Below are 48,282 nucleotides of genomic sequence, written 5' to 3'. Positions count from 1 at the left end.
GTTCCCGGTCAGTGGAGGCGCATTATAGGGAGTTCCTGACAGCCTGCAACCCCTAATTTCAAAAAACTTTTCAACCGCTGATTCTTTAGTCAAAACGCCGTTAAATTGGCAGTTTTTCCAGCGATGGAAAGCCATAACCCTGCAAAACGGGCAATAAAGCGTCAGTATCCGCATTCAGTGTCATGCAATACGCGATATTTTCTTCATCGGAAGAAATCACATTTTCTTGAGAAGAGATAAGCCAGGCAGTACGGCGAGCAATTGCAGCGCCGGAATCGACCATTCGGGTGCCTTCTGGCAACACTTGCGCTAACTCTTCAGTTAATAGAGGGAAATGGGTGCAACCTAAAACGATGGTATCTGGCGGTTCACGCATGGCGAGCCACGGATGAAGGATTTTCTTTAATGCTTCCTTCGGAACAACACCACCATGTAACTTGGTTTCCGCCAGCTCCACCAGCTCAGATGATCCCAGTAACTCAATTTTGCAGTCTGTCGCAAAGCGCTCGATCAAATCCTGGGTATAAGAAGCATGAACTGTGCCACGAGTGGCCAGCAGGCCGACAACACCATTACGTGTGAGCCGTACCGCAGGTTTGATGGCCGGAACCACCCCCACAACCGGGAAGGTAAAACGTTCACGTAAAGCAGGAAGGGAGACAGTACTGGCCGTGTTGCAGGCGATAACCACGATAGCTAGCGGGTGGCGCTGTTGAACTGCGGTGACAATTTCCAGTACGCGCTCAACAATAAATTCGCCTGACTTCTCCCCATAAGGGAACGCGACGTTGTCGAAAGCATATATATAGTGGAGATCCGGCAGTAATTGTCGAATCTCCTGATAGACAGACAGCCCGCCAACACCTGAGTCAAAAATCAGCGCTGTCGGGCGAGGAGCAGTATCAGCCTTAGAAGTTATAGCTTCCGGTGAGGTAATACTCTCGTCCAGCGGTTTTATAGCCATAAGCCGTTTCGTATTCTTTATCAAACAGGTTGGCAATTCTACCACGAACTGTTAGATGAGAAGTAACCGGATAGCCCGCTGAAACGTCTACTGTGCTGTAACTCGACAATTCACGTTGAGTCGAGCTATATGCTGAGGTGCTATTGTCATAACGTTTACCGTAATACTGATAAGAGACATCCATATCAAGGTTAAACATCGTCCAATCTAACTGATACTTCGCCTGTTGCTTAGAACGGCGAGCTAATACCTCATTATTCATATCATTACGCGGGTCGATGTATTGCAGTGTGACTCCGTGTGTAAATATGCCGGTAGTGAGATTACCCGTCCATTCCACACCTTTTATGGTCGCGGAATTGACATTGTAGTAATGCCCTTTGAATGTTGAATTATCAAAAGAGTAATCAATCAGGTTTTCAATTTTGTTGTGATAAGCGGACAAACGCCAGTCAAGTGGCCCGGTCACTCCTTCCAAACCCGCTTCCCATTGGCGAGACTCTTCCGGCTTAAGGTCACTGTTGGATATGATGTCAAAGCGCTGCGAACCATATTGCTGACCCAGAGATGGAGCCAGGAAGCCGGTGCCATAAGAGACGGTCACACGATAGTCAGGAACGAACTCCCAGCCTGCCGCGGTTTGCCATGTTTCATGCCAGCCAAATTGCTCATCCTTATCGCCACGGCCAGCAGCTTCTAATGTCACATTGCCGATTTTCTGCTGTCCGCTAAGGTATAAACCGGTGTTATCCCGCTTATAAGTATCAGAGATGGTCTGACTAGATGAGGTTAAACGCTGTTGCTGCCAGTCAAGGCCTGCGCTCAATGTTCCACTTTCAAAGCTATAAGTGTTGCCCCATTGCACGTTCCGCTGATCCATATTATCCAGCGTGGTAGCCACACCATAGCGGCCATATTGGCTACTAAAGTTGTAGTCTTTATATTTTTGATAGCTGCCGATTAATTGTGAAGAGTAGGCGCCCGATGCATAACGCAGCCCCGCATCATAAGTATGGTTATAGAGCCGCTCTTTATCGCCACTGTATTCAGGGAGGTAAGGTATGCTGCCGACATCGTAATCCGTACTATTGGTATAACCATAACCTCTGACAAAACCAGATATCTCTTGGCTGAATTGATGCTCCAATCCTGCCCAGAAGTTTTTATTGCGGAAACCATCGCGGTCGTTATCGATTGGGTTCGGTGAGTCAGGTTTGACGTTATATCCATTGCTGGTTTGATACCCGCCCGCTAACGTGGCCAAGGTATCGCCAAAGCGCTGGCGAACACTGCCATCATATTGCTGATAGCCTTTAGAGCCGATCCCGGCATTAATCTGCGCGCCTTCCTGGTCTGTCTGCGTAATCACGTTAATGACGCCACCAATTGCACCAGAACCATAAACAGCAGAACGCGGCCCGCGGATATATTCAACTCGCTGCACTAAGGAAATAGGGATTTGATCGAGGTTAACGCTGTTAACAATACCGGTACGTGCCAGGGGAATGCCATCAACCAATATCAGGACATGGCGGGCTTCGGTGCCACGGATATACATAGAAGAGCCCTGACCTACCCCGCCGAATTGTGCAATATCTACCCCCGGCAAGCGGCGCATCACTTCATTAAGACTTTTCGCCTGCCAGCGGTCAATATCATCGCGCGTGACCACATCGGCAGGAGCCAATACGGTCGAAACGGGTTGTTTGAAACGGCTGGCGGTAACCACCATTTCATCTTTATTACCGGTTGCGGTGTTGCCTTGCGCCCATCCAGAGAATGCTGTCACAGAGAGAGCCGTGAGCAGCGTATATTGTTTTATTGTGATTGTATTTTTAGTGGTCATTAAAAAGCATCCAAACTCAAATAGCGGATGCCGCAGAGCCATGGCCGGTAGTACGCGACGACCACGAATATTGCGACGTATACCGGCAGGTTTTCGGGCTTGGGATCTCTGTTATCTGACTATGAATAAAACAGAGCGAGCGATGACTTCCCATCCTTACGGACAGTGTCTGGTTGAAACCTATCGCCGTGACTTCCCCTTACCGCTGCGCGTCAGCTCCGGATTTACACCGGATTCCCTTTTAACTCTTAGGTGTTTAAGTAACAGCTTGAGGCCGGACCGCAATGCTACGATCAAGTAAAATAGATGTCTAGACTTCCATTATTGTTACAGGGAATAAATACAACAAAACTGGACATCAGAGCCACTTTCCCTACAATCCGCAGCAATACTCCTCTTTTATTATGTCCAGACGAGAAGAAACATGACTCCTGACATCCTGCCGACTGACGGCTACGAGCACCAATTGGCGGAAAAATCTGCCCGTCTTCAGGCGATGATGTCGCCGTTTCAGGCACCCGCTGCGGAAATATTCCGTTCTCCAGCAGAACATTACCGCATGAGGGCCGAGTTCCGCGTTTGGCATGATGAAGATGACCTGTACCACATCATGTTTGACCAACAGACCAAGCAGCGAATTCGGGTTGAGCAATTCCCAGTGGCCAGTCTGTTAATTAATCGTTTGATGAGCGCACTGATGACGGCCATCAGAGCCGAGCCGATTTTGCGGCGCAAGCTGTTCCAGATTGATTATTTATCTACCCTAAGTGGCAAGCTGATCGCCTCTTTGCTGTATCACCGCCCATTAGATGAAGAGTGGCAGCAAAAAGCGCAGGAACTGCGAGATCAATTGCGTGAGCAAGGTTTTGACCTGCAACTGATTGGCCGAGCGTCAAAAACCAAAATCATGCTGGATCACGACTATATCGACGAAGTGTTGCCCGTCGCCGGGCGCGACATGATCTATCGTCAGGTTGAGAATAGTTTCACCCAACCTAATGCGGCGGTGAATATTCATATGTTGGAATGGGCGATTGATGTCACCCAACATGCCAGCGGCGATTTATTAGAGCTGTACTGCGGCAACGGTAATTTCTCACTGGCGTTGGCGCGTAATTTTGATCGGGTATTGGCAACTGAAATTGCCAAACCGTCAGTCGCAGCGGCGCAATACAACATCGCGGCCAATCATATCGATAATGTGCAAATTATCCGGATGTCAGCGGAGGAGTTTACCCAGGCCATGCAAGGTGTGCGTGAGTTTAACCGCCTGAAGGGTATTGATTTGAGTAGTTACAACTGCGAGACCATTTTTGTCGACCCACCGCGCAGTGGGCTGGATGATGAAACCGTCAAGTTGGTACAGGCCTACCCACGCATCCTTTATATCTCCTGTAATCCAGAAACCCTGTGTGCCAACCTTGAACAGTTGCGACACACACATAAAATCAGCCGATTAGCGCTATTTGATCAGTTCCCTTACACCCATCATATGGAATGTGGGGTTTTACTGGAAAAACGAGACTGACGAACAGCAGGAATCGAGACAAAAAAAGGGCAACGCGATATTGCCCTTTGAGCTTAATGACAAAGCTGTTGATAACTTAGTGAGTGAAGGGGTTACCGCACCTCGGGGCACTCCGGTCGCTTACGCGACTACGACCCCAACGGCACGATTCCCCTTCATTTGACTTTGTCAGCTGTCTGAAAGGGCAACGCGCTGTTGCCCTTTCTATTGGGTGCAATGAATGAACAGAAAAGCTATTGCGGCTGCTGGTTATCACTATCCGCGTCGGTATCAGCATTGATGTCTGTCTGCGCCGATTTGCGTGCTTTCAGTTTGAATAAGATCCAGAACACCAACACCACACTCAAAATCGAAGGAACAAAGTTAGAACCAATCGCCGGATGCTCAACCCGCACAATCGCGCTATACAATAAAATGCCAAGTAAGAAACACGCACCAGCCAGTACTGGCAGGCCATGCGGCATGGCAAAATTGAGATAGCGCTGATGCAAACAATAAACCGCCAGGATTAATGTCAGCAGAGGAAAAACTGAAAAAGGAACAAACCCGCTGAATAACGCGTTAAATGAACCGTTTATTGCCAAACCCGTAATCAAAGCCAACAGCAGGGTGCCGGTTTCACGGTGAGGTTGTTTTTCAGAATAAGCTTGTTGTTGAGAGCAAGATTGTTTTTCCGAGGAAGATTGTTTTTTAGAGCAAGATTGTTCCATTGTTTTCCTTACCTTATTAAGCGCGGGACACAGCGAGCTTTTCCTGCTCGCGCCGATACCAATAATAAGCACCCTTGGAGATCATCCGCAGTTGTAAAACCAGTCGTTCTTCTAACTGTCGCCGCTGTTCAGCATCTACGTCCAGTACTTCTGCACCCGCACTGAAGACAATTGTGACCATGGCCTCAGCTTGTGCTTCCGTGAAGCTGCGCGGCATATGATTTTCCAGCTCAAGATAATCGGCCAGCTCGGCAATAAAATGCTGAATTTCACGCGCAACCGCCGCACGGAAGGCCGCGGACGTCCCAGACCGCTCCCGCAACAATAAGCGGAATGCATTAGGGTTATTACCGATAAATTCCATGAATGTAGATACTGAGGTGCGGATAACACTGCCGCCCTTGGCAATCCGTTGACGAGCTTGCCGCATAAGTTGGCGCAACATCAGGCCGCTTTCGTCGACCATTGTCAGCCCAAGTTCATCTACATCACGGAAATGCCGATAAAAAGAAGTCGGTGCAATGCCTGCCTCACGGGAGACCTCCCGCAAACTCAGGCTGGCAAAACTCCGCTCAGCACTCAGTTGGCTGAACGCCGCTTCGATAAGGGAACGACGAGTCCGCTCTTTTTGTTGTGCTCTGACGCCCATAATCGTACCCAAGGGATATCCAATTTCTCAATCTAAGACATATAGTCAGCAATATACCAAACTTTATAGTAACAACCGTTATACAAACGTATCATCACCATACGGAATTGCCGCTTTACAGCACACATCACGGTGATTTACCCATTGTTTATTGGGTTATACTTAGGATGATGTTAATGTAGCGTTGTAATTTTGTATAATAATAGGTCTCTCCTACATGCAACAGCACTTCCATTTTGATGCCATTGTTATTGGCTCGGGTCCTGGCGGTGAAGGTGCCGCTATGGGGTTGGTCAAGCAAGGTGCCCGCGTTGCCGTGATTGAACGGTATAATAATGTGGGCGGGGGTTGCACCCATTGGGGCACCATCCCTTCCAAAGCTTTGCGCCACGCCGTTAGCCGTATTATCGAGTTCAACCAAAACCCACTTTACAGCGACAATGCCCGAACCATCAGTTCCTCTTTCTCTGATATTTTAAACCATGCGGATCGTGTTATTAACCAGCAGACCCGTATGCGCCAAGGCTTTTATGATCGCAATCACTGCCAAATGTTCTCCGGTGATGCCAGTTTTATTGATGCCAATACCATAAACGTGCGTTATGCCGATGGTACCAACGATACACTGCGAGCCGATAACATCGTGATTGCGACCGGTTCACGCCCCTATCGCCCAGCAAATGTTGATTTTACCCACGAACGCATTTACGACAGCGATACCATTTTACAACTCAGCCATGAGCCCCAACACGTCATTATCTATGGCGCTGGAGTTATTGGCTGTGAATACGCTTCAATTTTCCGTGGTCTAAGTGTCAAAGTTGATTTAATTAATACCCGCGACCGTCTGCTGGCGTTCCTCGATCAGGAAATGTCAGATGCCCTCTCTTATCACTTCTGGAATAACGGCGTGGTTATCCGCCATAACGAAGAATTTGAGCAGATTGAGGGAACCGTTGACGGAGTTATTGTCCATCTGAAATCAGGCAAAAAGGTCAAAGCGGATTGTTTGCTGTATGCCAATGGACGCACCGGTAATACCAGTGGCTTAGACTTGGAAAAGATTGGACTGGAAGCGGATAGCCGTGGCTTGTTGAAGGTCAACAGCATGTATCAGACAGCGCTTTCCCATGTATATGCGGTTGGGGATGTGATTGGCTACCCAAGTCTGGCCTCTGCGGCTTATGACCAAGGGCGAATTGCAGCACAAGCGATGATCAAAGGCGAAGCGAATACTCACCTGATCGAAGATATTCCAACCGGAATTTATACTATTCCGGAAATCAGTTCGGTGGGTAAAACAGAACAAGATCTGACGGCGATGAAAGTCCCTTACGAGGTGGGGCGCGCGCAATTTAAACATCTCGCACGGGCGCAAATCGTTGGCATGGATACCGGCAGTTTAAAAATCCTGTTCCATCGGGAAACCAAGCAGATCCTCGGTATTCATTGCTTTGGTGAACGTGCGGCTGAAATTATCCACATCGGGCAGGCCATCATGGAGCAAAAAGGAGAAGGCAATACTATCGAATACTTCGTTAATACTACCTTCAACTATCCAACTATGGCAGAAGCCTACCGAGTGGCAGCACTCAATGGATTAAACCGCCTGTTCTAGTTTTTGGGTGATAACATCTGAATTCATGCGCGGTTGCATGTGTTCACGTATTGCCTCGGCAAGTTGCTCATAGCGGCCACGCAATGGGGAGCCGGGGCGATACACTAACGCAATGGTGCGCTTTGGTACTGGCTTGTAGCATTCCAGATAACAAACACCATCACGCTTTCTTTCATTCGGTACCGCTAGTGATGGCAATAGTGTAATTCCACTACCTGCTGCAACCATATTGCGCAGAGTTTCCAAGCTGGTAGCACGGAAATGTGTGTCTTCATCAGCGCCCGCCTGGAAGCAAAAACCCATCGCCTGATCACGCAAACAGTGACCATCTTCCAGCATCAGTAATTTCTCACCCGCCAGCTCATGCATCTGCACTTTGTCACGATCGGCCCACGGGTGATCAGCATAAATCGCCAATTGCATCGGCTCATCAAAGAGCGGAACTTCAATAAAAGCTTCGGTCTCTTTAACCAGAGCCAGAATGGCACAATCGAGTTTACCGCTATCCAACTGCGCCAGAAGGTTTTGGGTTTGCGCTTCGTGCAGATACATTTCCAGTTTTGGGAATGTTTGATGCAACATAGGAATGATTTGCGGCAATAGATACGGCCCAACAGTAGGAATAAGCCCAATATGCAGTGGGCCAGACATACTCTCACCCTGCAAACTGGCCATCTCTTTGAGCACTTTCACTTCTCGCAATACTGTTCTGGCTTGTTCCACCAGCAATAACCCTGCCTGTGTAAACAGCACTTTACGACTGGTGCGCTCTAACAACATCACGCCCAGTTCATCTTCCAGTTTACGAATCTGGCCACTTAATGTGGGTTGACTGACATGACAAGAGTCGGCTGCGCGCCGGAAATGCCTGAACTCAGCCAGCGCCACTAGGTATTCTAAATCACGAATATTCATCGGTGCTCCGCTTTATGATAGCCATTAACGATAGATAAGATAGCAACCAGTGATTAGAACTATCAAGTGATAAAATGAATAATGTGTCCCAACGAAGAGATAACCAGAAAAATTTAAATATTTTATTTTCTAATTAAGGAGTTACAGATGTTTACTAGCCAAGAAGGTAAAAAAGTCCCACAAGTCACTTTCCATACCCGTCAGGGCGACCAGTGGGTTGATGTCACTACCGATGAGTTATTTAACAATAAAACCGTAATCGTATTTTCACTACCGGGTGCCTTTACCCCGACTTGTTCTTCCAGCCATCTGCCACGTTATAACGAACTGGCCGGTGTGTTTAAACAGCACGGTGTTGATAGCATTCTGTGTGTGTCGGTCAATGATACTTTCGTGATGAATGCCTGGAAAGCCGATCAAAATGCAGAAAATATCACTTTCATTCCTGATGGCAACGGCGAATTCACCAAAGGTATGAATATGCTGGTTGAGAAAGCGGATCTGGGCTTCGGGCCGCGTTCATGGCGTTATTCCATGCTGGTACGTAACGGCGTGGTTGAGAAAATGTTTGTCGAGCCAAACAAGCCGGGCGACCCGTTTGAAGTGTCTGACGCTGACACCATGCTGAAATATCTGGCCCCTGATTTTAAAGTGCAAGAATCGGTTTCTGTCTTTACCAAACCGGGCTGCCCATTCTGCGCCAAAGCCAAACAGATGCTGCAAGAGCGCGGTATTCAGTATGAAGAAATCGTACTGGGTAAAGATGCCACCACCGTCAGTCTGCGCGCTGTTACTGGCCGTGGGACAGTGCCACAAGTGTTTATCGGTGGCCGCCACATTGGTGGTAGTGATGATTTAGAGAATTACTTATCTGCTTAATAATATTAATAGAATGAAGATAATATGAAGTAGCTTGGTAGGCTTCGGCCTACCCTTTTTTCCTGTGATGGAGCAGACATGAAAACCTTAAACGTTGATGTCGCCGTGATTGGCGGTGGCACTGCCGGGCTTGGCGCTTATCGCGCTGCCAAACTGGCGACCCCCAATGTAGTCATGATTGAAGGTGGCGAATACGGTACCACCTGTGCCCGCGTCGGTTGCATGCCATCCAAACTGCTGATTGCGGCGGCTGAAGCTGTGCATCAGATTGAAAAAGCGCCCGGTTTTGGTATTCACCCACAAGGTGACATTCTGATTAATGGCCGTGAAGTCATGGACCGCGTAAAACGCGAGCGCGACCGCTTTGTGGGTTTTGTGTTGGAAGGTGTCGATAACATTCCGGCTAATGACAAAATTCAGGGCTATGCCCGTTTTATTGATGACAACACACTACAAGTTGATGATAACACTCGTATTATTTCGCAGCGCATTGTCATTGCCACTGGCTCTCGCCCGAGCTGGCCTGCCGCCTGGAATGAGCTGGGTGATCGACTTATCGTCAACGACGACGTATTCAACTGGGACGATTTACCCGAATCAGTCGCTGTTTTCGGCCCCGGCGTTATCGGGCTGGAACTTGGCCAGGCACTGCATCGACTTGGTGTTCAAGTCAAAATGTTCGGCGTGGGTGGCGGTGTCGGCCCGCTGACAGACAGTATTGTGCGCAATTACGCAGCAAAAACCTTGGGTGAAGAGTTCTATCTCAACCCAGATGTGAAAGTTGAAGTGATGCAGCGCGAAGGGGATAAAGTCTTTATCCGCTATCTGGATGAAGCCGGTTCACCACAAGAAATCATGGTGGATTATGTTTTAGCTGCCACAGGTCGCCGGCCGAATGTCGATAAACTCAGTTTGGAAAATACCTCACTGGTGCTTGACGATCGTGGTGTTCCGCCAGCTGACCGGCTGACAATGCAGACTAACGTGCCGCATATCTTTATTGCCGGTGATGCCAGCAACCAATTACCCTTACTGCATGAAGCCAGCGATCAGGCGCGTATCGCGGGAGTCAACGCCGGTGGGTTCCCAGAAGTGGTTCCGGGTTTGCGCCGCAGCCCAATCTCCGTGGTGTTCTCTGACCCACAAATCGCGATGGTAGGTTCTACGTTCCGCGAATTATCGCAAAAATTCAGTGCATGCGGTTGCTTTGAAATCGGCGAAGTCTCTTTTGAGAATCAAGGCCGCTCACGGGTCATGCTGAAAAACAAAGGTATCTTGCGAGTTTATGGCGAACAGGGAACAGGTCGTTTCCTGGGTGCTGAGATGATGGGGCCAAGTGCCGAGCATATTGCCCATCTATTGGCTTGGGCACATCAACAACAAATGACCATCAACCAGATGCTGGATATGCCGTTCTATCACCCCGTGATTGAAGAAGGTTTGCGTACAGCATTGCGTGATTTGCAGTCTAAATTGAAACTGGGTACTGATGAGGCCGAACGTTGTCTGCGCTGCCCAGGTGAATAACCTTTTCCAGCCGTTTAAACCGGGCGTTATGCCCGGTTTTTTATCCTTTATTTCGCGCAGCAACGTCAAATAATACCCCACTATTCACCGTCTTATATTTTTTAGATCAAAACCAACTGGCATAGTCAATGAAACCTGCCCATTTGATAATAACCCGACGGGTGGCTGGGGCAATGGTTGAGCGCGTTTAACTACTGCCAATGCCTCTTGATCTAAAGCAATAACTCCACTGCTTTTAACAAGTTTAGTAGATAACACATACCCCTCTTTATTAACCACAAAACGGATAATCACAGTTCCTTGCTGGCGCTGTTTTCGAGCTCGGGGTGGATAACGTTTAAACCCTGCCAGATGCCCTTGTAATCGGCTTTTCCAATTCATTTTACTTTGTTGATTATGCAACGAATGACTGTTCGCCGCAGCCGCGACCCGATGACTCTCCCCCGATAAAGGCGTACTGGTTACCACCGCTGGAGCTGAGGGGCTGCTTTGGTTTTCCGATATTTGTTCATTAATGGGCTGACGTGGTGCCATCACTTTCTGTTGTGGTCGTTTTGCTTTGTTTAGCTCTTTTAGCGGCTCATTTACTTCTCTTTCAACAATCAACGCAGCATTTGAATGCTCGGGTGCGGCCAAAATATGACTCACTTCTTCTGGCTGATGTTCCGACAGCTCCGTCACCGGTTCATTGATATTTTGAGTGATACCAACTACCGAATCTTGCTCCATATGTTGGGTAAACTCCGGCTCCGTCGATACCGCGATCATAATTGCCACAGGAGAGACCTCTGTGTATGCGGGGGGGGTAGTGGTATTACTCAATAGCCATATCAGATAAATATGAACACCGCTGGTTAATAAGGCACTTACCCAAAAGAAAATCACACTACCTTTACTCTGCCGTATACTCATAAATTAAGTCACTATATTCCTTTATTTTTAATGGATTAACTCCAATTAATCATTCTTCAGCAAAGGCAACATGCAGGCGATCGGTTAGCGGTTTAAACAGATAATTAAGTAGCGACCTTTCCCCTGTTCGGATAAAAATGTCGACTGACATACCCGGCCGAATTTCCAGCTCGGTTTGTGTGATATCAATGGTGACAGTTAAAGGATAGTAAGGCTCTAAAGTATGTGGGTTTTGTATACGATCGGCACCAACGTGTAATACCGAACCTTGTAACCGCGGGGTGCTACTTTGATTAAAAGCAGAGAAGTTCAGGTCTACTGGTAGCCCAACCATTACCTTATCAATTAATGACACCGGAAGCTGGGCCTCAGCTAAGAGTGGCTGCCCATTAGGAACCAGTTCCATTAATGTTTGCCCGGTACTGACCACACCGCCAACCGTGTGTTGAGCAAGGGCGATAACCGTGCCACTGACTGGCGCGTAAATTCGCGTATTATCTAATTCATATTCTGCAATCCCCAAGCGCTGCTCCAACTCTTGAGTACTTTGTTGCGCTTTAGCCAATTGCTCACGATTCTCACTTTTATACTGCTCGCGCCGTTGTAAGATATGTTGCTCTGTTTCGCCAATTTGCTTATGAAGCTCCAAAATCTCACTGGTATTCTTTTCTATATTTGCGCGCAATGAAATCGCCTGACGCTCCATCTCCAACAACTGACTTTGCGCAACGTGACCATTTTTTGCCAATAACTGTACTCCCTGTAGTTGCCGCTGGAATAAGTCAAATTGACGCTGGTTATGGCCGCGGGCCACTTGTAATCCATCTAGCCGGCTCTCGTGACGGGTAATTTGTGCTGATAGCCGGGCAATTTCGCTCAGTTGGGCCTGACGACGATGGAGAAATAGCTGCTGCTGCAACACAGTATTACGCTCAACTAAAGCTTGTGCTGGATACTGAAGCAATGCAGGAGGGAAGGTAATTGTCGGTAATTCATGTTGCTCTGCTGTGAGACGAGACTCTTGAGCGAGTGCACTCAAATACTGATTTTGTAAATTATCGCGATGGCTGAGTAGCGCAGTATCATCCAGAGTGATAAGTAATTGCCCTTGCGTGACGTCATCGCCCTCAGCAACATGCAATTGCTGGATACGTCCTCCTTGCAGCGGCTGCACTAACTTACGGTTTTCTGCCACAACGATATGCCCCATCACCGCAATACCTTTATCCAAAGGAGCCAGCCCCGCCCACAACAAAGAACCAATAAAACCACCGCAAACCAATAATGCCCCCAGGCCAAGATATCTCCCGCTGTTGGTTTGTAGTGGTGGATGCTGACTTAAATTCTTAGCCGAGGAATGGTCAGATTCAGGTAACATTAGTGATGACTCCATCCGTGGATATATAATTAATATGTGGATATCTAGTTAACATTATGATTTCTGTGACACAGCGTGGGCAGGGACGACAGCATATGACATACCGCCTCCCCACGACTTTTGGCTACCCGGTGTCTTAACTTTGGCGTTGATCACTGGCGTATCAGCCCCTTTCATCTGCTGTAAAACCGTTGCAGTACGATCAAACAACTCCATCCGTCCTTTATTGAGTAACAACAAGAAATCGCTACCTGATAACAGCTCTGGCTTATGGGTGATCATCACAATGGTGCAACCCTGCTGTTTGAGTTGGATGATGCTTGCCAATAAGGCTTTTTCGCCCTCATTATCCAAACTGGCATTGGGTTCATCCAATATAATAAGTCGCGGCACACCGTACATTGCCCGCGCCAGAGCAATACGCTGACGCTGGCCACCAGAGAGTTCCTGCCCTCCGTCACCAAGCTGAGTGTCATAGCCACATGACAGATGCAGGATTAAATCGTGTACCCCTGCCATTTGAGCTGCCACTATCACTTTTGCAGTATCAACCGTGCCAAAGCGTGCAATATTTTCTGCAATCGAACCGCGAAACAGTTGAATATCTTGCGGTAAGTAACCAATAAATTGTCCCAGGTGAGTTTTATCCCATTGAGAAATATTTGCGCTATCCAGCCGCACCGAGCCGCTAAAGGCCGGTTTACACGCCACCAACAGCTTTGCCAAAGTCGATTTACCGCTGCCTGATGCCCCTAAAACGCCCAAAACATCGCCTGCCTGCAATTCAAAGTCGAGGGAATATAAAATAGGAATATGTGTGCCCGGCTTACACACCGTCAGTTGTGTCACATTGAGCTTTCCAGTGGGTGCCGAGAGCGCCATACCAGTAGGTACAGGTGGGTGCTCAGCCAATAAATGGACGAGGCGCAAATAAGATAATCGTGCATGGCTCCATTGTTTCCAAACGGCAATCAATTGATCAATTGGCCCCAACACTCGTCCGATTAAAATAGAACCAGCAATCATGACACCAGCCGTAATTGCACCATCAATGACCAATAATGCACCCAGCCCTAACATCATTGATTGCAAAGCCTGACGACTGGATTTGGAAGCCGCAGTGACTTGGCTGCTTTTATCACTGGCCACATTTTGCTGATAAAGGAAACGTGAATGCTGCACTAACCAGCGTTTGCGTAATGCATCCAGCATCCCCATTGCTTCAATCGCATCCGCATTACGTAAGTTCGCATTCGCCTGTTGCGTTGCTTGTGAGGTGACAGTGGATGCTTCTTTCAATGGTTTTTTACACACCCACTGGTTAAGCCAAGCAAGAAAAATCAACACACAAGCCCCAGATGCGGCTAATACACCCAACCAGGGATGGAGTATAAAAATAACCAGTAAATAAAGCGGGAACCAGGGAGCATCAAAAAAAGCAAACAGGGCATTACCGGTCGCAAACTGGCGCAAAGAGGTGAGATCATTCAATGCTTGTGCCGCGGGCGTGGTATGCCCCATAAGTTGGGACGCAAAAGCAGCATTAAAAACTCGTTGATTAAGTTGCATATCAATACGGGTACCGAGCCGAATGACTATCGCACTACGAATCCACTCAAGTAAGCCAATAAATACAAATATTCCCAGAACCAAAATAGTGAGCATCAACAATGTCATGGTATTAGCTGATGCCAGAACCCGATCATAAACTTGCAACATATAAATCGCGGGGGCTAACATCAAAAGATTAATTACTGCTGTAAAAAGTCCTATCCCCCACAGGCTCTTCTTGTGACTGGCCAGAACGGAAAGAATTGTCAGCGAATCCGAAGAAAGGTCGATCGTTTTTTGTGACTTCATGGCATCCATTTCCATACTGAAAACATTTAATCGTAAAATTACTGGTGGCCAATTTTAATTTTTGCAAAAAAATTGCTTATCCGAATATATAAATTCATAGGAAAGTTAATTTCCATAATTATAACCACCACTGTAGTAAGTATAGGGTTGTATCGTGGTGGCATTATTTATCCAGCCAGATAATCACTCGCTAACACCTTTAATTAAGCAGCCAATAATATTTCATTGCTGTCATTTGTACCCAAGGTATCAATGACTGGTATATTAAACTGGTTGGCACTCGCCATATCTTTAAGTGGCGTATTGACATCAACACCTTGATTTTTTAATATTTCCAAGAGTATATCTGCATTGTCTTTTTTTAAATTAAATCCTATCTGATGAATGTCATTTTTTCGGTTTTCGGCGGTTATTTTAAAATCATCATACTCACCGATGATACTTAAATTATTAAGTATCAGTTGAGGCTCCACCAAATGTTTCTCAATTATAGCATTATCCCCCTCATTTTGGATAAGCCCTTCTTTACCTAGTTCCAAACTTTCCACTTTGCCGTAAATAGCCCTATGACATAAATTAAAGCTTATTTCCCCACTTAGAATTATTGTGGCTTTATCTCCTGAAGTATTCGTCACCGAGAATTGTTCGAACTGTCTGGTGATAGAGTCTTTAAGACCATGAAAACCTCCGAAATTAGAACCCTCTTCGGTGGGTATATTAAAATCAGCTATCCATTTGTGGGTATATGAATAGATAGTTTCATCTTTTATATTTTCGCTATATCTTATAGTTACTGTCATAATAATATCCTTTTAATTTATGACTGTGTATTTCATTATTTGATAGCGAGCCATTTACGCGGCTAACAATATTTCGCTACTATCAGCGGCTCCCACTGTATCAATAATGGGTATATCAACAACCACTTCAAATTGGCTGGCAATAGCTATATCTTTAAGTGGAGAATCTACATCAATACCCTGAGATTTTAGAATTTCCAACATTGGGGTAGCATTACCTCTCAACAAATTATACGTGCCGTGATCTATCCCCCCCTGGTAAGGATTAGCTGGCCCTGCATCAAATGCTTGCGATATTGAACACAGTGAAGGATAAAAATCATTTTCAATATTTAAACCGTCCAATTTCAGTTGTAGATGTTGAAGTTGTTTACCCGTATTCTCCGAATTAGGTATAAGTGACTCACCAAACTCTAATACTCGTATCTGTTTTTCCATAATAAGAGCATCGCCACCTTGATAAAGCCGATCACCACCAATAATCATTGCTGCATGACTCTCATAAAAGCTTTTAAATTCAACCTGAATAGTTTCATTATTATTATCGTCAATATGACTGGATAATGTACCATAAGGTTTAAACGAATCTGGTGTCTGTATCAAGTCACCATAAGCCGTAGTCCATTGGTAAATGGAATGAGAAATTGAGTATTCTGCTAATTGACTCTGATATTTAATAGTTATTGTCATAACAATATCCTTTTAATTTATGACTAATATATAGCCCAGCATTAGGCCAGAGAATAATTTAAGCAGCTAATAATATATCGCCCCCATCGGTTGTGCCCACTATTTCAATAATTGGTGTGTCAGTCGTAATCTCAAACTGGCTGGCAATGGCTAAATCTTTAAATGGTGTGTTGACATCTACACCTTGGGATTTGAGGATTTCCAATATGGGAGCATTGTTTCCCCTTAGCAGGCCGTATACACCAAGAACATTATTACTTGGATATACATCATTGATAAGCATCGAAAAAATCACTTCAAATATCGAAATATCAATGTCATCCGAAATAGCTAACCCACGGAACTCCAGTTGCACTTGTTGGAGTTGCAGTTGATTACATTGATAATCGTCTAAATCAGCATTTGGAATAGGGATTAAATAATTACCAAACTGTAAACCTTCACTCTCACCGGGAATTAAAGTAGGTTCCGTTGATATCTTGACTCCATTAGTTTCAAATACCATCGCCGCGTGCATTCCCTTAGATTCCATCACTATGGCAGTTTTACTTTGAGGGGAAGTGCTTTGAATTGCATATTTCACACCAACGGTGGGAGGATTTGGCCCAGCCGAGTAAAGATGATATTCATTTTCACTCGACTCCAACGCAATATCACCAAAGTCATAGGCCCACCAGTGAGTATAAGATGAAATAGTTTCGTTTTTAAATTCTTCCTGATATTTAATAGTGATTGTCATATAAATATCCTTTTATAAAATATGAACCACCGCCGCACCCAATATAGCAAAGTACGGCGATGGCGCACTTACACTTATTACATATATTACAAGTACACTAACATTTATCGCACAACAGCTAGATTCGACCAGAAAATCCTTTTCCGGAAGTCTTACTTAAGCAGCTAATAACATATCACTGCTTTCAACTACACCAACGGTATCAATCATTGGCATATCTGATGCCATAACTTCGAATTGGCTGGCGATTGCCATATCTTTCAGTTGGGTATCCACATCAATGCCTATGGTCTTCAATAGTGCTAACATTGGGTCTGGATTACCTTCCTGTAAGCCACGTACAGATTTATGCACTTCGCCTTCTCTAGCCTCACCCAAAGTGCTGGTAACATCCAGCCCACTCACTTTCAGTTGCGGTAGTTCGAAATGCCGACCAAGCCCACCTTCATTAGGGACAAACACCTCGCCCAGCTCTAAACTTTCCATTGTGCCGTAGAAAACATGTTGCTGGAAATTGTACACCAAAGCGCCTTCCAGAATCATCCCAGTATCTGCCTGATGAGAACTGCCCATAGAATACTGGTTACCAGCACCCATAGTTGCGTCAGCGAATTGACCATACACCTTGTCGGTGGCAGTAGTAATATTGCCGTTTTTTTCAGTCCAGTCTTTCATATAAGAAGAGATGGTAGATTCGGCCAGTTGGCTATTATATTTAATTGTTACAGTCATAATATATCCTTACTTTATTTAGTGTTAACAACCATTATTTAGAATTTAGGGTTAACAGTGATTTTGTAACTCGTCATGAGTTACAGAGAACAACAGGTAAAATGATTATTCACCTGAAGACTTTATTAAATATGTTATGTTCAATATTTATATTTAGTACTTATATTAAATAAATAAAACTAAAACCTATATTCAAATCCGCCCTGAATAGTTCGTCCTCGACTTGGTGAGGTAGCAAGAGAATCGCCATAACTAACTACATAAGCACGATCAGTAATATTATCTATTGAACTACGCAAGGTTAAATTATTCGTTAGCTCATAACTGGCATAAAGATCAAATACGGTATATTTCGGCCAGTCGGCAATGTGAGCCACGATACCATGACCATGTGAGTTTGTACTCTTTAATGGATCCAACGCCGCATAATCTTGGTGTCCTTTGTTATAACGAATAATGGTGCCGATATATAGCTTTTTATCAAAAATTCTTCCACCTAACGTTAAACTACCACGGTCACCGGGCAAATAAGCCGATGAACCAAATATATTACTCGCAGGCATACAGTTTATAATATTACTTCTTCTTTCATCCTCTATGAAATACACTCTCCTTTGACTATCCCTCTGAAATTTATGCACCCCCCCCAACCAGGCATGGCGTGAACAAAGACTATTTAAGCCAATCATTCGGGTATAATTAGCATTAATATAAAAAACACCAACATCATAACTTAATTGATATTCCAACCCGCGAAAGCGAGTTGATAATAAGTTATTAATATAGGCTGCCTTAGAAAAATCCGGCCACCCCATTTTTGGCGGCTGCTTAGCGAGTTCAAGATTGATATAATTGGCGACGCGAGTATCAAAGTATGCCACTTTAGCAACAAGGCGATCTTCATCAATAAACAGATTTTGTTGCTGAATATTAAAGCCCGCTTCCCACGCTTTCGAGCGCTCAGATGCTAAGAAAGGATTGGGTAAATTCCAAGCATGGCCGTTGGAGGTACCGCTGGCCAGTACCTCGGTGATCGCCGGCGGCCGCCAGGATTTACCGTAAGTGCCAAAAAATTCCAACCACTGTACACCCGGTTTGATACCCAAAGCCGCAGTCGGAGAAAATCGCTGTTCGCGACGATCGACATCCCACACCATTATTGAATGTCTGTTACTTGAACACCGATCCTTTTCTTCGTAAACCTGCTCAAGTATATTTGGTCTGTTTCGATCACAAGGATTTAGAGCGGTATATTCTGCAATATAAGACCTTGTTAGTAGCCAGGTACTGCCCTGTAAATGGAACTGATCGTAACGCAACCCCCCTTCCAACCGGAGCCAATCACTGTAATTGTAGTTAAGCTGGGCAAAAGTGCTGGTCATCGCACGCTTACCGGGCGGCGTTAGCCCATGTGCACTTTGACCTGCTGGGAGTAACCCCCCTAGATAGTTATTGGTAGTATTGCCTCGGGAGCGGTCACTAAACCACTCTAGGCCATAGTGGAGTGCTAATTGATGTTGATCGGCGGGGGTAAATAAACTGGTGTTTTGCAGTTGTAAACCATGAGTGGCTAGTTGAGTTTGGGTCCAGAATTTCCTGCGATTAACGCTGTCAGAATTGTGGGTATCGGTTTGATCATCGGTATCGACATAATAAATTTTTGCCGCCAGATTCAACCAGGGGATATGCTCCGGTTTGAGGCTATAATCCAGCCCGATATTACGGTTCTTTACATCACTGACACTACTGCTTACCCAACCATATTCTTCTACCGTTCCTACGCCTTTCGTGTTTCTAAGGGTTGTGAACATTCCTGCATTGGGGCTGTGTATTTGGGCTTGGAGATAGCTGAGCATCAGGCGCTGATCGGCAGATATATTCCAGCCCAATTTGGCTATTTGTGAATGAATCTTATAGTCAGTAAAAGAGACTTTTTTTTTCTTTATTAACTCATGCACCTCTATATTTTCCGTACCAAATCCTGCACCAAGACGAATAATACCAAGATTCCCCCGACGGCCAGGCCAATATTCTTTTAAATTACGTTCACTGACAGCCAATAATAGATCACCACGTTCATTTCCTAATGCTAGTACACTACTACCAATAAACTGAGTACCGTTAGTTCCGCTCATGGCGCGAACACGCCCGCCAATTCCCTTACCCGATGCCAAAAATTCTCTGGCATTAAGAGTATTAAAAGTCACAATACCGCCAATTGTTCCTACACTACCAATACCGTTAGTCGCTCCTCGTTCAATCACCACATTATCCAGTATTTCCGGATCGATATACATCACACCGTTGCGTTGCCCATGGCCGCTTTTCATAAAATTTTGCCGCATGCCATCAATATTCATATTGATGCGGCCATAATCCTGAATGCCACGAATATTCACTGAAAGTGCAGGGTCTTGTTGGCTAACGCTGGAATAGACACCGGAGGTTTGTTCCAATATATCCGCCGCATGGCGAGCTGGTCGACTATCGAGCTGTTCGCGAGAGATTTCACTAACAGAGTGGAGTTCATCGTAAACCCAGTCACCCTCATGGGCGTTACTGGTTCCCTCCACTTTTAACTCATCTAATACCAGATCATGTTCATGGGAGGTTTCGACGGCGGTTTCAGCATTCACTCTCTGCGAATAACCTTGTGTTGTTAATGCCAAAAATAGACCAAATGTGATTTTATTTATTGTTGTTCTGCGACCTCTAACTATATTATCCATTTATGAGATTTCATCCTTATTAGTATATAAATAATAAATCCATTAATTATTAGTCATTCACCTAATGGTTTTCACAATAAAACGTTGCCATAGGATTACCGCCAAATAATATAAAGTATCCGGTAATAGAAATGATGTTATTTGCCATGAAGTAAATAAGTTACGTCATCAAATAAATGGGGCATTAAATTTAAAAATAAAGTAGTTACTTTATTAGAGGATTCAATAATATTTTTCAGTAAGATCTACTGTTATTTCACCTAAGTAATATTCATTTAATTTTTTAATGCTAGTAGAGGTTTTACTATATCGCCATTATTTGATAATGATTATCATAATCATTTGTGGTTATAAACTCAACTGTCTATTAAGAATAAAATAGCAGGTTACTGATGGCATTGATTTAATAGAAGAAATAAATAATGAATAAATAGCGATAGCTGTTACGCGGATTAAAGTTTTTTAAATAAAACCAGTAACGAATAAAATATATTTAAGTATTTATAACGCAAAACGGGCCACATTAATTGTGGCCCGCTGCAACATTAACCAATACTCTGCGAATTAAAATAAACGCGCTTTAGCCTCGGCAATGGCCGATGCGACTTGTTGAGGTGAAACACCGCCTTTAGCAACACGCTTATCTAAACAAGATTGCAATGCCAGAATCGGATAAACATCATCGCCAATGACTGCACTGAATTTTTGCAAGTCACTTAGTGATAAAGCCTCTAATGCTTTCCCCTGACGAATAGCCTCAACCACCGCTTCACCAACAATATGGTGTGCCTCACGGAATGGCACACCTTTGGCGACCAGATAATCAGCTAACTCAGTCGCATTGGCATAACCTTGCTCAGCCGCTTCTTTGCAACGGGGGCGTTTCACCTGAATGCCATCCAGTACCAGCGCCGCCATATGCAAGCAGTCAAGCCAGGTATCGAGCGCATCAAACAGGCCTTCTTTGTCTTCTTGCATGTCTTTGTTATATGCCAGAGGCAGGCCTTTGAGCGTCATCATCATCCCAGTCAATGCACCCTGTACCCGGCCACATTTCCCACGGATTAATTCCAGCGCATCTGGATTTTTCTTTTGCGGCATCAAGGAAGAGCCAGACGTAACACGATCCGATAAATCAACGAAAGCAGCTTCACCGCTGTTGAAGAAAATCAAATCTTCAGCAAAACGGGACAAATGCACCATACCAATACTGGCATCAGACAGTAATTCCAACACATGGTCACGGTCAGAAACACTGTCCAGGCTATTACGAGTAGCCGAAGCAAAACCTAACCAACCCGCCAGTTGTTCGCGATCAATAGCGTAGGCCGTTCCAGCTAAAGCGCCACTGCCTAACGGGCTGACATCCAGGCGTTTCAAGGTATCTTGCAGGCGGCTTTCATCACGAGCCAGCATTTCAGCATAGGCCAGACACCAGTGTGCAAAGGTCACAGGTTGAGCACGCTGCAAATGGGTATAACCCGGCATCACGGCATCCTGATTGGCTTCGGCAGTGATAACCAGCGCTTGTTGCAATTGCTGCACGGCGGTTTTCAATTCGGTTATCTGCAATTTGCACCACAACTTCAGGTCAGTTGCCACCTGATCGTTACGGCTGCGCCCGGTATGCAGTTTTTTGCCTAAATCACCAACTTTATCGATCAGTTTGGTTTCTACCCAACTGTGAATATCTTCCGCATCACTGTTCAAAATAGCCTGTGGATCGGCCTGAACTTCCTCTAATAAAACGGAGAGCGCCTGCTCAAGTTGTTGCTGTTCTGCCGCCGTTAAAACGCCGACCGTGACCAGTGCTTTCGACCAGGCAACAGAACCGATAATATCCTGCTCTGCCAGTCGGTAATCAAACCGCAGGGAATCGTTAAATTGCTTAAAACGCTGATCTGCCGCCTGACTGAACCGTCCGCCCCACAATGCCATAATCTTTCTTCCTTAAGTTCTCCCCTTCGTCCTTGAAGCTACAGGGTTGTTAGCTGCGCTCGCTCACCCGAATCACTGACTCATGTCAGCTCATCGGGATGAGTTCACTTGCTGCCTACCTGTAATGCCAATGACTTTGGGTTATAAAAATTTATAATAAAATAAACAGTATTAAGCCAGAATACGTGTACCGATCGGCTCACCATTAAACAATGCGGGTAACTGATCCGCATGACGCCAACTGGCGATATCCACCGGACGGCCCAATGAGCGAGCCGCATCCAGCGCCGCATTCACTTTCACCACCATGCCGTCCGTGATGATGCCCTGCGCAATTAATTGCTCCGCTTTTTGTGCGGTCATTTCAGCAATGCGCTGGCCTTTGCCATCTAAAATCCCACTGACATCCGACAGCAAAATTAAATCGGCTCCCAATGTCGCGGCCAATGCAGTCGCTGCCTGATCGGCATTTACGTTCATCAGACTACCCTCTTTAGTAATACCAATAGAGCTGATGATAGGCATGTAATTTGCGGCCAGTAAGGTTTGTACTAAAGCCGGTGAGCCAGCTTCGGCTTTGCCCACATGGCCAAGTGTCGTATCCAGCGGGGTGACCGACACGGTATGACCATCACCCAAGCATAAGCCAACAGCATTGATGTCATGTTTAACCGCCCAGGCCAGCAATGTTTTGTTGGCGGTACCCGCTAATGCACCGGTAATAATGTCAATTTGATCTGCTGGCGTCACACGCAGGCCGTTTTTCTTCACCACCGGCAACGCAAGTTTTTTCATCAAATCATCAACCAAACAACCACCACCGTGCATAATCACCAGCGGGCGCTCATGCTTCTCACGATAGGTCACCAATGCAGTAAACAGGCGTTCCAGCGCTTCTTCGCTGTCGAGCAACACGCCACCTAATTTAATGACCAACGGGTTTATCATGTTTCGCCTCAATATAATTAGAAAAAATGTCAGTTCCGACTCGGTTACAACCTCTGCTGCTTAGCGTTTTATTGCTCACAACAGAGATTGGGTTTCCGCAAAGCCAAAACGTATATTCATGCATTGCACCGCCTGGGCCGCCGCGCCTTTCAGCAGGTTATCTTCTGTCGCGACAATAATTAAATGTTCACCCTGTACAGAGAAACCGATATCACAGAAAGGTAGACCCACCACCGCTTTTAGCGCCGGTACGCCTTGCTTATAGAGCCGAACCAGTGGCTTATCCTGATAGGCATTATGGTATGCCTCAGCGATATCTTGTGCTGTCACGCCCGCATTCAGACGGCAGGTAATGGTCGCCAAAATACCGCGAGCGAAATTCCCCAAGTGCGGGGTAAAAATCACTGGAGTACCAAGGTGGGCGACAATTTCCGGCTGATGACGATGATTAAACAAACCATAGGGTTGCAAACTCACTTCACAGAAACTGTTGCCAATGCTGGCTTTGCGCCCCGCGCCACTAACACCGCTGACGGCGTTAATCACGGGCCACTGCGCATCATTGAGCAAACCACCCTCTACCAGCGGTTTAAGTGCTAGCTGGGATGCGGTGGGATAACAACCTGGGACCGCGATCAATTGGGCCTGCTTAATTTGCTCAGCCTGCCATTCAGCTAATCCATAGACCACTTTATCCAACCAATCGGCATGTTGATGCTCAAAACCGTAATATTGACTATAAAACCCCGCATCCTGAACCCGGAATGCACCGGAGAGGTCGAATACCACACAACCTGCTGCCAGGAATTGTGGCGCTAAATCATGGCTGACCTCATGAGCGGTGGCGAGGAAGACAACATCCACACCTTTTGCCGCTTGAGCCACATCCAGCAAGGGTTGTAACGGAAGATCGATAATGCCTTTTAGCTGCGGATGCAGATCAGAAAGTAATTTCCCTGCATCTGTACTTTGCGCTGAAACCGTTAAACCGGTTATGTTCATATGTGGGTGACGATTCAGGTAAGCCGTAAGCTCAGCTCCGGCATAACCACTGGCACCAACAATTAGCGTATTCAACATGGGTTCAGTTCACCTTGCCCTTCGTGCTTTGGGGATAAAAATGTTATTCGGTATAAAGACATAAGTAGTCAAAACCGGCATTTGGGTTCTCAGCAAGGTTTTACTGTTCCCCCACGTGATTGAGCATTGACATTTTCGTAAATTTAAGGGTGTTTTTAGGTTCCCTTACGCTCAAGCTTAATGTATTTTTATTCATAATTAATGCATGAATATTGATACTACCCTAACCAAAGGCTGTCAACAGTGAAGATGAAATTACCTCCATTTATTGAGCTGTATCGGGCGCTAATCGCAACGCCATCGATCAGCGCAACCGATAGCGCCCTCGATCAAAGTAATGAGGCGTTAATCAACTTGTTGGCCGGATGGTTTGCTGATCTGGGTTTTCGCATCGAAATCCAGCCGGTACCGGATACACGCCACAAATTCAATCTGCTTGCCTCTATTGGTGAAAACTCTGTTGGCAAAAAAAGCAGCGGAGAGGGCAGCGGCGGGCTGCTCCTGGCAGGTCATACTGATACCGTACCTTACGATGAAGGCCGCTGGACTCGCGACCCTTTCACTCTGACCGAGCATGACAATAAATTGTATGGTCTGGGTACTGCCGACATGAAAGGCTTCTTTGCCTTTATTCTTGATGCGGTGCGTGATATCGATGCCAGTACATTGAGTAAGCCGCTCTATATTCTCGCCACCGCCGATGAAGAGACAACCATGGCGGGCGCACGCTATTTTGCCGCTTCCACCCAATTACGCCCTGACTTTGCCATTATCGGTGAGCCAACATCACTGCAACCGGTGCGCGCGCACAAAGGCCATATTTCCAATGCGATTCGTATTACCGGTCAGTCCGGCCATTCCAGTGATCCGGCGCGTGGCGTTAATGCTATTGATTTGATGCATGAATCTATTACCGAGCTAATGAAGCTGCGTACTACTTTGCAAGAGCGTTATAACAACCCGGCATTTGCTATCCCTTATCCGACAATGAATTTCGGCCATATTAATGGCGGTGATGCTGCGAACCGTATCTGTGCTTGCTGTGAATTACATATGGATATCCGCCCGTTGCCGGGGCTGACATTAAGTGATCTGGATGAATTGATGGCTGAAGCACTGGCCCCCGTCAGTGCCCGCTGGCCGGGTCGCTTGAGTATTGACCAGCTGCATCCACCGATTCCGGGCTATGAATGTCCGACAGATCATCATATGGTCGGGATTATCGAGGAATTACTGGGTGAGCGCACGGCAGTGGTGAACTACTGCACCGAAGCCCCGTTTATTCAGCAAATTTGCCCGACATTGGTGCTAGGGCCCGGCTCCATCAATCAAGCCCATCAGCCGGACGAATTTATCGACATGGCCTTTATCGAACCCACTCGTGAGCTGATTGGTCAATTAGTCGATCATTTCTGCCAGCAATAGTTACCTCTTATGGGGTAGGTGATCAATTTTGCCCATTAGAAAGACTGATAACCTGCCTCTGGTAATTAAATTTCAGAAATATCCCCAAAAATGATGTTTTTTTGCTGAAAATAGTGTCAATTGGGGTATGGAATTGAACGTGGCGAGTGGATTTGTCCATCTCAGCTTCTTGGGTGAAATTAATTTACATACTCATCAAGTTACGAAGGGTACTAAAAGAAATCATATGAACGAACAATATTCCGCAATGCGAAGTAACGTCAGTATGCTCGGTACGCTACTCGGGGACACCATCAAGGAAGCGCTTGGTGAACACATCCTTGAAAAAGTAGAAACCATCCGTAAATTATCTAAATCTTCGCGTGCCGGTAATGAAGCGAGCCGTCAGGAGCTACTGACGACACTGCAAAATTTATCCAACGACGAACTGCTTCCGGTCGCCCGTGCTTTTAGCCAATTCCTCAATCTGACGAATACGGCAGAGCAATATCACAGCATTTCGCCGCATGGTGAAGCCGCAAGTAACCCGGAAGCCCTGGCCCAACTGTTCACCCGCTTAAAAGACAAAAAGCTGAGTGAGCAAGACATGCGCAGCGCGGTTGATGAGCTATCCATTGAGCTGGTGCTAACGGCTCACCCAACTGAAATTACCCGCCGTACCTTGATTCATAAACTGGTTGAAGTGAATACCTGCCTGAGCCAGTTGGATCACAATGATTTAGCCGATTACGAACGCAACAAGATCATGCGTCGTTTGCGGCAGTTAGTCGCACAATCATGGCATACCGACGAAATTCGTAAAATCCGCCCTTCCCCGGTTGATGAAGCCAAATGGGGCTTTGCGGTGGTTGAAAACAGCTTATGGGAAGGTGTGCCAGCTTTCCTGCGTGAATTTAACGAGCAGTTGCAAAACTCCCTCGATTACCGCTTGCCGGTAGAAGCGGTGCCGATCCGCTTCACTTCATGGATGGGTGGCGACCGTGACGGTAACCCAAATGTTACCGCTGAAATTACCCGCCATGTGCTATTACTGAGCCGCTGGAAAGCGACCGATTTATTCCTGCGCGATATTCAGGTATTGGTGTCAGAGCTTTCCATGTCGGAATGTACGCCGGAACTGCGTGAATTGGCGGGCGGCGAAGAGGTGCTCGAACCTTATCGTGAACTGATGAAACGCGTGCGTACTCAGTTGACCAATACTCAGGCTTATCTGGAAGCACGTCTGAAGGGCGAGCGCGTATTGCCACCAACAGATTTGCTGGTCAGCAATGACCAACTATGGGATCCGCTATACGCTTGTTATCAATCCCTGAAAGCTTGTGGCATGGAAATCATCGCCAACGGCCAGTTACTCGATACCTTGCGCCGTGTGCGCTGCTTTGGTGTGCCATTGGTGCGTATCGATGTGCGTCAGGAAAGCACCCGTCATACCGATGCTATTGCTGAACTGACCCGCTATCTGGGCCTCGGTGATTATGAAAGCTGGTCTGAAGCGGACAAACAAGCCTTCCTGATCCGCGAACTGAATTCCAAACGTCCACTGGTTCCGCTGAAATGGGAACCCAGTGCCGATACCCAAGAAGTGTTGGAAACCTGCCGGGTGATTGCCGAAGCGCCGCAAGGTTCTATCGCCGCTTATGTGATTTCCATGGCGAAAGTGCCATCGGATGTGCTGGCGGTGCATTTGCTGCTGAAAGAAGCCGGCTGCCCATTCACTCTGCCAGTCGCGCCATTGTTCGAAACACTCGATGACCTGAACAATGCGGACGACGTGATGACCCAGTTACTGAATATCGACTGGTATCGCGGCCTGATCCAAGGCAAGCAGATGGTGATGATTGGCTATTCTGACTCAGCGAAAGACGCCGGTGTGATGGCCGCGTCCTGGGCGCAATATCGGGCGCAAGATGCATTAATCAAAACCTGCGAGAAAGCCGGTATCTCCCTGACACTGTTCCATGGTCGCGGCGGTTCTATCGGCCGCGGTGGTGCACCCGCCCATGCCGCGCTGCTTTCTCAGCCTCCGGGCAGCCTGAAAGGCGGCTTACGTGTCACTGAACAAGGCGAGATGATTCGCTTTAAGTTTGGTCTGCCGGAAGTCACCATCAGCAGTCTGGCCCTGTATGCCAGTGCGGTGCTGGAAGCCAATTTGTTACCGCCGCCGGAACCGAAGAAAGAGTGGAATGAGGTGATGGATATTCTGTCTGATGCCTCTTGTGAGATGTATCGCGGCTATGTGCGTGAAAATCCACAGTTCGTGCCTTACTTCCGCGCCGCCACCCCTGAACTGGAATTGGGCAAGCTGCCATTGGGTTCGCGCCCAGCCAAACGCCGCCCGAATGGCGGGGTGGAAAGCCTGCGTGCTATTCCGTGGATCTTCGCCTGGACACAAAACCGCCTGATGTTACCGGCCTGGCTGGGTGCCGGTGCCGGTTTACAGAAAGCCATCGATGCCGGTAAGAAAGAAGTATTAGCCACCATGTGTCGTGACTGGCCGTTCTTCTCAACCCGCATTGGTATGCTGGAAATGGTGTTTGCCAAAGCCGATTTGTGGCTGGCCGAATATTATGACCAACGTCTGGTGGATAAGTCATTGTGGCCATTAGGACAGCAATTACGCGACCAACTGGCATCTGATATTAAAGTGGTGCTGGCCATTGCCAACGATGATCACTTGATGGCTGATTTGCCGTGGATTGCCGAGTCGATTGCGCTGCGTAACGTCTATACCGACCCATTAAACGTGTTGCAAGCCGAACTGTTGCACCGTTCACGCCAACAAGAACACCCTGATGCCCGCGTTGAGCAAGCATTGATGGTGACCATCGCTGGGGTGGCAGCAGGGATGCGTAATACCGGTTAGTCATTGATTTTATGGGGAAGAGATTCCCCTTTTTATCTTTTGGCTGTTGGTAATGAGATGTTCGGTTGATATTGACGGGTACTCCAGTTCGGTTGTTATGAACTAACTCAGACCGAATCAGGTTTCGGTTGATATTCGTTCAGTGACCACTTAATCCCCGTCGCCTCAACCGAGCAGGAGATGAATCACGGCGGTCCGTCAGCGGAATGATGAAGAAGGGAACCCACGAAGTAGGCAGGCGATACGTGCGAAGCGCGGGATTGCACAAGGGGCCATGCTTATGGCTCCTTTGACGGTTGGTTCATCAGAGGCTAAGAAAACTCGGAGCTTTAACAACCGAATCGGATCACCAATCACCAATCACCAATCACCAAAATAAATCACAATAAAAAGGGGCCACCGCCCCTTTAAAAAATTACGGCCTCACCCCCAGCGTATGGCAAATGGCATAACTCAATTCTGCCCGATTTAAGGTGTAGAAATGGAAATCCTTCACCCCTTCGCGGCTAAGAATCTTCACCATATCCATCGCTACTGATGCACCGACCATTTTGCGCGTCTCAGGGTCGTTATCCAGCCCTTCAAATATAGTGGTCATCCAATTAGGTACCCGCACATTGGTCATGGTGGCGAAGCGCTGGAGCTGTTTAAAGTTAGATACTGGCAAGATACCCGGCACAATCTCAACATCAATACCCGTCGCTACACAGCGGTCACGAAAACGCAGGTAACTTTCAACATCAAAGAAAAACTGAGTGATAGCGCGGTTGGCACCGGCATCAATCTTGCGTTTCAGGTTAATCAGGTCAGCTTGCGCGCTTTTGGCTTCAGGGTGCACTTCTGGATAAGCGGCAACTGAGATATCAAAATCACCGACATCTTTCAATAAACCGACCAAATCAGAAGCATACATTTCTGGCTTGCCACTGTCGGGCGGTAAATCGCCGCGCAGCGCCACGATATGGCGAATACCGCTATTCCAGTAATCAGTGGCTATTTCACGTAACTGAGTAGGAGAAGCATCAACACAGGTCAGATGTGGAGCCGCTTCAAGGCCGGTGCGCTCTTTAATTCCTTTGATGATGCTATGAGTACGATCGCGTTCACCGGAGTTAGCACCATAAGTCACTGAGACAAATTTTGGTTTCAGAGTGCTCAGTCGGTCAATCGAGCTCCACAGGGTATCTTCCATCTCGCTGGTACGCGGCGGGAAAAACTCAAAAGAAACATTAATCTGGCCTTGCAGCTCTGCCAAACTTTGATTCAGCGCTTCCCGCTGGTTTGCGTGGAAAAAACTCATACCCTGTTACCCCATTGCCTATTGTCATCATTTTGACGACTTATGTTATCTGTCATTTTATAAGCGTCTATACGTTTAGACGTCTAAATAGAAAATGACCGAAGTTGGCTAAAGAGTCAACTTTTAAATAAGTTTAGAACGATGATTAATATTCACACTCAATGCGCGGAAAATTCATGCAGCAAGAAATATGGTGATTTCGCCTCCCCTGCGATAGGCAGAGAAGGCGAATAAGTGCAGATTACAACAGCTGGGACAGGCGGTTTAAATCAGACTGAATAGCACCGGCAGTAACATCGCGCCCTGCCCCTGGGCCACGAATAACCAACGGGTTATCGCGATACCAACGGCTCTCGATGGCAAAAACGTTATCGCATGGCAGCAACGAAGCTAACGGATGATCAGCACGTACTGCTTCAACGCCCACTCGCGCCTTACCATTGGCATCAAAGCGCGCGACGTACCGGAGCACCAGACCCATTTCATTGGCTGCTTCTAAGCGCTGAATCATTTGCTGATTCAATGCTTCGCCATTCTCAAAAAATTGATCTACGGAACCAACATCGGCACCCGCAGGGACTAGCGACTCCACCCGCACCTGATTCGGTTCAATGTCGTAACCGGCTTCACGAGCTAAAATCACCAGCTTGCGCATCACGTCTTGCCCGGAGAGATCGACACGCGGATCCGGTTCGGTCAAGCCCTGTTGCCAGGCTTGATCCACCAGCTCGGTAAAGGGCACCGTGCCGTCAAATTGCAAGAACAGCCAGGACAGAGTGCCAGAGAAAATACCGCTGATCGCCAGAATACTGTCGCCGCTATCGCGCAAATCGCGCACGGTATGGTTGACCGGTAACCCCGCGCCCACCGTGGCGTTATACAACCAGTGGCGGCCAGTTTTAGCAAAAGCATCACGGATTTGGCGGTAATTATTGCTGCTGGAGGCTCCGGCTAATTTATTGGCGCTGATAACGTGGAAACCATAGCTGGCGAAATCCAGATACTGCTCAGCAAGTGACTCACTGGCGGTCACATCCAACACCACCAAATCATCAAATGGGTGCGCGCGCATCCACAAGAACAAGGATTCTTCATCCTGCTCTTTAGCTTCATCATCGTAAAATGCCAGCGTCCGGCTAGCGTCCAGCCCGTCATAACTTAACAAACTACGGCGGCTATCTACCACACCGGCTAGCACGAACTCAAAACCACTGCGAGCTGAGATATTCTTCTGCTCACGGGCAAATAGCTCCAACCAGCGAGCACCAATATTGCCTTTACCAAACAGCATCAAACCGATGCGCTTCTCTGCACGGAACAGTGATTGGTGTAAGCCCTGAATCAAGTGCTCAGTCGGCCCGAGACGCAGCACCGCAACCATACTGATGCCATCTTCCGCCTGCCAAATAAACTCGACGGGCTGATCTTTCAGTTGTTGATAGAAACGGTGGCTATGCAATGGGTTCTTGCTGACCCCAGCGCCGACCAAAGCGACCAGAGCCAACCCCTCGCGCAGAGATAATTTCCCTGGCAGCGTGGCATCCTCCAGCACTCTTAATGCGCTGTTAACCACTTCGGAGGTATAGCAAAGTTGCAATAGATTACGATCAGGATGAATACCGGTAGCCAGCGGCTTGATTTGCGCGCGTTTGAGCAGTAAATCGATCTCTTTCTGTGCCAGCGAGAAATCATGGTGGCCGGCAATCTGTAATTCGATCAGGCAGACATCATCGTGACTGGTGACAATTTTGGCACCTGACCCGGAAGCCAGCACCCGCTCAATACGGGTTGAGCCCTGTTCTGGCTGATAGCTACAACGCAGTTGTAAATCAATATCGCTGCCGGAAACCGGCTGTAGGGTACGGGTATGCAGTACCGGAGCTGCCAACCGAGCCAGTTCACTGGCTTCATCCAGCCGCAGTAAAGGTAACAAACAAGCATCTTTCACTTTGCGCGGGTCAGCACTGTATACCCCCGCCACATCACTCCAGATGGTGACCCGTTCGACCCCTGCCAGCGCCCCAACCTGAGTGGCCGAGTAGTCACTGCCGTTACGCCCCAACAACACAGTTTCACCGGCGTTATTGCGCGAAATAAACCCCGTCACTACCAGACGTTGGTGTGGGTGTTGTGCCATTAATTGCTGCAACAACGGATATGAACGGCCTTCGTCGATTTGTGGCTGTGCCGCACGTTCAGCACGCAGGAAACTGCGAGCATCGAGCCAGTCGGCATCCATATCGAGTTTGTTCAACACCGCAGACATCAAGCGGGCCGACCAAATCTCACCATGACCAACCACTTCGGCATAGATTGCATCGTCGACTTTGTTGTCCAACAGGCCAGCCAGGCGTTCCAAATCATGAATAAATTCACTAATTAACGGCTCGGCCATTTCTGGCGACAATAAACCACTAATCAAGTCATGTTGGTAACGACGCAGGTTTTGCTGCACCTGATGAGCAGAAAGACGATCAGTTTGACTCAGCTTCAACCAGCTAATCAGCTGGTTTGTGGTGCTACCCGCCGCAGACACCACCATAAGGTCGCCGGGATGACTGTAGTTAGCCATAATATTGGCCACCCGCAGGTAACACTTCACATCCGCAAGACTACTACCACCAAATTTATGCAGTTGACGGCCGGTCACCGCCGCTGCTACCGCTGTTGCATTCATACTTACCTCGGTCTCGCCAACTGGAAAGCATTTTCCAAATCGGCAATCAAATCTTCGCTGTCTTCGATACCCACGGAAATTCGCAATAAACTATCAGTAATACCGGCGGCCGTGCGCGCTTCTGGCGCCATACCGGCATGGGTCATGGTCGCGGCGTGGGAAATCAGGCTTTCAACGCCCCCCAAAGACTCTGCCAGGGTAAATAATTCAAGGGCAGAGAGGAAACGACGCAATACCTGCTCATCACCATCAAGCTCAAAACTGAGCATCGCACCAAAACCTGACTGCTGACGGCGAGCAATTTCGTGGCCGGGATGTTGTGGCAGAGAAGGATGATACAGCTTTTTCACTAAAGGCTGTTGCTCTAAATAGCGGACAATTTCATCTGCGTTTCGCTGCTGTTGAGCCATACGCGGTGACAGCGTGCGTAACCCACGTAATAACAAGTAGCTGTCAAATGCCGCACCGGTCACGCCGATATTATTCGCCCACCATGCCAGCTCGACAGCCAACTCAGGATCTTTGGCAATGACCGCACCCGCCACCACATCAGAATGACCGTTCAGATATTTGGTACAGGAATGCACCACCAGATCCGCCCCCAAAGCCAGCGGCTGCTGTAGCGCCGGGCTAAGGAAGGTGTTATCACAAACCGTTAATGCGCCGACGGCATGAGCGGCTTTGCAGATAGCGGCAATATCCACCACTCGCAACAGCGGGTTACTCGGGGTTTCAATCAAAACCAACTTGGGTTTTTCAGCCAATGCCTGACTCAATGCCACGTCATCGCCCTGGTCAACAAACAGAACCCGATAGGCACCGCGTTTGCTTAAGCTATCGAACAGACGATAACTACCTCCGTAACAGTCATGCGGAGCAACCAGCAGATCGCCGGGTTTAAGGAAGGTGGTGCAGACCAAATGAATCGCCGACATCCCACTGCTGGTCATTACCGCACCTGCGCCCCCTTCCAGCTCAGCCAATGCCCGCTGCACCACATCACGCGTCGGGTTACCGCGACGAGAATAGTCATGGGCGCGTGGCTGATTAAAATCGATAAAATTATAGGTACTGGAGAGGTGAATCGGGGGGACAACGCAGCCGTATTGCTCGTCATCGTTCAACCCGCTACGCACTGCTATGGTTGCCTGTTTACGCGTCATATGGATTTCCACCAACCGGATATCGAGAAAATGTTACGCCAGAGTAGACGCACAAATTACGGACGTCAATACATCTGGACATCTAAACTTCTTTGCGTATAGATTGAGCAATGGGATAATAACCGCTAAAATTATAAAGGTTTTAGATATCCTTATGATGTCAGTCAGGTTTCAGTGGTGCCTTGTTTAACCACGAATTTGTTTAACCACAAAGATGGCATAGAAAGGTAATAGCTATCAATAAATAGCAAAAAAGGTTATTTCAGTGACATTAGTCTAGTAAAATCGACATTTATTTAGTGAGAACAGCGAAGATCGGGCATAATTGGCCGGTTTTCAGAACTTGGTATTTTTCCGACAAATTTAAGGTGTCCCATGGCTGAGTGGAACGGCGAGTATGTCAGCCCTTACGCTGAACACGGTAAGAAAAGCGAGCAGGTCAAAAAAATTACGGTATCCATTCCGCTGAAGGTTTTAAAAATCCTCACCGATGAACGGACTCGCCGTCAGGTGAACAACCTGCGCCATGCCACCAACAGTGAGTTGTTGTGTGAGGCTTTTTTGCATGCATTTACCGGCCAGCCGCTACCGAATGACGAAGATCTGCGCAAAGAACGCAGTGATGAAATCCCGGAAGCCGCGAAGATTTTAATGCGTGAATTGGGTGTTGATCCCGATACCTGGGAATATTGATTTCCAGCTACCGTCCGGTTCAATCTGGACCTGATAGTAGAAATGAAAAAAGGCCCCTGGAGGCCTTTTTTTCGTCTGACGGGCAATAATTACTTCTTAGCACCCGGCACGCTGAAACGCTTGTTAAAGCGGTCAACACGGCCACCGGTCGCAACATCACGCTGCTTACCAGTGTAGAACGGGTGGCATTCGCCGCACACGTCCAGATTCAGGTCATGACCAACAGTAGAGTTGATCTTGATAACGTTACCGCAAGAGCAAGAAGCAGTAACTAAATCGTATTTAGGGTGGATACCTTTTTTCATGGAAAACCTCTATATTTAGGCCGTGTCGCTATCCAGCCCTACTCCGCCAGACACCACACGATTGATAAATAAGAATTTATCGTTAACGAATAGTTGATTGCTAACGAACAATCGCTGATAAAATAAACAACGGTTGTTAGCAGAATTTGATATCGAATTATACCAAAGGCGGCGAATAATACAGAATTTGACCAAGCCGCGCAATCGAATCCGCACATTGTGAGGTACGCAGTGTAAACTGTTCAATCTTTATTTATACCATTTTATTTCGCAGGATAAGAATGTATGCCCGTTGTTCAAGTGGCGTTACCCGTTCCGCTGGCTCGTACCTTTGACTACCGCCTTGACAGTGCCACGGCCTGCCCGGTAGTGGGTGCTCGCGTCAGTGTGCCATTTGGTAAACGTAATGCCATTGGAATTGTAGTGGGTATCAGCGAGACCAGTACATTTCCCCTTGAACAACTCAAAGCTATTGATGCGGTGCTGGACGGTGACAGCTTATTCCCACCCAGCCTGTGGCGCATTCTTTGTTGGGCAACCGAGTACTATCATTATCCGATAGGCGAAGTGCTGTTCCACGCGTTGCCCATTTTATTGCGCCAGGGGAAGCCCGCACAATCCGCCCCCTTGTGGCAATGGTTTGCCACCGAACAGGGCCGTGCCACGCCGCCAGAAAGCTTAAAACGCGCGCCGAAGCAACAACAAGCCCTTGCGGCGTTATTACAAAAACCGGTTTATCGCCATCAAGTTAATGAAATGGCATTAACGGAAAGTGCGCTGCAAGCATTGCGTAGCAAAGGGCTAATTGACCTGCGGGCACAAGAAGTAGCAACCACTGACTGGCGCAACGGTTTTTCCGTGTTGGGCGAACGTTTGCGGCTCAATACCGAGCAAGCCACCGCCGTCGGGGCGATTCGCAGTGAAGATACTCAGTTTGCCGCCTGGTTGCTGGCCGGGGTGACTGGCTCGGGTAAAACCGAAGTTTATCTCAGTGTGCTGGAAAATATTCTGGCGCAGGGCCGTCAGGCGCTGGTTTTGGTTCCTGAAATTGGCCTAACACCGCAAACTATCGCCCGTTTTCGCGAGCGCTTCAATGCGCCAGTTGAAGTGCTCCATTCCGGTTTAAACGACAGCGAGCGCTTATCCGTCTGGCTACGAGCGCGTAACGGCGAAGCCGCTATTGTCATAGGGACTCGCTCCGCGCTGTTCACGCCATTCTCCCGTCTCGGCGTCATCATTATTGATGAAGAGCATGATAGCTCCTATAAACAGCAAGAAGGCTGGCGTTACCATGCCCGCGATTTAGCGGTATTCCGTGCGCGCGAAGAAGGTATTCCCATCGTGATGGGGACGGCAACCCCCGCGCTGGAAACCTTACATAATGTGCAAATGGGTAAATATCGCCAGTTAACGCTATCGAAACGAGCAGGTAATGCCAAACCGGCAGTGCAGCACTTGTTAGATCTCAAAGGGTTACCGCTCAAAGTCGGCCTTTCTCAACCGCTACTAAAACGTATGAAGGCCCATTTGCAGGCCGATAATCAGGTGATTCTGTTCCTCAACCGCCGGGGTTATGCACCAGCACTGCTGTGCCATGAGTGTGGCTGGATAGCAGAATGTCAGCGCTGTGACCACTATTACACCCTGCACCAGAACTACCGCCAATTGCGCTGCCACCACTGCGACAGCCAGCGCCCAGTGCCACAACAATGCCCTAAATGTGGCTCAACACATCTGGTGTCAGTCGGCGTCGGTACCGAACAGTTGGAAAATGAGCTGGCTCCTCTGTTCCCAGACACGCCGATCACCCGAATTGACCGCGATACCACCAGCCGCAAAGGCTCGCTGGAACAGCATCTGGCTGATGTACATCAAGGAGGAGCGCGGATATTGATTGGCACCCAAATGCTGGCAAAAGGTCATCACTTCCCCGATGTGACTCTGGTGGCATTGCTGGATGTCGACGGTGCATTATTCTCGGCAGATTTCCGTTCGGCAGAACGCTTTGCGCAGCTCTACACGCAAGTATCAGGCCGTGCTGGCCGAGCAGGTAAGCAAGGCGAGGTCATCTTACAAACCCATCACCCTGAGCATCCACTGCTGCAAATCCTGCTGCAACAGGGCTACGATGCCTTTGCCAAACAAGCACTGGCCGAGCGCAAAAGCGTATTTTTACCGCCTTATACCAGCCATATCATCGTGCGCAGCGAAGACCACGATAACCAGCAATCGGCACTGTTTTTGCAACAATTACGTAATTTACTGGAAGCCAGCCCGCTGAAAGATGATGCATTATGGATTATGGGACCGGTTCCGGCATTACAGGCGAAACGAGGTGGGCGCTTCCGCTGGCAATTATTGTTACAGCACCCCTCGCGGCAATTACTGCAACGACTGATTAAAACATCTCAGCCGCTGATCAATACTTTGCCGCAAGCGCGGAAAGTTAAGTGGACATTAGACGTTGATCCCATAGACAGCTAACGCCCTCTTTTTCGTTACTGTCACCATAATATTACCTGTCTCGCCCATGATTTTGTCGATACAGGTAACATCATAAAGCAATCGTTTACCCCGCTTTATGCGAGCCAGTGCGAAAAACCCCACTTCCGTCACACTTTTAATGCAAATTAGGTAACAAATTGCCCTCACTATCTGTATAGAATGACGGAAAGCCTGCATTAAGCATGAGTGCTGGCTCGGAGCCAGAGCAAGGAGAAAGGCGTTGGAACATAAGAAAGAATTCACCATGGCCACCATGAAAGACGTTGCCGAAATGGCAGGTGTTTCAACTGCGACGGTATCGCGCGCATTGATGAACCCTGAAAAGGTTTCAACCGTGACTCGGCAAAAAGTGGAGCAAGCTGTTCTGGCTGTCGGTTACTCTCCTCACGCTTTATCCCGCAATATTAAACGTAACGAGTCGCGCACTATTCTGGTTATCGTGCCAGATATCAGCGACCCCTTTTTTGCTGACATCATCCAGGGCATTGAACATGCCGCAGCCCAACAAGGCTATCTGATCTTAATTGGTGATTGTGCACAACAAACCCAGCAAGAGCGGACTTTCGTTAACCTGATCATCACCAAACAAATTGATGGTATGTTGCTGCTAGGCTCCAACCTGCCGTTTGATGCCAGCAAGGAAGAACAACGCAATTTACCGCCGATGGTGATGGCAAATGAGTTTGCCCCAGAACTGGAACTGCCCACCGTACATATCGATAACCTGACCGCCGCCTATGAAGCCGTTAATTATCTGCATGAATTAGGCCACAAGCGCATTGCCTGTGTTGCCGGGCCGGAGCATTTCCCCCTATGCCAATACCGGTTACAGGGTTATATCCAGGCGCTCCGCCGTAATGGTATTGCGGTCGACAGTGACTATATTATCCGCGGTGATTTTAGTTATGAAGCTGGGGCCGAAACCTTTGCCACTCTAATGGGTCTACCTCACCCCCCTACAGCAATATTTTGTCACAATGATGTCATGGCGATAGGGGCGATGTGGCAGGCCAAGAGAATGGGGCTGCGCGTCCCGCAAGATATCTCGGTAGTCGGCTTCGATGACCTGAAACTGTCACAGTATTGTGATCCCCCCTTGACCACCGTGGCACAACCGCGTTATCAAATTGGTCAGCAAGCCATGTTACTATTACTTGAGCAGTTACAAGGGCATTCAGTACAAAGTGGCTCCCGCCTGTTAGACACCGAATTGATCGTCAGGGAAAGTACTGCTGCGCCTAAACGCTAGGCAAATATTCAGGGGTTCAGTAACATGACGGACTTATTCCATCATCACGACGCAGCGAAACGATAGTGGCACAAAGAGATTATGTAAGCCGAGGGCGCTCAGGAGCGCGGCGCAAAAGCACCAGCCGAAAAAAACGCAGTGCTCCAGCAGTATCCAAAACCGTGATGGCACTGGCCGTCGCGCTATTAGTGGTATTTGTTGGTGGACTTTATTTCATCACCCACAACAAACCGGGTGAGCTTCCGTTACTACCTAGTCATGACCCGCGTACCGGCAATGGCTTGCCGCCGAAACCGGAAGAGCGTTGGCGTTATATTAAGGAGTTGGAAAATCGCCAGATTGGCGTGCCAACACCAACAGAACCGTCTGCTGGTGGTGAAGTTAATTCCCAGACACAGCTGACCAATGAGCAGCGCCAATTGCTTGAGCAGATGCAGGCAGATATGCGCCAGCAACCGACGCAGCTTTCAGAAGTGCCGTATAATCAAGGGATGCCGGTGCCACGCTCAGCAGTGACCATCAAACCACCGGTCACCAATATGCAGCAGCAGCCCTTAACGCAGCCACGTCAGACGACAACGCAGCCAATACCTGCTCCACAGGTACAAGTGCAGCCGCAGGTCACGACACCGCCGCGTACGCAGCAACCTACTGCGCCGGTAACACAGGCAGCAACACCGCCGAAGCCGGAAAAAGAGAAAGAAAAAGCACAACGCTGGATGGTGCAATGTGGCTCATTCAAAGCCGTTGATCAGGCTGAATCTATTCGCGCGCAATTGGCATTCGAAGGTATCGAAAGCCGCATTACCGCAGGCGGTGGCTGGAATCGCGTGGTACTCGGCCCTTACAGCACCAAGGCTGCTGCCGATAAAGCCTTACAGCGTTTGAAAGGCGCAGGTCAATCAGGATGCATTCCCCTCGCTGTTGGGGGTTGAAAAGTCATAATCCTCCCCCATTTATAATCTCAATATACCCCATACTGTTTTTCTGAATTCAGTATGGGGACTCATTCAGTCTGCAACGAGGGTCCGCTCGTGACAACAATTGTAAGTGTACGCCGTAATGGTCATGTCGTTATCGGTGGTGATGGCCAGGTCACTCTGGGCAATACCGTAATGAAGGGCAACGCTAAAAAAGTACGCCGCCTTTATAACAATAAAGTCATTGCTGGTTTTGCTGGCGGTACGGCTGATGCCTTTACCCTGTTTGAACTATTTGAGCGCAAACTGGAGATGCACCAGGGCCACCTGACTAAAGCTGCCGTTGAGTTAGCCAAAGATTGGCGCACCGATCGCATGCTACGCAAACTTGAGGCATTGTTGGCTGTCGCGGACGAAACTGCATCACTCATTATCACCGGTAACGGCGATGTGGTTCAGCCAGAAGATGACCTGATTGCTATCGGCTCAGGCGGGCCTTATGCCCAGTCTGCTGCGCGCGCGCTGCTAGAAAATACCGAATTGGGTGCACGAGATATCGTTGAGAAATCTCTGAGCATTGCGGGGGATATTTGTATCTATACCAACCGCTTCCAAACCATTGAAGAATTAACGTACTAAGTATTATTAACATACCAGGCGTTATTAACATACAGAGCGTAAGGATAGAGTGACATGTCTGAAATGACCCCACGCGAAATCGTCAGCGAACTTGATAGCTACATTATCGGCCAGGATAAAGCTAAACGTGCAGTAGCTATTGCCCTGCGTAACCGCTGGCGTCGGATGCAGCTTAACGAAGAGCTGCGCCACGAAGTTACCCCTAAAAACATTCTGATGATCGGCCCAACCGGTGTGGGTAAAACTGAAATTGCCCGCCGTCTGGCAAAACTGGCCAATGCACCGTTCATCAAAGTAGAAGCGACCAAGTTCACCGAAGTTGGCTATGTTGGTAAAGAAGTGGACTCTATTATCCGCGATCTGACCGATGCAGCAGTAAAAATGGTTCGTCATCAATCCATTGAAAAAATGCGTTACCGGGCAGAAGAGCTGGCCGAAGAACGCATTCTGGATGTGTTAATCCCGCCGGCCAAGAATAACTGGGGCCAGCCGGAAGAGACCCAAGAGCCATCCCCGACACGTCAAGCTTTCCGCAAGAAACTGCGTGAAGGTCAGTTGGATGACAAAGAGATTGAAATCGATCTGGCGGCTGCACCGGTCGGTGTCGAAATCATGGCTCCTCCTGGCATGGAAGAGATGACTAACCAATTGCAATCCATGTTCCAGAATATTGCGGGGCAGAAACAAAAGCCGCGCAAAATCAAAATCAAAGAAGCATTTAAACTGCTAATTGAAGAAGAAGCGGCGAAACTGGTTAATCCAGAGGAGCTGAAACAGCAGGCGATTGATGCGGTCGAGCAGCACGGGATCGTATTTATCGACGAAATCGATAAAATCTGTAAACGCGGCCAGACGTCAGGCCCGGATGTGTCTCGCGAAGGGGTACAGCGTGACTTGCTGCCATTGGTAGAAGGTTGCACCGTATCAACCAAACACGGCATGGTGAAAACTGACCATATCCTGTTTATTGCCTCCGGCGCATTCCAGGTCTCCAGTCCGTCAGACCTTATCCCTGAATTGCAAGGTCGTTTGCCAATTCGGGTAGAATTACAGGCCCTGACAACAGATGATTTTGAGCGCATTCTGACCGAACCGAGTGCTTCGCTAACTGAGCAGTATAAAGCACTGATGGCAACTGAAGGGGTGACTGTCGAGTTTACCCGTGAAGGTATCCGCAAAATCGCTGAAGCAGCATGGCAGGTTAACGAGCGTACTGAGAACATCGGTGCCCGCCGTTTGCATACTGTGCTGGAACGTCTAATGGAGGATATCTCTTATGACGCTAGCGAGAGCAATGGTCAATCCATAACTATTGATGCGGCATATGTCGGTAAGCACCTGGATGAGTTGGTTGCAGATGAAGATCTGAGTCGTTTTATCCTATAATTCGCTTTATAAGCCTTTGCTGGATAAAATGGTTCGCCAAATTAAGAGTGGGAGGCAGCGCCTCCCACTCTTATTTTTATCGTATGATCGTTTTGAAGTTTTTAACTCGCCGATATGGGCGGACCAGACTCCTATACAATGAAGCAGAACATGAGCCAATCAACTAATACCCGCTTAACCAGCACCAGCCAGACCCAGGCTTGGCTGGAAAGCCTGCGGCCAAGAACATTGCCACTGGCCTTTGCCTCTATCGTTACCGGTTCAGCGCTAGCTGTCTGGCTCGATAGTTTCAAGCCAGCAGTCGCATTACTCGCCTTATTAACCGCCGGCCTGCTGCAAATTTTGTCCAATCTCGCCAATGATTATGGCGATGCCATCAAGGGCAGTGATACCGAAGAACGTATCGGGCCATTGCGCGGTATGCAAAAAGGGATAATTACGCGTCACCAGATGAAAGTCGCGCTAATCATCACTGTGAGTCTGACCGTTATCTCAGGTATCGCACTCATTGCCGTGGCTTGTGAAAAACCCAGCGACGTTTTAGGCTTTTTACTGCTCGGGCTGATGGCGATTGTGGCTGCAATTACCTACACCGTGGGTAGCAAACCCTATGGCTATATGGGGTTAGGTGATATCTCGGTATTAGTATTCTTCGGCTGGCTGAGTGTCGCCGGAACTTACTATCTTCAAGCTGGCCACTTTGACAGTATCGTCATGCTACCGGCTACCGCCTGTGGTTTATTGGCAACAGCCGTTTTGAATATTAATAATTTGCGCGATATCGAAAATGACAAAGCAAATGGCAAAAACACACTGGCGGTGCGTTTAGGCCCGGTCGTCGCACGTTATTACCATGCCCTGCTAATTGTCGCGGCTATCTTCTGCCTGACATTATTCAACATTCTTTATCTGCATAGCTGGGCGGGTTGGATCTTTGTTCTGGCCATTCCCTTGCTAGCCAGACACGCGCTGTTTGTACTGCGTGAGCCAACCACCGCTGGCATGCGCCCAATGCTCGAACATATGGTCAAAGCCGCGCTACTGACCAATATCCTGTTTGCTATTGGTCTGGTGCTGAGTTAATCCCGCCTCTTTTTTCTCCGGGTTGTGGTCGATAAAATCCGCCCGGAGAAATTTAACAATTGATGATTTTGCCAACAGCTGCCAGAAAGGGATATACTTAGCATCCCAGCCGCAACCAGACGTTAATCCTATGAAATATGATACTTCCGATCTCTGTGATATCTATCATGAAGAGGTAAATGTGGTAGAACCACTGTTCTCCAATTTTGGCGGACGTACTTCATTTGGTGGCAAGATAACCACTGTAAAATGTTTCGAAGATAACGGCTTGTTGTTTGACCTACTCGAAGAAAATGGTCTTGGCCGTGTGTTAGTTGTTGATGGCGGTGGCTCAGTGCGCCGTGCATTAATCAATGCTGAACTTGCTGATTTAGCATTGAAAAACGAGTGGGAAGGCATCGTTGTTTACGGCGCTGTTCGTCAGGTTGATGAGCTGGCCGAATTGGATATTGGTATCCAGGCGATGGCCGCGATTCCAGTCGGTGCTGCAGATGAGGGTATTGGTGAAAGCGATATCCGCGTTAATTTTGGTGGGGTGACATTCTTCTCCGGTGACCACTTGTATGCAGACAACACCGGGATCATCTTGTCAGAAGAACCTTTAGATATTGAATAGTATCTAGCTGATTTATCGATTATGCCCTAAATAATTCGAGTTGCAGGAAGGCGGCAATTGAGTAAATCCCGATGAGCCTATTTATTTTAAGGTCAACAGGCAGTCAATGATTCGGGTGACAAATCGGTCGGGAACCGATTTGAACGCTGCTTGCAGCGGCCTCGTAGAGGCGAGGCCCATGGACGGGCCGAGTAACGAGAGCAGTCAACGCACATGCAGCTTGAAGTATGACGGGGATAGATAGGGCGATGTTGATATCGCCCTATTTGCACTTCAAACTCAAAGTGGCTATGTAGCTAGCGGCTTTCAACCACGCGTTGGTGATGCTTTAAGCCAACTGGCACTTAGACTTCTTCCATCTTTCCCAACAGTGCCCGCAGACGATCCTGCCACACATGCTGTTCTTGTTTCAGTTGCTCATTTTCGCGCACTAACGCTTCACGGCCACCAGCCGCTTCCTGAACTTCTTGGGACAGGGTGTTATTTTTCTCTTTCAGCTCTTCAATTTCCATCTGTAACAACGTGATGGTATCAATCGCCTGCTGAACTTTAACTTCCAATTTCTCAAATACTTCAAATGACATTCTTCGGTCCCCTTATGAGTCGCAAGGCGTACATATCTTGATCGCAGTCGCCATTTTTAACTTCAGTTGCCGCATAAATAAACTGAAGCAACCATCGACAAATGAAACTGCTGTGAATACTTATTTATCGCGCTATATATCCATCAAACGAGTGCAGCAAGCACTCTATTTTAGACGTCCCATCGCCCAGGCGACGCCACTTGATAAAAACGATGGTCATGTAAAGCGCCGCCCTTGTAAAGCGCCGCCCCTGTAAAGCGATTGTATGTAGCCAATCCCCCCCTGTCTAGCGCCATGCCGGTACAAACCACACTCTGTTGCAATTTCATGTCAAGAACCATCAGTAAAAACTGAAAAACCTCTATGACCAATCCTGTAAAGTGATACATGCCCTTAACAACTGAAGAGAAAAATACTGGTCTGATCACACTTTCAAAGTCCCTTAACAGCCGTGAATAACGCGAAATCGCTCATTTTTATGACGTACTACACACATTTTGATTTCGCTATTTCTCGTTTGTGCTCGTTAACGATAAATTTACATCACCCCTTTTATTATTCGAAGGGTAAAAATAAGAAATACCCTATAAATCTCTGTCTCTAGGACATCTACTATGAGCCAAACCGCTAGTTCGACCTTGAAGGGCCAATGTATCGCGGAGTTTCTCGGTACTGCTCTACTCATCTTTTTTGGTGTGGGCTGTGTCGCTGCATTAAAGTTGGCTGGGGCCAGTTTTGGGCAGTGGGAAATTAGTATCATTTGGGGCCTGGGTGTTGCCATGGCCATCTATTTAACCGCAGCCATTTCAGGCGCTCATCTTAATCCGGCAGTCACCATTGCATTGTGGTTATTTGCCTGTTTCGATCGCCGCAAAGTGATTCCCTACATTTTGGCGCAAATTGCCGGTGCATTTTGTGCCGCGGCCTTAGTGTTCGGCCTCTACTACAATCTTTTTATCGATTTTGAACAGACGCATCAGATAGCACGCGGCAGTGTTGAGAGTCTGAATCTGGCCGGTATTTTCTCGACTTATCCAAATCCACACATTTCTGTTTTCCAGGCATTCCTGGTTGAAACTGTTATTACCGCAATTTTGATGTGTCTGATCCTGGCGCTGACTGATGATGGCAACGGTATTCCGCGCGGCCCATTGGCGCCTCTGCTGATTGGTATTTTGATTGCCGTTATCGGCGGTTCAATGGGGCCATTGACTGGGTTCGCCTTAAACCCGGCACGTGACTTTGGTCCAAAGCTATTCGCTTACTTTGCTGGCTGGGGCGAGGTTGCCTTTACTGGCGGACGTGACATTCCTTACTTCCTGGTACCCATCTTTGGGCCTATTGTTGGCGCATTGGTAGGTGCATTTGGTTATCGCGCCCTGATTGGTCGCCATTTGCCATGCGATGTCTGTGTCGCTGACGATGAAGAAACCACGGTTACGACCACAGAACGCAAAGCGTAAATAATAGATACTGGAAGAATATACCCACCGTAATTGAAATTGTGGGTATAAACGGCAACTTAAAAGTAGGCTAATTATGACAACTGAAAATACTACTCAAAAGAAATACATTGTCGCGCTTGACCAAGGAACCACCAGTTCCAGAGCAGTGGTGTTGGATCACGATGCCAATATCGTGAGTATCTCTCAGCGCGAATTTGAGCAAATCTATCCAAAAGCAGGATGGGTTGAGCATGACCCAATGGAAATCTGGGCTACCCAAAGCTCGACATTGGTCGAAGTGCTAGCCAAAGCCGGTATCAGTTCTGATGAAATTGCTGGCATCGGTATCACCAACCAACGTGAAACCACCATTGTTTGGGACAAAACAACAGGTAAGCCGGTGTATAACGCCATCGTGTGGCAATGCCGCCGTACTGCCGATATCTGCGAAAAACTGAAAAAAGAAGGGCTGGAAGAGTACATCCGCCACAACACCGGGCTGGTCGTCGACCCTTACTTCTCCGGCACCAAGGTGAAATGGATCCTTGATAACGTAGAAGGCGCGCGTGACCGTGCTGAGCGCGGTGAGTTGCTGTTTGGTACTGTTGACACTTGGCTAGTGTGGAACATGACCCAAGGCCGCGTACACGTAACGGATTACACCAACGCATCACGTACCATGATGTTTAATATCCGCACCAAAGAGTGGGATGAACGTATGCTGAAAGCGCTGAATATCCCGCGCTCAATGCTACCTGAAGTTCGCCCATCCTCAGAAGTTTACGGCCAGACCAACATTGGTGGTAAAGGCGGGACTCGTATTCCTATCGCCGGGATTGCCGGTGACCAGCAAGCCGCGCTGTTCGGCCAGCTTTGTGTCCAACCGGGAATGGCAAAAAACACCTACGGTACCGGCTGCTTCCTGCTGATGAACACCGGCACAGAAGCGGTGCAATCCAATCATGGCCTGCTGACCACCATCGCCTGCGGCCCACGCGGTGAAGTTAACTATGCACTGGAAGGAGCGGTGTTTATTGGCGGTGCATCCATCCAATGGTTGCGTGATGAGTTGAAACTTATCAGCGATGCCGATGACTCTGAATACTTCGCCACCAAAGTGAAAGACAGCAACGGCGTGTATGTGGTGCCTGCCTTCACCGGTCTCGGTGCTCCTTATTGGGACCCGTATGCGCGTGGTGCTATCTTCGGCCTGACACGTGGTGTTAACAGCAACCATATTATCCGTGCAACACTCGAGTCTATTGCTTATCAGACTCGTGATGTACTGGATGCCATGCAAGCAGATTCTGGTGAACGCCTGAAATCGCTACGTGTTGATGGTGGCGCAGTTGCCAACAACTTCCTGATGCAGTTCCAGGCCGACATTCTGGGCACGCGTGTTGAGCGCCCAGAGGTACGTGAGAGCACAGCACTGGGTGCCGCATTCCTGGCAGGTCTGGCAACCGGCTTCTGGAATGATTTGGACGAAGTGAAAAGTAAAGCCACCATTGAGCGTGAGTTCCGCCCAGGGATTGAAACTACCGAACGTGATGTCCGCTACCGTGGCTGGAAGAAAGCCGTGGCCCGCGCCCAAGCATGGGAAGAGCACGAAGAGTAACGGTCCGCCGGCTTTAAGCTAAAAATGTTTTATGCAATCGACGCCCCATCACTCCCCCGATGGGGCGTTTTTATGGTGAAAAAAAACACCACATCAAAAGACACGCTTGCGGCTTCACGTCACAAAGGTGGTAGAATTCCGGCTTCCATTCTTCTATACCACCTCAATTAACAGGTTAATGATGAAACGTGAATTAGCCATCGAGTTTTCCCGTGTCACCGAAGCTGCTGCACTGGCAGGTTATAAATGGCTGGGTCGGGGCGATAAAAATGCTGCCGACGGTGCTGCTGTAAAGGCCATGCGTATTATGCTAAATCAGGTCAATATTGATGGGCAGATTGTTATTGGCGAAGGTGAAATTGATGAAGCTCCGATGCTGTATATCGGCGAAAATGTCGGTACTGGCCAAGGCGATGCGGTTGATATCGCGGTAGATCCCATTGAAGGCACCCGTATGACTGCCATGGGTCAGGCTAATGCACTGGCGGTGCTGGCGGTGGGAGATAAAGGCACATTTTTACATGCGCCGGATATGTATATGGAAAAGCTGGTGGTTGGCCCCGGAGCGAAAGGCGCTATCGACCTTAATCTGCCGCTGGAACTCAACTTACGCAATGTAGCTATCAAGCTGAATAAACCACTGACTGATTTAACGGTTATTACGCTCGCTAAACCGCGCCATGACGGCATCATCTCCGAAATGCAGCAACTGGGTGTCAAAGTGTTCGCTATCCCCGATGGCGATGTTGCGGCTTCCATTCTAACCTGCATGCCAGAAAGTGAAGTGGATGTGATGTACTGCATCGGCGGAGCACCTGAAGGCGTGATTTCTGCTGCGGTCATCCGCGCCCTGGACGGTGATATGCAAGGCCGCTTGCTACCTCGTCATCAAGTAAAAGGTGATAACGAAGACAACCGTCGCATTGGTGAAGAGGAACTGGTGCGCTGCAAATCAATGGGTATTGAGGCAGGTAAAGTGCTGTTACTGGGTGATATGGCCCGTAATGATAATGTGATTTTCTCTGCCACCGGCATTACCAAAGGTGACCTGCTGGAAGGCATTTATCGCAAAGGGAACATGGCAACCACCGAGACACTGCTGATTCGCGGTAAATCCCGTACAATCCGCCGTATCCGTTCCACCCATTTCCTTGATCGTAAAGACCCGGCACTGCATGAGTTCTTGCTGTAATTCGTCTCACGAATTCTTTAGCAAAAAATTAAAATGGTGGCGGCTGATAAAGTTAAACGAAGGGGTAGCATGCCGTTGGGGTCGTAGCGACGCCAGTCGCCGGAGCGCCCCTTATATCTTGATCTCTTTCCTCACAGGATCGATGATCCCCGACTGATCATCGGGATGTCATGGGTG

General features: G+C 47.9%; 38 protein-coding genes and 1 riboswitch. Of the genes, 17 read left to right on the top strand and 21 right to left on the bottom strand.

What is annotated here, in order from left to right; genetic code table 11:
- Positions 1-100: 100 nt before the first annotated feature.
- On the bottom strand, positions 101-964 hold the full coding sequence (murI, locus tag QSV56_RS21255) for a glutamate racemase (protein WP_301213679.1): 864 nt from the start codon (positions 962-964) through the stop codon (positions 101-103).
- Positions 909-2,810: a TonB-dependent vitamin B12 receptor BtuB gene (btuB, locus tag QSV56_RS21250; RefSeq protein WP_050132159.1), complete on the bottom strand. Its 1,902-nt coding sequence runs from the start codon at positions 2,808-2,810 to the stop codon at positions 909-911. The genes murI and btuB overlap by 56 nt, the downstream gene beginning before the upstream one ends.
- Positions 2,811-2,876: 66 nt before the next feature.
- A riboswitch (cobalamin riboswitch) is annotated at positions 2,877-3,104 on the bottom strand.
- A gap of 130 nt (positions 3,105-3,234) precedes the next feature.
- Between btuB and trmA the strand changes: the two genes are divergently transcribed.
- Entirely contained in the window at positions 3,235-4,338 is a 1,104-nt protein-coding gene (gene trmA / locus QSV56_RS21245) for a tRNA (uridine(54)-C5)-methyltransferase TrmA (protein WP_050163483.1), read from the top strand.
- 233 nt (positions 4,339-4,571) lie between these two features.
- Here the strand turns inward: trmA and QSV56_RS21240 are convergent, their stop codons facing one another.
- Positions 4,572-5,048 (bottom strand): YijD family membrane protein, encoded by a 477-nt coding sequence (locus tag QSV56_RS21240; protein ID WP_072083128.1) that lies wholly within the window; start codon positions 5,046-5,048, stop codon positions 4,572-4,574.
- A 16-nt stretch (positions 5,049-5,064) separates the two neighbouring features.
- Positions 5,065-5,697 carry an HTH-type transcriptional repressor FabR gene (gene fabR / locus QSV56_RS21235; protein WP_005163800.1) on the bottom strand — a complete coding sequence of 211 codons (633 nt, stop codon included), beginning with the start codon at positions 5,695-5,697 and terminating at the stop codon, positions 5,065-5,067.
- A gap of 217 nt (positions 5,698-5,914) precedes the next feature.
- On the opposite strand from fabR, the gene sthA reads away from it, so the two are divergent.
- Positions 5,915-7,315 (top strand): Si-specific NAD(P)(+) transhydrogenase, encoded by a 1,401-nt coding sequence (gene sthA, locus QSV56_RS21230; RefSeq protein ID WP_050322346.1) that lies wholly within the window; start codon positions 5,915-5,917, stop codon positions 7,313-7,315.
- Here sthA and oxyR read toward each other — a convergent pair.
- Entirely contained in the window at positions 7,298-8,230 is a 933-nt protein-coding gene (gene oxyR, locus QSV56_RS21225; RefSeq protein ID WP_019080262.1) for a DNA-binding transcriptional regulator OxyR, read from the bottom strand. The two genes, sthA and oxyR, sit on opposite strands and share 18 nt — an antisense overlap.
- A gap of 147 nt (positions 8,231-8,377) precedes the next feature.
- On the opposite strand from oxyR, the gene QSV56_RS21220 reads away from it, so the two are divergent.
- Together QSV56_RS21220 and QSV56_RS21215 are read left to right on the top strand one after the other, a co-directional pair.
- Entirely contained in the window at positions 8,378-9,109 is a 732-nt protein-coding gene (locus QSV56_RS21220) for a glutathione peroxidase (RefSeq protein WP_050132157.1), read from the top strand.
- A gap of 78 nt (positions 9,110-9,187) precedes the next feature.
- Positions 9,188-10,636 (top strand): dihydrolipoyl dehydrogenase, encoded by a 1,449-nt coding sequence (locus QSV56_RS21215; protein WP_301213669.1) that lies wholly within the window; start codon positions 9,188-9,190, stop codon positions 10,634-10,636.
- An 84-nt stretch (positions 10,637-10,720) separates the two neighbouring features.
- Here the strand turns inward: QSV56_RS21215 and QSV56_RS21210 are convergent, their stop codons facing one another.
- The 11 genes from QSV56_RS21210 to argC form a co-directional block, all read right to left on the bottom strand.
- On the bottom strand, positions 10,721-11,548 hold the full coding sequence (locus tag QSV56_RS21210; protein WP_172666729.1) for an energy transducer TonB: 828 nt from the start codon (positions 11,546-11,548) through the stop codon (positions 10,721-10,723).
- Between the two features lie 49 nt (positions 11,549-11,597).
- Positions 11,598-12,926, bottom strand: a complete 1,329-nt coding sequence (locus QSV56_RS21205) for an HlyD family type I secretion periplasmic adaptor subunit (RefSeq protein WP_301213667.1) — start codon at positions 12,924-12,926, stop codon at positions 11,598-11,600.
- Positions 12,927-12,980: 54 nt separating this feature from the next.
- Complete coding sequence (locus QSV56_RS21200; protein WP_227747473.1) at positions 12,981-14,801, bottom strand: type I secretion system permease/ATPase; 1,821 nt, start codon at positions 14,799-14,801, stop codon at positions 12,981-12,983.
- Between the two features lie 188 nt (positions 14,802-14,989).
- Positions 14,990-15,586, bottom strand: coding sequence for a heme acquisition protein HasA (locus QSV56_RS21195; RefSeq protein WP_046049988.1), 597 nt, complete (start codon positions 15,584-15,586; stop codon positions 14,990-14,992).
- Positions 15,587-15,640: 54 nt separating this feature from the next.
- Positions 15,641-16,276, bottom strand: a complete 636-nt coding sequence (locus QSV56_RS21190) for a heme acquisition protein HasA (protein ID WP_046049987.1) — start codon at positions 16,274-16,276, stop codon at positions 15,641-15,643.
- A 58-nt stretch (positions 16,277-16,334) separates the two neighbouring features.
- Positions 16,335-17,015, bottom strand: coding sequence for a heme acquisition protein HasA (locus QSV56_RS21185; protein ID WP_301213663.1), 681 nt, complete (start codon positions 17,013-17,015; stop codon positions 16,335-16,337).
- A 156-nt stretch (positions 17,016-17,171) separates the two neighbouring features.
- The gene (locus QSV56_RS21180) at positions 17,172-17,747 is read right to left on the bottom strand and encodes a heme acquisition protein HasA (RefSeq protein WP_046049985.1); all 576 of its coding nucleotides are present in this window, start codon (positions 17,745-17,747) and stop codon (positions 17,172-17,174) included.
- Positions 17,748-17,926: 179 nt separating this feature from the next.
- Positions 17,927-20,476 carry a TonB-dependent hemoglobin/transferrin/lactoferrin family receptor gene (locus QSV56_RS21175; RefSeq protein ID WP_301213660.1) on the bottom strand — a complete coding sequence of 850 codons (2,550 nt, stop codon included), beginning with the start codon at positions 20,474-20,476 and terminating at the stop codon, positions 17,927-17,929.
- Between the two features lie 564 nt (positions 20,477-21,040).
- Positions 21,041-22,414 carry an argininosuccinate lyase gene (gene argH / locus QSV56_RS21170; protein WP_046049983.1) on the bottom strand — a complete coding sequence of 458 codons (1,374 nt, stop codon included), beginning with the start codon at positions 22,412-22,414 and terminating at the stop codon, positions 21,041-21,043.
- Positions 22,415-22,585: 171 nt separating this feature from the next.
- Entirely contained in the window at positions 22,586-23,362 is a 777-nt protein-coding gene (gene argB / locus QSV56_RS21165; protein WP_072086066.1) for an acetylglutamate kinase, read from the bottom strand.
- 75 nt (positions 23,363-23,437) lie between these two features.
- Complete coding sequence (gene argC / locus QSV56_RS21160; protein WP_301213656.1) at positions 23,438-24,442, bottom strand: N-acetyl-gamma-glutamyl-phosphate reductase; 1,005 nt, start codon at positions 24,440-24,442, stop codon at positions 23,438-23,440.
- A 249-nt stretch (positions 24,443-24,691) separates the two neighbouring features.
- Here argC and argE point away from each other — a divergent pair, with 249 nt between their 5' ends.
- Entirely contained in the window at positions 24,692-25,867 is a 1,176-nt protein-coding gene (argE, locus tag QSV56_RS21155; RefSeq protein WP_301213681.1) for an acetylornithine deacetylase, read from the top strand.
- A 226-nt stretch (positions 25,868-26,093) separates the two neighbouring features.
- Positions 26,094-28,730: a phosphoenolpyruvate carboxylase gene (gene ppc, locus QSV56_RS21150; protein ID WP_019080279.1), complete on the top strand. Its 2,637-nt coding sequence runs from the start codon at positions 26,094-26,096 to the stop codon at positions 28,728-28,730.
- A gap of 415 nt (positions 28,731-29,145) precedes the next feature.
- Here ppc and metF read toward each other — a convergent pair whose 3' ends face one another.
- From metF to metB, 3 genes are all read right to left on the bottom strand, one after another.
- Positions 29,146-30,030 (bottom strand): methylenetetrahydrofolate reductase, encoded by an 885-nt coding sequence (gene metF, locus QSV56_RS21145; protein ID WP_005163851.1) that lies wholly within the window; start codon positions 30,028-30,030, stop codon positions 29,146-29,148.
- A gap of 241 nt (positions 30,031-30,271) precedes the next feature.
- Positions 30,272-32,707, bottom strand: coding sequence for a bifunctional aspartate kinase/homoserine dehydrogenase II (locus QSV56_RS21140; RefSeq protein WP_046049981.1), 2,436 nt, complete (start codon positions 32,705-32,707; stop codon positions 30,272-30,274).
- A 2-nt stretch (positions 32,708-32,709) separates the two neighbouring features.
- Positions 32,710-33,870: a cystathionine gamma-synthase gene (gene metB, locus QSV56_RS21135; protein ID WP_019084396.1), complete on the bottom strand. Its 1,161-nt coding sequence runs from the start codon at positions 33,868-33,870 to the stop codon at positions 32,710-32,712.
- 375 nt (positions 33,871-34,245) lie between these two features.
- Between metB and metJ the strand changes: the two genes are divergently transcribed.
- Positions 34,246-34,563: a met regulon transcriptional regulator MetJ gene (gene metJ, locus QSV56_RS21130; protein WP_004392248.1), complete on the top strand. Its 318-nt coding sequence runs from the start codon at positions 34,246-34,248 to the stop codon at positions 34,561-34,563.
- Between the two features lie 89 nt (positions 34,564-34,652).
- On the opposite strand, the gene rpmE is transcribed toward metJ, so the two are convergent.
- A complete protein-coding gene (rpmE, locus tag QSV56_RS21125; RefSeq protein ID WP_019080282.1) occupies positions 34,653-34,868 on the bottom strand; it encodes a 50S ribosomal protein L31 in 216 nt (71 codons plus the stop codon).
- 285 nt (positions 34,869-35,153) lie between these two features.
- On the opposite strand from rpmE, the gene priA reads away from it, so the two are divergent.
- The 7 genes from priA to rraA all read left to right on the top strand — a co-directional run bounded on the left by priA (position 35,154) and on the right by rraA (position 43,266).
- Positions 35,154-37,352, top strand: coding sequence for a primosomal protein N' (gene priA / locus QSV56_RS21120; RefSeq protein WP_019080283.1), 2,199 nt, complete (start codon positions 35,154-35,156; stop codon positions 37,350-37,352).
- A gap of 241 nt (positions 37,353-37,593) precedes the next feature.
- Positions 37,594-38,622: a DNA-binding transcriptional regulator CytR gene (gene cytR, locus QSV56_RS21115; RefSeq protein WP_005181031.1), complete on the top strand. Its 1,029-nt coding sequence runs from the start codon at positions 37,594-37,596 to the stop codon at positions 38,620-38,622.
- A gap of 65 nt (positions 38,623-38,687) precedes the next feature.
- Positions 38,688-39,557: a cell division protein FtsN gene (ftsN, locus tag QSV56_RS21110; protein ID WP_005175851.1), complete on the top strand. Its 870-nt coding sequence runs from the start codon at positions 38,688-38,690 to the stop codon at positions 39,555-39,557.
- Between the two features lie 99 nt (positions 39,558-39,656).
- The gene (hslV, locus tag QSV56_RS21105) at positions 39,657-40,181 is read left to right on the top strand and encodes an ATP-dependent protease subunit HslV (RefSeq protein WP_004714422.1); all 525 of its coding nucleotides are present in this window, start codon (positions 39,657-39,659) and stop codon (positions 40,179-40,181) included.
- A gap of 54 nt (positions 40,182-40,235) precedes the next feature.
- Positions 40,236-41,567 carry an HslU--HslV peptidase ATPase subunit gene (gene hslU / locus QSV56_RS21100; protein ID WP_005175854.1) on the top strand — a complete coding sequence of 444 codons (1,332 nt, stop codon included), beginning with the start codon at positions 40,236-40,238 and terminating at the stop codon, positions 41,565-41,567.
- Between the two features lie 150 nt (positions 41,568-41,717).
- The gene (locus QSV56_RS21095) at positions 41,718-42,650 is read left to right on the top strand and encodes a 1,4-dihydroxy-2-naphthoate polyprenyltransferase (protein ID WP_046695599.1); all 933 of its coding nucleotides are present in this window, start codon (positions 41,718-41,720) and stop codon (positions 42,648-42,650) included.
- A gap of 130 nt (positions 42,651-42,780) precedes the next feature.
- Positions 42,781-43,266: a ribonuclease E activity regulator RraA gene (gene rraA / locus QSV56_RS21090; protein ID WP_004714419.1), complete on the top strand. Its 486-nt coding sequence runs from the start codon at positions 42,781-42,783 to the stop codon at positions 43,264-43,266.
- Positions 43,267-43,610: 344 nt separating this feature from the next.
- On the opposite strand, the gene zapB is transcribed toward rraA, so the two are convergent.
- The gene (zapB, locus tag QSV56_RS21085) at positions 43,611-43,850 is read right to left on the bottom strand and encodes a septal ring assembly protein ZapB (RefSeq protein WP_004392238.1); all 240 of its coding nucleotides are present in this window, start codon (positions 43,848-43,850) and stop codon (positions 43,611-43,613) included.
- A gap of 614 nt (positions 43,851-44,464) precedes the next feature.
- On the opposite strand from zapB, the gene QSV56_RS21080 reads away from it, so the two are divergent.
- From QSV56_RS21080 to glpX, 3 genes are all read left to right on the top strand, one after another.
- Complete coding sequence (locus QSV56_RS21080) at positions 44,465-45,313, top strand: MIP/aquaporin family protein (RefSeq protein WP_046695600.1); 849 nt, start codon at positions 44,465-44,467, stop codon at positions 45,311-45,313.
- A 76-nt stretch (positions 45,314-45,389) separates the two neighbouring features.
- The gene (glpK, locus tag QSV56_RS21075) at positions 45,390-46,913 is read left to right on the top strand and encodes a glycerol kinase GlpK (protein ID WP_046049976.1); all 1,524 of its coding nucleotides are present in this window, start codon (positions 45,390-45,392) and stop codon (positions 46,911-46,913) included.
- A 181-nt stretch (positions 46,914-47,094) separates the two neighbouring features.
- Positions 47,095-48,105 carry a class II fructose-bisphosphatase gene (gene glpX / locus QSV56_RS21070; protein WP_019080289.1) on the top strand — a complete coding sequence of 337 codons (1,011 nt, stop codon included), beginning with the start codon at positions 47,095-47,097 and terminating at the stop codon, positions 48,103-48,105.
- Positions 48,106-48,282: the final 177 nt, after the last annotated feature.

This window comes from Yersinia sp. 22-579 (assembly GCF_030433455.1).
Lineage (GTDB): Bacteria > Pseudomonadota > Gammaproteobacteria > Enterobacterales > Enterobacteriaceae > Yersinia > Yersinia enterocolitica.
This window is presented reverse-complemented; position numbering and strand designations above follow the sequence as displayed.

Bases quoted from the DNA above. Each gene is read 5' to 3' on its own strand.
- metJ (WP_004392248.1), top strand. From the start codon at position 34,246: ATGGCTGAGTGGAACGGCGAGTATGTCAGCCCTTACGCTGAACACGGT.
- QSV56_RS21200 (WP_227747473.1), bottom strand. From the start codon at position 14,801: ATGGAAATGGATGCCATGAAGTCACAAAAAACGATCGACCTTTCTTCG.
- QSV56_RS21215 (WP_301213669.1), top strand. From the start codon at position 9,188: ATGAAAACCTTAAACGTTGATGTCGCCGTGATTGGCGGTGGCACTGCC.
- metB (WP_019084396.1), bottom strand. From the start codon at position 33,870: ATGACGCGTAAACAGGCAACCATAGCAGTGCGTAGCGGGTTGAACGAT.
- QSV56_RS21175 (WP_301213660.1), bottom strand. From the start codon at position 20,476: ATGGATAATATAGTTAGAGGTCGCAGAACAACAATAAATAAAATCACA.
- murI (WP_301213679.1), bottom strand. From the start codon at position 964: ATGGCTATAAAACCGCTGGACGAGAGTATTACCTCACCGGAAGCTATA.
- fabR (WP_005163800.1), bottom strand. From the start codon at position 5,697: ATGGGCGTCAGAGCACAACAAAAAGAGCGGACTCGTCGTTCCCTTATC.
- argB (WP_072086066.1), bottom strand. From the start codon at position 23,362: ATGATAAACCCGTTGGTCATTAAATTAGGTGGCGTGTTGCTCGACAGC.
- rraA (WP_004714419.1), top strand. From the start codon at position 42,781: ATGAAATATGATACTTCCGATCTCTGTGATATCTATCATGAAGAGGTA.
- sthA (WP_050322346.1), top strand. From the start codon at position 5,915: ATGCAACAGCACTTCCATTTTGATGCCATTGTTATTGGCTCGGGTCCT.
- argC (WP_301213656.1), bottom strand. From the start codon at position 24,442: ATGTTGAATACGCTAATTGTTGGTGCCAGTGGTTATGCCGGAGCTGAG.
- QSV56_RS21240 (WP_072083128.1), bottom strand. From the start codon at position 5,048: ATGGAACAATCTTGCTCTAAAAAACAATCTTCCTCGGAAAAACAATCT.
- QSV56_RS21195 (WP_046049988.1), bottom strand. From the start codon at position 15,586: ATGACAGTAACTATAAGATATAGCGAAAATATAAAAGATGAAACTATC.
- QSV56_RS21210 (WP_172666729.1), bottom strand. From the start codon at position 11,548: ATGAGTATACGGCAGAGTAAAGGTAGTGTGATTTTCTTTTGGGTAAGT.
- QSV56_RS21205 (WP_301213667.1), bottom strand. From the start codon at position 12,926: ATGTTACCTGAATCTGACCATTCCTCGGCTAAGAATTTAAGTCAGCAT.
- ppc (WP_019080279.1), top strand. From the start codon at position 26,094: ATGAACGAACAATATTCCGCAATGCGAAGTAACGTCAGTATGCTCGGT.
- glpX (WP_019080289.1), top strand. From the start codon at position 47,095: ATGAAACGTGAATTAGCCATCGAGTTTTCCCGTGTCACCGAAGCTGCT.
- QSV56_RS21180 (WP_046049985.1), bottom strand. From the start codon at position 17,747: ATGACTGTAACAATTAAATATAATAGCCAACTGGCCGAATCTACCATC.
- QSV56_RS21140 (WP_046049981.1), bottom strand. From the start codon at position 32,707: ATGAATGCAACAGCGGTAGCAGCGGCGGTGACCGGCCGTCAACTGCAT.
- glpK (WP_046049976.1), top strand. From the start codon at position 45,390: ATGACAACTGAAAATACTACTCAAAAGAAATACATTGTCGCGCTTGAC.
- QSV56_RS21080 (WP_046695600.1), top strand. From the start codon at position 44,465: ATGAGCCAAACCGCTAGTTCGACCTTGAAGGGCCAATGTATCGCGGAG.
- QSV56_RS21220 (WP_050132157.1), top strand. From the start codon at position 8,378: ATGTTTACTAGCCAAGAAGGTAAAAAAGTCCCACAAGTCACTTTCCAT.
- priA (WP_019080283.1), top strand. From the start codon at position 35,154: ATGCCCGTTGTTCAAGTGGCGTTACCCGTTCCGCTGGCTCGTACCTTT.
- argH (WP_046049983.1), bottom strand. From the start codon at position 22,414: ATGGCATTGTGGGGCGGACGGTTCAGTCAGGCGGCAGATCAGCGTTTT.
- oxyR (WP_019080262.1), bottom strand. From the start codon at position 8,230: ATGAATATTCGTGATTTAGAATACCTAGTGGCGCTGGCTGAGTTCAGG.
- QSV56_RS21185 (WP_301213663.1), bottom strand. From the start codon at position 17,015: ATGACAATCACTATTAAATATCAGGAAGAATTTAAAAACGAAACTATT.
- zapB (WP_004392238.1), bottom strand. From the start codon at position 43,850: ATGTCATTTGAAGTATTTGAGAAATTGGAAGTTAAAGTTCAGCAGGCG.
- hslU (WP_005175854.1), top strand. From the start codon at position 40,236: ATGTCTGAAATGACCCCACGCGAAATCGTCAGCGAACTTGATAGCTAC.
- QSV56_RS21190 (WP_046049987.1), bottom strand. From the start codon at position 16,276: ATGACAATAACTATTAAATATCAGAGTCAATTAGCAGAATACTCAATT.
- metF (WP_005163851.1), bottom strand. From the start codon at position 30,030: ATGAGTTTTTTCCACGCAAACCAGCGGGAAGCGCTGAATCAAAGTTTG.
- argE (WP_301213681.1), top strand. From the start codon at position 24,692: ATGAAATTACCTCCATTTATTGAGCTGTATCGGGCGCTAATCGCAACG.
- rpmE (WP_019080282.1), bottom strand. From the start codon at position 34,868: ATGAAAAAAGGTATCCACCCTAAATACGATTTAGTTACTGCTTCTTGC.
- QSV56_RS21095 (WP_046695599.1), top strand. From the start codon at position 41,718: ATGAGCCAATCAACTAATACCCGCTTAACCAGCACCAGCCAGACCCAG.
- btuB (WP_050132159.1), bottom strand. From the start codon at position 2,810: ATGACCACTAAAAATACAATCACAATAAAACAATATACGCTGCTCACG.
- trmA (WP_050163483.1), top strand. From the start codon at position 3,235: ATGACTCCTGACATCCTGCCGACTGACGGCTACGAGCACCAATTGGCG.